This window comes from Sphingobium cupriresistens (assembly GCF_004152865.1).
In the GTDB taxonomy this organism is placed as follows: Bacteria; Pseudomonadota; Alphaproteobacteria; order Sphingomonadales; family Sphingomonadaceae; genus Sphingobium; species Sphingobium cupriresistens.
Genome location: NZ_SEOO01000008.1, coordinates 55,603 through 110,723 on the forward strand (window position 1 = coordinate 55,603; position 55,121 = coordinate 110,723).

Annotated in this window: 58 protein-coding genes, 1 tRNA gene and 1 pseudogene (2 of these 60 only partly in view); 34 read left to right on the forward strand and 26 right to left on the reverse strand. The window is 64.1% G+C overall.

Annotated elements, in window-relative coordinates; translation table 11 throughout:
• The 10 genes from tsaB to EWH12_RS22625 all read left to right on the forward strand — a co-directional run.
• A protein-coding gene (tsaB, locus tag EWH12_RS06825; RefSeq protein WP_066601783.1) for a tRNA (adenosine(37)-N6)-threonylcarbamoyltransferase complex dimerization subunit type 1 TsaB crosses the window boundary here: on the forward strand, positions 1-411 show its 3' portion. It extends 216 nt beyond the left edge of the window; the window shows 411 of its 627 coding nt (coding positions 217-627); its start codon lies off the left edge, out of view; its stop codon occupies positions 409-411.
• Positions 408-887 carry a GNAT family N-acetyltransferase gene (locus tag EWH12_RS06830; RefSeq protein WP_066601782.1) on the forward strand — a complete coding sequence of 160 codons (480 nt, stop codon included), beginning with the start codon at positions 408-410 and terminating at the stop codon, positions 885-887. Before tsaB ends, EWH12_RS06830 begins: the two co-directional genes overlap by 4 nt.
• A gap of 112 nt (positions 888-999) precedes the next feature.
• Positions 1,000-1,431 (forward strand): Ros/MucR family transcriptional regulator, encoded by a 432-nt coding sequence (locus tag EWH12_RS06835; RefSeq protein WP_066601775.1) that lies wholly within the window; start codon positions 1,000-1,002, stop codon positions 1,429-1,431.
• 145 nt (positions 1,432-1,576) lie between these two features.
• Entirely contained in the window at positions 1,577-1,999 is a 423-nt protein-coding gene (locus tag EWH12_RS06840; RefSeq protein ID WP_066601774.1) for a Fur family transcriptional regulator, read from the forward strand.
• A gap of 130 nt (positions 2,000-2,129) precedes the next feature.
• On the forward strand, positions 2,130-2,774 hold the full coding sequence (locus EWH12_RS06845; protein ID WP_422917719.1) for a lysophospholipid acyltransferase family protein: 645 nt from the start codon (positions 2,130-2,132) through the stop codon (positions 2,772-2,774).
• An 8-nt stretch (positions 2,775-2,782) separates the two neighbouring features.
• Positions 2,783-4,147 carry a tRNA (N6-isopentenyl adenosine(37)-C2)-methylthiotransferase MiaB gene (miaB, locus tag EWH12_RS06850; RefSeq protein ID WP_129926148.1) on the forward strand — a complete coding sequence of 455 codons (1,365 nt, stop codon included), beginning with the start codon at positions 2,783-2,785 and terminating at the stop codon, positions 4,145-4,147.
• 121 nt (positions 4,148-4,268) lie between these two features.
• On the forward strand, positions 4,269-5,273 hold the full coding sequence (locus tag EWH12_RS06855) for a PhoH family protein (RefSeq protein WP_129926113.1): 1,005 nt from the start codon (positions 4,269-4,271) through the stop codon (positions 5,271-5,273).
• 62 nt (positions 5,274-5,335) lie between these two features.
• On the forward strand, positions 5,336-5,848 hold the full coding sequence (ybeY, locus tag EWH12_RS06860; RefSeq protein ID WP_129926114.1) for an rRNA maturation RNase YbeY: 513 nt from the start codon (positions 5,336-5,338) through the stop codon (positions 5,846-5,848).
• 8 nt (positions 5,849-5,856) lie between these two features.
• Complete coding sequence (locus EWH12_RS06865) at positions 5,857-6,798, forward strand: hemolysin family protein (RefSeq protein ID WP_066601763.1); 942 nt, start codon at positions 5,857-5,859, stop codon at positions 6,796-6,798.
• 83 nt (positions 6,799-6,881) lie between these two features.
• Positions 6,882-8,369, forward strand: a complete 1,488-nt coding sequence (locus tag EWH12_RS22625) for a DUF2142 domain-containing protein (protein ID WP_129926115.1) — start codon at positions 6,882-6,884, stop codon at positions 8,367-8,369.
• Between the two features lie 48 nt (positions 8,370-8,417).
• On the opposite strand, the pseudogene EWH12_RS06875 reads toward EWH12_RS22625, so the two are convergent.
• From EWH12_RS06875 to EWH12_RS06890, 4 genes and pseudogenes are all read right to left on the reverse strand, one after another.
• Positions 8,418-9,005: pseudogene (locus tag EWH12_RS06875) on the reverse strand (phosphatase PAP2 family protein); the annotation flags it as partial.
• Entirely contained in the window at positions 8,962-10,356 is a 1,395-nt protein-coding gene (lpdA, locus tag EWH12_RS06880) for a dihydrolipoyl dehydrogenase (protein WP_129926116.1), read from the reverse strand. The gene lpdA and the pseudogene EWH12_RS06875, both read right to left, overlap by 44 nt.
• Positions 10,357-10,385: 29 nt before the next feature.
• A complete protein-coding gene (locus tag EWH12_RS06885; RefSeq protein ID WP_066601756.1) occupies positions 10,386-10,787 on the reverse strand; it encodes an acyl-CoA thioesterase in 402 nt (133 codons plus the stop codon).
• Entirely contained in the window at positions 10,787-12,094 is a 1,308-nt protein-coding gene (locus EWH12_RS06890; protein WP_066605231.1) for a pyruvate dehydrogenase complex dihydrolipoamide acetyltransferase, read from the reverse strand. The genes EWH12_RS06885 and EWH12_RS06890 overlap by 1 nt, the downstream gene beginning before the upstream one ends.
• A 184-nt stretch (positions 12,095-12,278) precedes the next feature.
• Between EWH12_RS06890 and EWH12_RS06895 the strand changes: the two genes are divergently transcribed.
• On the forward strand, positions 12,279-12,734 hold the full coding sequence (locus EWH12_RS06895) for a universal stress protein (protein ID WP_066601754.1): 456 nt from the start codon (positions 12,279-12,281) through the stop codon (positions 12,732-12,734).
• 15 nt (positions 12,735-12,749) lie between these two features.
• On the opposite strand, the gene rnr is transcribed toward EWH12_RS06895, so the two are convergent.
• From rnr to EWH12_RS06910, 3 genes are all read right to left on the reverse strand, one after another.
• Entirely contained in the window at positions 12,750-15,107 is a 2,358-nt protein-coding gene (gene rnr, locus EWH12_RS06900; RefSeq protein ID WP_066605229.1) for a ribonuclease R, read from the reverse strand.
• Positions 15,108-15,180: 73 nt separating this feature from the next.
• The gene (locus EWH12_RS06905) at positions 15,181-15,834 is read right to left on the reverse strand and encodes an MOSC domain-containing protein (RefSeq protein WP_129926117.1); all 654 of its coding nucleotides are present in this window, start codon (positions 15,832-15,834) and stop codon (positions 15,181-15,183) included.
• Positions 15,835-15,893: 59 nt separating this feature from the next.
• Positions 15,894-16,112: a hypervirulence associated TUDOR domain-containing protein gene (locus EWH12_RS06910; RefSeq protein ID WP_066601753.1), complete on the reverse strand. Its 219-nt coding sequence runs from the start codon at positions 16,110-16,112 to the stop codon at positions 15,894-15,896.
• A gap of 185 nt (positions 16,113-16,297) precedes the next feature.
• Here EWH12_RS06910 and EWH12_RS06915 point away from each other — a divergent pair, with 185 nt between their 5' ends.
• The 4 genes from EWH12_RS06915 (at position 16,298) to EWH12_RS06930 (ending at position 19,774) form a co-directional block, all read left to right on the forward strand.
• Complete coding sequence (locus tag EWH12_RS06915; protein ID WP_129926118.1) at positions 16,298-17,476, forward strand: glycosyltransferase family 4 protein; 1,179 nt, start codon at positions 16,298-16,300, stop codon at positions 17,474-17,476.
• A gap of 27 nt (positions 17,477-17,503) precedes the next feature.
• Positions 17,504-18,820, forward strand: a complete 1,317-nt coding sequence (locus EWH12_RS06920; protein WP_066601750.1) for a replication-associated recombination protein A — start codon at positions 17,504-17,506, stop codon at positions 18,818-18,820.
• The gene (locus tag EWH12_RS06925; RefSeq protein ID WP_242495970.1) at positions 18,817-19,671 is read left to right on the forward strand and encodes a hypothetical protein; all 855 of its coding nucleotides are present in this window, start codon (positions 18,817-18,819) and stop codon (positions 19,669-19,671) included. The genes EWH12_RS06920 and EWH12_RS06925 overlap by 4 nt, the downstream gene beginning before the upstream one ends.
• 27 nt (positions 19,672-19,698) lie before the next feature.
• Positions 19,699-19,774, forward strand: a tRNA-Thr gene (locus EWH12_RS06930).
• A gap of 488 nt (positions 19,775-20,262) precedes the next feature.
• Here the strand turns inward: EWH12_RS06930 and EWH12_RS06935 are convergent.
• On the reverse strand, positions 20,263-20,703 hold the full coding sequence (locus EWH12_RS06935; RefSeq protein WP_129926120.1) for a cupin domain-containing protein: 441 nt from the start codon (positions 20,701-20,703) through the stop codon (positions 20,263-20,265).
• A gap of 121 nt (positions 20,704-20,824) precedes the next feature.
• Here EWH12_RS06935 and EWH12_RS06940 point away from each other — a divergent pair, with 121 nt between their 5' ends.
• Positions 20,825-21,127 (forward strand): glycine zipper 2TM domain-containing protein, encoded by a 303-nt coding sequence (locus EWH12_RS06940; RefSeq protein ID WP_066605227.1) that lies wholly within the window; start codon positions 20,825-20,827, stop codon positions 21,125-21,127.
• 113 nt (positions 21,128-21,240) lie between these two features.
• Here the strand turns inward: EWH12_RS06940 and EWH12_RS06945 are convergent, their stop codons facing one another.
• Together EWH12_RS06945 and EWH12_RS06950 are read right to left on the reverse strand one after the other, a co-directional pair.
• Entirely contained in the window at positions 21,241-21,522 is a 282-nt protein-coding gene (locus tag EWH12_RS06945) for a hypothetical protein (protein WP_066601742.1), read from the reverse strand.
• Between the two features lie 152 nt (positions 21,523-21,674).
• The gene (locus tag EWH12_RS06950) at positions 21,675-22,082 is read right to left on the reverse strand and encodes an EVE domain-containing protein (RefSeq protein WP_129926121.1); all 408 of its coding nucleotides are present in this window, start codon (positions 22,080-22,082) and stop codon (positions 21,675-21,677) included.
• A gap of 105 nt (positions 22,083-22,187) precedes the next feature.
• Between EWH12_RS06950 and EWH12_RS06955 the strand changes: the two genes are divergently transcribed.
• Positions 22,188-23,135 (forward strand): isopenicillin N synthase family dioxygenase, encoded by a 948-nt coding sequence (locus tag EWH12_RS06955; RefSeq protein WP_129926122.1) that lies wholly within the window; start codon positions 22,188-22,190, stop codon positions 23,133-23,135.
• A gap of 87 nt (positions 23,136-23,222) precedes the next feature.
• On the opposite strand, the gene EWH12_RS06960 is transcribed toward EWH12_RS06955, so the two are convergent.
• Positions 23,223-23,606 (reverse strand): dihydroneopterin aldolase, encoded by a 384-nt coding sequence (locus tag EWH12_RS06960; protein ID WP_066601738.1) that lies wholly within the window; start codon positions 23,604-23,606, stop codon positions 23,223-23,225.
• Positions 23,607-23,716: 110 nt separating this feature from the next.
• Here EWH12_RS06960 and EWH12_RS06965 point away from each other — a divergent pair, with 110 nt between their 5' ends.
• From EWH12_RS06965 to EWH12_RS06980, 4 genes are read left to right on the forward strand one after another with little or no spacing between them, the layout of a single operon-like run.
• Positions 23,717-24,253 carry a GNAT family N-acetyltransferase gene (locus EWH12_RS06965; RefSeq protein ID WP_201785482.1) on the forward strand — a complete coding sequence of 179 codons (537 nt, stop codon included), beginning with the start codon at positions 23,717-23,719 and terminating at the stop codon, positions 24,251-24,253.
• A 42-nt stretch (positions 24,254-24,295) separates the two neighbouring features.
• The gene (locus EWH12_RS06970) at positions 24,296-24,862 is read left to right on the forward strand and encodes a DUF1285 domain-containing protein (RefSeq protein WP_066601736.1); all 567 of its coding nucleotides are present in this window, start codon (positions 24,296-24,298) and stop codon (positions 24,860-24,862) included.
• On the forward strand, positions 24,859-25,467 hold the full coding sequence (locus EWH12_RS06975) for a CoA pyrophosphatase (protein ID WP_066601733.1): 609 nt from the start codon (positions 24,859-24,861) through the stop codon (positions 25,465-25,467). Before EWH12_RS06970 ends, EWH12_RS06975 begins: the two co-directional genes overlap by 4 nt.
• Positions 25,448-26,659 (forward strand): CCA tRNA nucleotidyltransferase, encoded by a 1,212-nt coding sequence (locus EWH12_RS06980; protein ID WP_129926123.1) that lies wholly within the window; start codon positions 25,448-25,450, stop codon positions 26,657-26,659. The genes EWH12_RS06975 and EWH12_RS06980 overlap by 20 nt, the downstream gene beginning before the upstream one ends.
• Here EWH12_RS06980 and EWH12_RS06985 read toward each other — a convergent pair.
• From EWH12_RS06985 to EWH12_RS07005, 5 genes are all read right to left on the reverse strand, one after another.
• Positions 26,623-28,377, reverse strand: coding sequence for a putative bifunctional diguanylate cyclase/phosphodiesterase (locus tag EWH12_RS06985; protein WP_129926124.1), 1,755 nt, complete (start codon positions 28,375-28,377; stop codon positions 26,623-26,625). The two genes, EWH12_RS06980 and EWH12_RS06985, sit on opposite strands and share 37 nt — an antisense overlap.
• A gap of 88 nt (positions 28,378-28,465) precedes the next feature.
• On the reverse strand, positions 28,466-30,754 hold the full coding sequence (gene parC, locus EWH12_RS06990) for a DNA topoisomerase IV subunit A (protein WP_129926125.1): 2,289 nt from the start codon (positions 30,752-30,754) through the stop codon (positions 28,466-28,468).
• Between the two features lie 45 nt (positions 30,755-30,799).
• Positions 30,800-31,096 carry a CcdB family protein gene (locus EWH12_RS06995; RefSeq protein ID WP_129926126.1) on the reverse strand — a complete coding sequence of 99 codons (297 nt, stop codon included), beginning with the start codon at positions 31,094-31,096 and terminating at the stop codon, positions 30,800-30,802.
• Complete coding sequence (locus EWH12_RS07000) at positions 31,096-31,338, reverse strand: type II toxin-antitoxin system CcdA family antitoxin (RefSeq protein WP_066605220.1); 243 nt, start codon at positions 31,336-31,338, stop codon at positions 31,096-31,098. Before EWH12_RS07000 ends, EWH12_RS06995 begins: the two co-directional genes overlap by 1 nt.
• Positions 31,339-31,384: 46 nt before the next feature.
• The gene (locus EWH12_RS07005) at positions 31,385-32,305 is read right to left on the reverse strand and encodes a LysR substrate-binding domain-containing protein (protein ID WP_207212371.1); all 921 of its coding nucleotides are present in this window, start codon (positions 32,303-32,305) and stop codon (positions 31,385-31,387) included.
• Positions 32,306-32,436: 131 nt separating this feature from the next.
• Here EWH12_RS07005 and EWH12_RS22190 point away from each other — a divergent pair, with 131 nt between their 5' ends.
• The 7 genes from EWH12_RS22190 to purC all read left to right on the forward strand — a co-directional run bounded on the left by EWH12_RS22190 (position 32,437) and on the right by purC (position 39,161).
• Positions 32,437-32,598, forward strand: a complete 162-nt coding sequence (locus tag EWH12_RS22190; RefSeq protein ID WP_165363577.1) for a hypothetical protein — start codon at positions 32,437-32,439, stop codon at positions 32,596-32,598.
• Positions 32,599-32,673: 75 nt separating this feature from the next.
• Positions 32,674-33,432, forward strand: a complete 759-nt coding sequence (gene otsB, locus EWH12_RS07010; RefSeq protein ID WP_066601720.1) for a trehalose-phosphatase — start codon at positions 32,674-32,676, stop codon at positions 33,430-33,432.
• Between the two features lie 133 nt (positions 33,433-33,565).
• Entirely contained in the window at positions 33,566-35,335 is a 1,770-nt protein-coding gene (locus EWH12_RS07015) for a glycoside hydrolase family 15 protein (RefSeq protein ID WP_277986014.1), read from the forward strand.
• Entirely contained in the window at positions 35,332-36,738 is a 1,407-nt protein-coding gene (gene otsA / locus EWH12_RS07020) for an alpha,alpha-trehalose-phosphate synthase (UDP-forming) (protein ID WP_129926127.1), read from the forward strand. Before EWH12_RS07015 ends, otsA begins: the two co-directional genes overlap by 4 nt.
• A gap of 11 nt (positions 36,739-36,749) precedes the next feature.
• Positions 36,750-36,881, forward strand: a complete 132-nt coding sequence (locus tag EWH12_RS22885) for a hypothetical protein (RefSeq protein WP_277986013.1) — start codon at positions 36,750-36,752, stop codon at positions 36,879-36,881.
• A gap of 74 nt (positions 36,882-36,955) precedes the next feature.
• On the forward strand, positions 36,956-38,230 hold the full coding sequence (locus EWH12_RS07025; RefSeq protein ID WP_129926128.1) for an aminotransferase class V-fold PLP-dependent enzyme: 1,275 nt from the start codon (positions 36,956-36,958) through the stop codon (positions 38,228-38,230).
• A gap of 142 nt (positions 38,231-38,372) precedes the next feature.
• Positions 38,373-39,161, forward strand: a complete 789-nt coding sequence (gene purC / locus EWH12_RS07030; RefSeq protein WP_066601715.1) for a phosphoribosylaminoimidazolesuccinocarboxamide synthase — start codon at positions 38,373-38,375, stop codon at positions 39,159-39,161.
• Between the two features lie 60 nt (positions 39,162-39,221).
• Here the strand turns inward: purC and EWH12_RS07035 are convergent, their stop codons facing one another.
• Both EWH12_RS07035 and EWH12_RS22195 read right to left on the reverse strand, forming a co-directional pair.
• The gene (locus EWH12_RS07035; protein ID WP_129926129.1) at positions 39,222-39,974 is read right to left on the reverse strand and encodes a sulfite exporter TauE/SafE family protein; all 753 of its coding nucleotides are present in this window, start codon (positions 39,972-39,974) and stop codon (positions 39,222-39,224) included.
• A 51-nt stretch (positions 39,975-40,025) separates the two neighbouring features.
• Complete coding sequence (locus EWH12_RS22195; RefSeq protein ID WP_165363578.1) at positions 40,026-40,175, reverse strand: hypothetical protein; 150 nt, start codon at positions 40,173-40,175, stop codon at positions 40,026-40,028.
• 161 nt (positions 40,176-40,336) lie between these two features.
• Here EWH12_RS22195 and purS point away from each other — a divergent pair, with 161 nt between their 5' ends.
• Positions 40,337-40,576, forward strand: coding sequence for a phosphoribosylformylglycinamidine synthase subunit PurS (purS, locus tag EWH12_RS07040; protein WP_066601702.1), 240 nt, complete (start codon positions 40,337-40,339; stop codon positions 40,574-40,576).
• A complete protein-coding gene (gene purQ / locus EWH12_RS07045) occupies positions 40,573-41,247 on the forward strand; it encodes a phosphoribosylformylglycinamidine synthase subunit PurQ (protein WP_129926130.1) in 675 nt (224 codons plus the stop codon). The genes purS and purQ overlap by 4 nt, the downstream gene beginning before the upstream one ends.
• An 88-nt stretch (positions 41,248-41,335) precedes the next feature.
• Here the strand turns inward: purQ and EWH12_RS07050 are convergent, their stop codons facing one another.
• The 5 genes from EWH12_RS07050 to wecB form a co-directional block, all read right to left on the reverse strand.
• Positions 41,336-43,453 carry a GumC family protein gene (locus tag EWH12_RS07050; RefSeq protein WP_422917718.1) on the reverse strand — a complete coding sequence of 706 codons (2,118 nt, stop codon included), beginning with the start codon at positions 43,451-43,453 and terminating at the stop codon, positions 41,336-41,338.
• Positions 43,453-44,160 (reverse strand): polysaccharide biosynthesis/export family protein, encoded by a 708-nt coding sequence (locus EWH12_RS07055; protein WP_129926131.1) that lies wholly within the window; start codon positions 44,158-44,160, stop codon positions 43,453-43,455. Before EWH12_RS07055 ends, EWH12_RS07050 begins: the two co-directional genes overlap by 1 nt.
• Before the next feature lie 102 nt (positions 44,161-44,262).
• Positions 44,263-45,558 carry a UDP-N-acetyl-D-mannosamine dehydrogenase gene (gene wecC, locus EWH12_RS07060; RefSeq protein WP_129926132.1) on the reverse strand — a complete coding sequence of 432 codons (1,296 nt, stop codon included), beginning with the start codon at positions 45,556-45,558 and terminating at the stop codon, positions 44,263-44,265.
• A 94-nt stretch (positions 45,559-45,652) separates the two neighbouring features.
• Complete coding sequence (locus tag EWH12_RS07065; RefSeq protein ID WP_129926133.1) at positions 45,653-45,889, reverse strand: hypothetical protein; 237 nt, start codon at positions 45,887-45,889, stop codon at positions 45,653-45,655.
• A gap of 173 nt (positions 45,890-46,062) precedes the next feature.
• Positions 46,063-47,190 carry a non-hydrolyzing UDP-N-acetylglucosamine 2-epimerase gene (gene wecB / locus EWH12_RS07070; protein WP_129926134.1) on the reverse strand — a complete coding sequence of 376 codons (1,128 nt, stop codon included), beginning with the start codon at positions 47,188-47,190 and terminating at the stop codon, positions 46,063-46,065.
• A 164-nt stretch (positions 47,191-47,354) separates the two neighbouring features.
• Here wecB and EWH12_RS07075 point away from each other — a divergent pair, with 164 nt between their 5' ends.
• A complete protein-coding gene (locus tag EWH12_RS07075) occupies positions 47,355-48,659 on the forward strand; it encodes a UDP-glucose dehydrogenase family protein (protein WP_129926135.1) in 1,305 nt (434 codons plus the stop codon).
• 148 nt (positions 48,660-48,807) lie between these two features.
• Here EWH12_RS07075 and EWH12_RS07080 read toward each other — a convergent pair whose 3' ends face one another.
• Positions 48,808-49,668 (reverse strand): ABC transporter permease, encoded by an 861-nt coding sequence (locus tag EWH12_RS07080; RefSeq protein ID WP_066601686.1) that lies wholly within the window; start codon positions 49,666-49,668, stop codon positions 48,808-48,810.
• A 117-nt stretch (positions 49,669-49,785) separates the two neighbouring features.
• Between EWH12_RS07080 and EWH12_RS07085 the strand changes: the two genes are divergently transcribed.
• Entirely contained in the window at positions 49,786-50,481 is a 696-nt protein-coding gene (locus EWH12_RS07085) for a GcrA family cell cycle regulator (protein ID WP_066601682.1), read from the forward strand.
• Positions 50,482-50,551: 70 nt separating this feature from the next.
• Here the strand turns inward: EWH12_RS07085 and EWH12_RS07090 are convergent, their stop codons facing one another.
• Positions 50,552-51,391: an outer membrane protein gene (locus tag EWH12_RS07090; protein WP_066601679.1), complete on the reverse strand. Its 840-nt coding sequence runs from the start codon at positions 51,389-51,391 to the stop codon at positions 50,552-50,554.
• 159 nt (positions 51,392-51,550) lie between these two features.
• Between EWH12_RS07090 and parE the strand changes: the two genes are divergently transcribed.
• Positions 51,551-53,527, forward strand: coding sequence for a DNA topoisomerase IV subunit B (gene parE, locus EWH12_RS07095; RefSeq protein WP_129926136.1), 1,977 nt, complete (start codon positions 51,551-51,553; stop codon positions 53,525-53,527).
• Between the two features lie 86 nt (positions 53,528-53,613).
• Entirely contained in the window at positions 53,614-54,864 is a 1,251-nt protein-coding gene (locus EWH12_RS07100; RefSeq protein ID WP_242495971.1) for a serine hydrolase, read from the forward strand.
• Between the two features lie 106 nt (positions 54,865-54,970).
• Here the strand turns inward: EWH12_RS07100 and EWH12_RS07105 are convergent, their stop codons facing one another.
• A protein-coding gene (locus tag EWH12_RS07105; RefSeq protein ID WP_066601673.1) for a LysR family transcriptional regulator crosses the window boundary here: on the reverse strand, positions 54,971-55,121 show its 3' portion. The gene runs 641 nt beyond the window's last position; the window shows 151 of its 792 coding nt (coding positions 642-792); the start codon falls outside the window, past its right edge — the gene reads right to left on this strand; the stop codon is at positions 54,971-54,973.

Here is a 55,121-nt window from a genome sequence, read left to right on the forward strand (position 1 = left end):
GCCGCCCGTGCGCTGGCCCTGGCCTGGAATATCCCGCTGCATGGCTATAGCGCGCCGTCGCTGATCGCGGCGAAGGCGGCGCAGAATCATGATGGCGGCCCGGTCGCCATCACTATAACCGGGGGGCATGGCGAACTGTTCTGGCAATGCTTCACCGCCGACGGAATGACCGCAACAACCGCGATCGCCTCCACGCCGATTGCGGAACTGGCCCAATTGCTGGACGCGCCGATCCTCTATGGCGCCGGCGCCGAAGCGCTGGTGACCGCGCGCGGCAGCGGCGCGGCGATCACTCTCTATCCCGACGCGACCGACTATCCGCTGATCGCCGGGCTTGCGGCGCTGCCTCCCAGCCCGATCTATGGCCGTGGCGCGGACGCGATGACCATGGCGGAGCGCGCCGCATCATGATCCCCGACCTGCATATGAGCGTCTATGACGAAGGCGAACGTAATGCGCTGGGCGATGCGATGGACGTCATGGCCCGCGCGTTCGATCCCGTGTTCGGCGAGGCCTGGACGTTGCCCCAACTGGCCGGGGTAATGATGATGCCTGGCACCTGGCTGACGATCGCCCGTCTGGATGCCGCGCCGCTGGGCTTCGCGCTGGTGCGGTCGGTGCTGGACGAGTGCGAATTATTGTTGCTGGCGGTCGACCCGATCTGGCGCGGGCGGGGCATTGGCGAGACATTGTTGCGCCACAGCCTGCGCACCGCGCGGCAGCGGGGCATCACTTCTATGAACCTGGAAGTGCGCTCCACGAATAAGGCGATCAAACTATACGAGAAAACCGGGTTCGAATATGTACATCGGCGCCCCGGTTACTATCGCGGTAATGATGGTCAACTTCATGATGCGCTAAGCTTTCGCATCGACATGCTGGCATGACCCAATAGGGTCTTGCGAAATCGTCCGGCAAGGTCTAGCGACCATATACCGCTCCTGAAACGAAATCCTTGGGCGGGTCGCACAACAATATAGCCTTGTAGGAAACAGGAAAATGGAAATCGAATCGGCCCAGAGCGAGTTGCTCATTACTTTGACTTCGGACATTGTGGCTGCCCATGTTTCGAACAACAGCGTCGCCGTCTCTGACGTGTCTACGCTGATCCAGAATGTTCATGCTGCGCTGTCGGGCCTGAGCCAGCCTGCGCCCACGCCTGAAGTCAAGCCGGAGCCGGCCGTTTCGGTCCGTTCGTCGATCAAGCCGGACTATATTATCTGTCTGGAAGACGGCAAGAAGCTGAAGATGCTCAAGCGCCACCTGATGACCCATTATCAGATGACGCCGGACGACTATCGCGCCAAGTGGGGCCTGCCCGCCGATTATCCGATGGTCGCCCCCAATTATGCCGAACAGCGCCGCAATCTTGCGAAGAAGATCGGCCTGGGCACCAAGCGCCGCCGGACGACCGCCGCGCGCGGCAAGTAATTCGTCTGGCTGATCCGTCAGCCTTATCGAAAAGCCGTCGAGGAAAGGGGCGCGTCGCCGACGCGCCCCTTTCCTGCATATGGAAAAGTCGCTAGGCTTGACCCAACCTGTCGTACCAAGCCATCAAGCCATTAAGCGAGCCTGCATGAACCGCAAAATCGATGTCGAAGCCCTGTGCCATGAAAAGGGACTGCGGATCACCGAACAGCGCCGGGTTATCGCCCAGGTGCTGAGCGATGCCACCGACCATCCCGATGTCGAGGAACTGCACCGCCGTTCCGCGGCGATCGATCCGGGCATCTCCATCGCCACGGTATACCGCACCGTTCGCCTGTTCGAAGAAGCCGGCATCCTGGACCGACATGATTTCGGCGATGGCCGCGCCCGGTACGAAGCCGCGCCGGAATCGCATCACGATCATCTGATCGACGTCGAGACGGGCAATGTCATCGAATTCGTCGATCCGGAACTGGAGCAGTTGCAGAAGCTGATCGCCGAGAAGCTGGGTTTCCGTCTGGTCGACCATCGCATGGAACTATACGGCGTCGCCCTCGACCGGAAGAACTGACCGGTTGAGCGGACTGCGCCAGACGATCCGCATAGTGGCATTGATCGCCAGCCTGCTCGCCTGCCTGATCCCGCATCTGCTCTGGCGCCTGGCGCGCCGCCCTTCGCCGTGGCCGCGCCGCTTCCTGGCGATGGCCGCGCGATCGGTCGGCGCGCGCGTGTGGAAGGACGGGAACCCCCATGACGGCGACATCTTCCTGCTCGCCAATCATGTCAGTTGGCTCGACATATTGGCGCTGGCCGGCGCGACCGGCGCAGCCTTCGTCGCGCATGACGGTATCGCCCGCTGGCCGGTGATCGGCTGGCTGGCGGCGCAGAACAACACGCTGTTCGTCGCGCGCGAGCGGCGCGGCGCGCTGTCGGGCCAGATCGATGCGTTGCGCACAGCGATGCTGGGGCATCAGCCTGTGGCGCTCTTTCCCGAAGGCACGACGAGCGACGGCAGCGGCCTGCTGCCGTTCAAGCCGGCCTTGCTGGCCGTGTTGCTGCCCCCCCCGCGCGCAGTGATGATCCAGCCGGTGCACATCGATTATGGCGCGGCGACGGCGGAGATCGCCTGGCATGGCGAAGAACCGGCCGGGACAAATGCCATGCGCATATTGGGACGCAAGGGGACGCTGCCAGTCACGCTGCGCTTCCTGGAGCCTTTCGATCCCGCCGGATGCGCAGACCGGAAGGTCATCGCGGCAATGGCGCGCGAGCGGATCGCGCGCAGTATCGTCCAAAATGCGCGAGCGCATCAGCGCCCTTCCGCTTCGCCCCTGCCCCCTGTATAGCGGTTATGATGAATCGTAACGACGCCCCTCCAAAACTCGCCAAGACCGTTCCAGCGACTTTCCACGTCAAATCCTTCGGCTGCCAGATGAACGTCTATGATGGCGAGCGCATGGCCGAAATGCTGGGTACCCGCGGCATGACCGCCGCGGCGGAGGGGGCGGACGCCGATCTGGTCATCCTCAACACCTGCCACATCCGCGAAAAGGCGGTGGACAAGGTCTATTCCGATATCGGCCGCATGGTGCGTGAGGATGGCAGCCGCCCGATGATCGCCGTCGCCGGTTGCGTTGCGCAAGCCGAGGGTGGGGAAATCCAGCGCCGCGCGCGCACCGTCGACATCGTCGTCGGCCCGCAAGCCTATCACCGCCTGCCCGACCTGATCGACAAGGTCGGTCGCGGCGAGGCGGCGGTCGATACCGACATGCCGCTGGCGTCCAAATTCGGCGCCCTGCCCGCCCGCACCAAACAGGTCCGGCCGACCGCGTTCCTGACGATCATGGAAGGGTGCGACAAATTCTGCACCTATTGCGTCGTGCCCTATACCCGCGGCGCGGAAATCAGCCGGTCCTGGGATGCCATCTTGGACGAGGCCAAGGCGCTGGTCGATGGCGGCGTGCGCGAAATCACGCTGCTGGGCCAGAATGTGAACGCCTGGACCGGGGAGGACGACAAGGGGCGGATGCAGGGCATGGATGGGCTGGTCCGCGCGCTGGCGACGATTGGCGACCTGAAACGTATCCGTTACACCACCAGCCATCCCAACGACATGAGCGACGGCCTGATCGCCGCGCATGGCGAGGTGGAAAAGCTGATGCCCTTCCTCCATCTGCCGGTGCAGTCGGGCAATGACCATATCCTCAAGGCAATGAACCGCAGCCATAGCGTAGACAGCTATTTGCGCATCATCGATCGCGTGCGGGCGGTGCGGCCCGACATCGCCGTGTCGGGCGACTTCATCGTCGGTTTCCCCGGTGAAACCGACGCCGAGTTCGAGGACACGCTCAGGATCGTGGATCAAGTGCGCTACGCCCAATGCTACAGCTTCAAATATAGCCCGCGGCCCGGCACGCCCGCCGCCGACATGGATCATCAGATATCCGCGGCGGTGATGGACGAGCGGCTCGCGCGGTTGCAGGCGGTGATCAACCGGCATCAGGTGGATTTCAACACCGCCACGGTCGGTCGCAGCACCGAGATTTTGTTGGAGCGCAAGGGTCGCAACCCCGGCCAGTTGATCGGCAAAACGCCCTGGCTCCAGTCCGTCCATGTCACCGTGCCCGACCTTTCCATCGGCGACATGGTCGACGTCGACATCATCAGCGCCGGCCCGAATAGTCTGGCCGGCGAACCCAGCAGGAGGCAGGCCGCTTGAACCAAAAAACCGTCGTTCCGGCATATGCAGGAACCCCTCTCCGCCCGTGTCCACCCGGATCGAACGGCGGAAGATGGATACTCGCGTTAGCGAGCATGACGGATGGGAAAAGGGGCTGACCATGGGTAAGAAACCGAACCAACATCATCGCGAGCCCATCGCCGAAAAAGCGCGGCTGGAAGTCACTTTCGAAAAGCCGCATCTGCTCGGCACCTTGTTCGGTCAATATGACCGCAATCTGGTGGCGATCGAAAACCGGCTGGGCGTCTATATCGCCGCGCGCGGCAACAAGTTGCAGATCGAGGGCGAGGCCGAAGCCGCCGCCCGCGCCCGCGACGTGATGACGGGCCTCTACAATCGCATTGTCGCTGGTCAGGAAATCGACACAGGCGCGGTCGAAGCGGTGATCGCCATGTCGTCCGAACCCACGCTGGACGGCATCATCCGTACCGACGTCGCCGAACCGCCCAAGGTGATGATCCGCACGCGCAAGAAGACGATCGTGCCGCGCAGCGCGACGCAGGTCACCTATATGGAGGCGCTCAATCGCAACGACATCATCTTCGCGCTTGGCCCGGCAGGCACCGGCAAGACCTATCTGGCGGTGGCGCAGGCGGTCAGCCAGCTTATCACCGGCAGCGTCGATCGGCTGATTCTGTCGCGTCCCGCGGTGGAAGCGGGCGAGAAACTGGGCTTCCTGCCCGGCGACATGAAGGAGAAGGTCGATCCCTATCTCCGCCCGATCTATGACGCGCTACACGACACGCTGCCGGCCGAGCAGGTCGAACGGCGGATCGCGAGCGGTGAGATTGAGATCGCGCCGCTGGCCTTCATGCGCGGGCGGACGTTGGCCAACGCCTTCATCGTGCTGGACGAGGCGCAGAACACCACCATCGCCCAGATGAAGATGTTCCTGACCCGCTTTGGCGAGGGCAGCCGCATGGTGATCTGCGGCGATCCAAAGCAGGTCGACCTGCCGCAGCCGGGCACGTCGGGCCTGGCGGACGCGGTCGCGCGGTTGCAGGGCGTCGAGGGGATCGCCATGGTGCCGTTCGGCATTTCCGACGTCGTGCGGCATCCGGTGGTCGGCCGCATCGTAGAGGCCTATGAGGGGCCGGATGCGTAATAGAATAGAACCGTTCGCACTGAGCGAAGTCGAAGTGCGAACGGGGTCGAGGAATTGTTTGCATGATTGAAGTCGCCGTCCTGCATGAAGAGGGCTGGCCCGGTGTCGATTGGGACTATCTGGCCCAACGCGCCGTGGCCGCCGCCATCGCGCACAGCCCCTATGCCGCCTTCGCCAGCGACGAGGCGCTTTATGAAATCGCGGTTAAGCTGACCAGCGACGAAGAGGTGCATCAGCTCAACCGCGCCTATCGCGATAAGGACAAGCCGACCAATGTCCTGTCTTTTCCGATGGTGCAGGACGACCTGCTGGAGGTAACCGCCAATACCGACGATGGCGAAGTGCTGCTGGGCGATATCGTACTGGCCGAAGGGGTCTGCATCGCCGAAGCGTCGGAAAAAGGCATATCGGTGGCCGATCATGCCACGCATCTGATCGTCCATGGGACTTTTCATTTGCTTGGATATGACCATATGGACGACAATGAGGCCGAAGCAATGGAAGCGCTGGAGATTGCAGCGCTTGTCAGTATGGGCCTTGCCGATCCCTATGGGGACCGAACAACTGGGGAATAAAGACTATCATGGCAGACGGCAGTCCGAAGGACGGCACCGCTTCGAAAGAAGGGGACAGTAGCAACGAGGGCGGATTATGGAGCGGCATCAAGTCGCTCCTGTTCGGCGAGGGTGAGGAAACCAGTCTCCGCAAGGAGTTGGAAGAGGCGCTCGACGAATATGACGAGGACGAGCAGGACGAGAATAGCGCCGCGCCGGCCAAGGGCGACCTGTCGGCGATCGAGCGCCAGATGGTGCGCAACCTGCTCCATTTTTCCGAACATACTGTCGACGATGTCGCCGTGCCGCGCGCGGACATCGTGGCGATCGAGGAGAAAGCCAGCTTCGCCGAGCTTGCCGCGCTGTTTGCCGAGGCGGGACATAGCCGCGTGCCGGTCTATCGCGGGACGCTCGACACCATCGTCGGCATGATCCACATTCGCGACGCTTTCGCGATTCTGGCCGGCAAGTCGCCCGTCCCGCAGACGCTGGAACCGCTGATACGCCAGCCGCTCTATGTGCCGGAAAGCATGGGCGCGCTCGACCTGCTCGCCGAAATGCGCGCCAAGCGGACCCATCTCGCCATCGTGCTGGACGAATATTCGGGCACCGAAGGCCTGTTGACATTCGAGGATCTGGTCGAGGAAATCGTCGGCGACGTCGAGGACGAGCATGACGATGCGCCCGAAGCGATGCTTGTGCCGCTGGACGGCGGCCTGTGGGAAGCCGATGCGCGCGCCGAACTGGACGATGTCGCCGAGGAGATTGACGAGAGACTGGGCAACGTCGAGGAGGATGTCGATACGCTGGGTGGACTGGCCTTCGTCCTGGCCGGGCGCGTGCCGGAACCCGGCGAGATCATCGACCATGGGCCGAGCGGCTGGAAGCTGGAAATCGTCGCAAGCGACGGCCGCCGCGTGACCCGCTTGCGGCTGCATCCTCCAGTCGAGCGGGAAGAGGCGGAGGCGTAAAAGCCCTCCGCGTCACCATTATCTTGCCAGCAATAAAGGGTTACGGTCGCGAAATGTTAAGCTGCGCCGGATAGGGTGCGGCCATGCGGAATGATCGGAGCAGATTTGCCGGCGCGACCAATAGCGACATGCTGTTAGCGGCGCCATGGACGATGATCGAAACGCTGCTGCTTACTGCCGTGTGCGTCGGCACCTTTTTCTTCGCCATCATCACGCCGCCCTTCCAGGCGCCGGATGAAAACCAGCATTATATGAAGGCGCTGGCGCTGGCGCGGGGGCATGTGCTGACCGAACAGCGCGGCGAGGCGATCGGCGTAGCGTTGCCGCGGGCGGCGCTGGATATCCATGCCGTGGATTTTCCGACCGATGTGCCGCCAGCGCCGCGACGCTTCGACCGGGCGCAGATCGTCGCCAGCGCGGCCGCCGACGCCGGCCGTCCGGGCGCTGCCTTCGCCGACTTCCCGAATGTCGCCAGCTACGCGCCGAGCCTCTATGCGCCGGGCGCGGTGGGGCTGACGCTGGGGCGGGCGCTGGACCTGCCCTGGATCGGCGCCTTCTATGTCGGGCGGCTGGTCAATGCGCTGACCGGGCTGGCGCTGCTGATCGCGGCGCTGCGTCTGCTGCCCTTCGGCCGCAACGCCTTGCTTGCCACCGCCTTGCTGCCGACCTTCGCCTATCAGACCGGATCGCTGTCACCCGATGCGGTCATCAACGGTCTTGGCTTTCTGGGCCTGGCGCTGGCGCTGCGCACCGGGTTCATGGGCGGAGCGCATAGGCGATCGGCGGCTTTGCTGGTGACGGGGCCGCTGCTGGCGCTGTGCAAGGGTGTCTATCTGCCCATCATGGCGGCGGGGCTGCGTTGGCCGCAGGATCGCCGCGACCTGCGCGCCGGGCTAATTCTGGGGGCGATGGCACTGGGCGCGATCGTCTTTATCGGCTGGATGCACTATTCGGGCGGAAGCCAGGCGCTCTATCATATCCAGTCGCGCAAGACGGGCGAGACGATGATGACCGCGCCGTTGCGCGACCAGCTTGCCATCCTGCTGCATGACCCGGTCGGTTATGGGCGCATCCTCGTCAGCAGCGTGATTGAGCGCGCGCCGGTCTATGCGCTGCAAATCGTTGGGCGTTTCGGCTGGAACGCCATCCTTTTGCCGCTAGTCGCCTATCCGCTGGGGTTGCTGATGCTGGGCGCGGGCATCGCCAATGGCAACGGTGCGCGCTTCGGCATCGGCCAGCGACTCTGGTGGCTGGCGGTGGCCGCGGGCGTCGCGCTGCTGATCGAAACGGCCATGTATCTGACCGGGACGCCGCTGGGCGCCGACTATATCCAGGGGACGCAGGGGCGCTATTTCCTGCCGCTGCTGCCGCTGGTGCTGATCGCCCTGTCGCCCGATGGCGTCGCGCGCGGTGCGCAACGGATATTCGCCGTCACGGCGATCATGCTATTGCTGATCGCCGCGGCGACGGCCTTCGACAGTTTCTGGGTGCATGGCTTCATCACCAGCGACGGGATGCCGCCGCACAGCAGCATGGCCCGCGCCCTGCTGCTCCCCTCCCCGCGCTGGTAGCCAGACGCGACATAAAGCGAGCCAGCCCAGCCCTTCGATCCAGCCCGCGGTAACATCGCTGGGCCAATGGACGCCGAGCCAGACGCGGCTGACGCCGATCATCGCGATGATGGCAGCAGCGACGCCATAACCGGCGCGCGACCCCGCCAGCATCGCAATAGCGCCGAAGAACATCATGTTTCCTGCCGCATGGCCGCTGGGAAAACTATAGGTGTGGACGATGTCGAGATGGGGAAGCAGGTCGGGCCGCGGCGCGGCGAAAATCTGTTTCAGGCCAAGGTTGAGCAGCGTCCCGCCGGCGATCGTCAAGGCCAGCCATTGCGCCGCGCGCCACCGCCCAAACCATAACAATGGCAGCAGCGCCACAGCCAGCAACGCCATACGCCCTGCCGTTCCGCCGACCGCCGATGCCAGCCGCATGACCATGGTGACCGGGCCGCCTGTCGCCGTTTCCCGCGCCTGGCCGGCCGCGGTCATCAGCCCGACATTCACACCGTCGAGCCACCCTGCCCTTTGCGCCAGCGCGATCAGCAGCACGCAAAAAAGCGCGAGAGCTAAAGCCCCCGCGCCTTTCAGCATCGCTATGCGCCGATCAGATATGGAGCGCACGGCCATAAGCCGCCAGCACGCTTTCATGCATCGATTCCGAAATGGTCGGATGCGGGAACACGGTGTGCATCAGTTCCGCCTCGGTCGTCTCAAGGGTCTTGCCGATGGTATAGCCCTGGATCATCTCGGTAACTTCCGCGCCGATCATATGCGCGCCCAGCAATTCGCCGGTCTTGGCGTCGAATATGGTCTTGGTGAAGCCTTCCGCCTCGCCCAGCGCGATCGCCTTGCCATTGCCGATGAAGGGGAACATGCCGACCTTCACCTCGTAACCAGCTTCCTTCGCCTTGGCTTCGGTCAGGCCGACGCTGGCGATTTGAGGGTGGCAGTAGGTGCAGCCCGGAATGTTGCGCACGTCCATGGCATGGGGATGTTTGCCGGCGATGGCTTCGGCCACGATCACGCCTTCATGGCTGGCCTTGTGGGCCAGCCATGGCGGCGCGGTGACATCGCCGATCGCCCAAATGCCATCGACATTGGTCTTGCAGGTGGGGTCGGTGACGATATGGCCGCGCTCGGCCTTGATGCCCAATTCCTCCAGGCCGATATTCTCGGTGTTGGGGACGATGCCGACAGCAACGATGACATGGCTGTAATCGCCATGCACCACCTTGCCGTCCTTGCCCTTAATCGCGGCCTTCACGCCGTTCGCGCCGACTTCCAGCGTCTCGACGCCCGCGCCGGTCATGATGGTCATGCCCTGCTTCTTGAGCGCCTTTTCGAGAAAGGCGGAGACATCGGCATCCTCGACGGGAACGATCCGGTCCATCATTTCGACCACGGTCACGTCCGCGCCCATGTCGTTATAGAAGCTGGCAAATTCGATGCCGATCGCGCCCGAACCGATGACGAGCAGCTTGGCCGGCATTTCCGCCGGGGTCATGGCGTGGCGATAGGTCCACACACGCTTGCCGTCCGCCTTGGCGAAGGGCAGGTCGCGGGCGCGGGCGCCCGTGGCGACGATGATGTTCTTGGCGGTCAGTTCTTCGGTCTTGCCGTCCTTGCTGACGGACAGCTTGCCTTTGCCCAGCAGCTTGCCGTCGCCCATATGAACGGCGATCTTGTTCTTCTTCATCAGATGCGTGACGCCCTGATTAAGTTGCTTGGCGACGCCGCGCGAGCGCTTCACCACCGCTTCGATGTCGGCCGTGATATTGTCCGCCGCCAGGCCATAATCCTTGGCATGCTGCATATAATGAAAGATTTCGGCAGACCGCAGCAGCGCCTTGGTCGGGATGCAGCCCCAGTTGAGGCAAATGCCGCCCAGATTTTCGCGCTCGACGATCGCGGTCTTGAGCCCCAATTGGGCGCTGCGGATGGCGGCGACATAGCCGCCGGGGCCGGAGCCCAGAACGATGACATCGTAATTCTCAGCCATTGTCAGTCTCGCTTATTGTCTTGATAAAGTCACACGCCCGGCAGGGGCGGCACGGAACGGGGCTGGCGATCCTCACCGATCGCCACGAAGCTGAAGGTCGCGTGGGTCACGCGGTAGGACCGGTCGTCATGCCGGGCGCGCCGCCAGGCTTCGACATAGATTTTCATCGACGTACGCCCGACGGATTTGAGCGTGGCGAATACCGACACCTCATCCCCGACCACGACGGGACGCAGGAAGGTCATCCCTTCCACCGCGATCGTCACGGCGCGACCATGGCTGTGCCGGGCGGCGACGGAACCCGCCGCCGAATCCATCAGACTCATCAACCAGCCGCCGAAAATATCCCCATAGGGATTGGTATCGGTCGGCATGGCGATGACACGCACCGCCGGACTGATATCCGGCGGGGTTTCATCGACATAGGCCATCAGGCCAGCATACCGATCGGGTTTTCGACCAGTTCCTTGAAGGCCTTCATCAGGCGTGCGCCATCGGCGCCGTCGATCGCGCGATGGTCGAAGCTGCCGGTCGCCGACATGACGGTCGCAATCTGAAGCGAGTCATCGACGATATACGGACGCTTTTCACCCGCGCCGATCGCCATGATCATGGCCTGGGGCGGGTTAATGACGGCTTCGAACTGCTTGATGCCGAACATGCCCATGTTGGACAGCGACGCGGTGCCGCCCTGATATTCTTCGGGCTTCAGTTTGCCGTCCTTGGCGCGGCTGGCCAGATCCTTCATCGCGTTGGAAATGGCGGCGACGCCCTTGCCGCCCGCGTCCGTGATGATCGGGGTGATGAGGCCACCGGGGATCGACACGGCCACGCTAACGTCGGCACGTTTGAACTGGAGCATCTGGTCGCCGGCGAACTGCACGTTGCACTCAGGCACCTGCTCCAGCGCGACGCCCAGCGCCTTGATGAGCAGGTCGTTGACCGACAGCTTGACCTTGCGGCTTTCCAGACCGGCATTGAGTTCGCCGCGCAGTTTGAGCAGCTTGTCGAGCTGAATATCGACGGTCAGGTAGATGTGCGGCACCTGCTGCTTGGATTCGGTCAGGCGGCGCGCGATCGTCTTGCGCATACCGCTGAGCTTGACGACTTCGTGCGGAATGCCGAAATCCTGCGCGGCGGCAGCGACCGGGGCGGGCGCAGGAGCCGCGGCAGCAGGCGCGGGGGCAGCGCTCGGCGCGACTGCACCGGGCTGGGCACCTTCGATATCCGCCTTGACGATGCGGCCGTTAGTGCCCGATCCAGTGATGCTGGCCAGATCGATGCCCTTCTCTTCCGCCAGGCGGCGCGCCAACGGGCTGACCTTCACGCGGTCGTCCGATGCGACCGAAGGCTTGGCCGCCGCGGCCGCCGCCTTGGGCGCGGTATCCGCCTTGGGAGCCGATGCGGTGTCTGCCTTGGCGGGGACAGGGTCCGCCTTGGGCGCGGGAGCGGCGTCCGCCTTGGCGCCGCCAGCGGCGACGGTCGCGGCGTCTTCACCCTCTTCGGCGATGATGGCGATGACGGTGCCGACCTTCACGCCTTCGGCCCCTTCGGCGATCAGGATCTTGGCGATCACGCCTTCATCGACCGCTTCGAATTCCATCGTCGCCTTGTCGGTTTCGATCTCCGCCAGCAGATCGCCGGACGATACCGTGTCGCCCTCCTTGACCAGCCATTTGGCCAGCGTCCCTTCCTCCATGGTCGGGGACAATGCGGGCATCTGGATCGTCTTGCTCATGCTTTCGGGCCTCTTCTTGGCTTTACGGCTTTGGTCATTTTGATGCCCGTTTTCACCCATTCGCCGGATCGGTCAAGCGACGCCTTGTCAGAGGGGCTTTTATCCCCCACATTTCACCATTATGGTTAGTCGGGCGCTTTGACCGACTACTCACGCCATAAATTACATGCAGGGGCGATAAGAAGTGCGGACATATCTGGTTGTTGTGGACGAATCGCCTGAGGCGGAAACCGCCTTGCGCTTCGCCGCGCGGCGCGCAGCCAAGACCGGCGGCGCGGTCCGCATCCTGGCGTTAATCCCCCCGGCCGAGTTCGTGCAGTGGGGCGGCGTCCAAGCCACGATGGAAGACGAAGCGCTGCAACGCGCCGAGGCGCTGGTGACGAGCGCGGCCGGCACGCTGACCAATGAATCAGGCATCCGTCCCAGCATTACCGTGAGACAGGGTGAGGCGGTCGCTGTCGTGCGCGGCACGCTGGAGGAAATGGACGATGTCGCGGCGCTGGTGCTGGGCGCTGCCGCCAGCGGGAATCCTGGCAAGCTGGTGACGCATTTTGCAGGCGCGGATGCAGGCAAGCTGCCCTGCCCGCTCATGATCATTCCAGGCGGACTGGACAGCGAGGCGATCGACCGGCTGAGTTGATTTTCCGTCGACGTTTTACCGCTTATGCTTGCCGCGCTTTGCGCCCTGGTGGCGGATATTGATCGGGCGACCGCGGTGGGCGCCGGGCCGGGTGCGATCACGCTTCATCGGGCCGCTGCGGGGCGCGGGATTGTCGGGCAGTTCAAAGCGTAGCGAGCCGTTGATCGGATCGGCTTCCGCCAATCGCAGTTCCAGCCGCTGGCCGACCGTGTAGCGATCGCCGCTTTCGACGCCCTGCAAGGCCTTGCCCGCTTCGTCATAAAAGAAATGTTCGGCGCCCATGGTGGACACCGGCACCAGTCCGTCGCCGCCCAGCCCGTCGACCGTGGCGAAGAAGCCGAAATTCTGGACCCCGGTGATGCGCGCCTTGACGATTTCGCCGACATGGGCGGACAGGAAGGCAGCAACATAGCGATCGACGGTCTCACGCTCCGCCTCCATCGCGCGGCGTTCATGGCCGGAGATGAGTTCGCCGACCCGGCCCATATTCTCGTAATCGTCCTGGCTGAGCGCGGTGCGATCCGGGATCGTCCCGCCCTTTTGCGCGGGCAGTTCCAGGCTGTAGGCGCCGACCAGGGCGCGATGGACCAGCAGGTCCGCATAGCGGCGGATGGGCGAGGTAAAATGGGCGTAGCTGCCCAGCGCGAGGCCGAAATGGCCCATATTTTGCGGGCTGTAATAAGCCTGGGTCTGGCTGCGCAGGATCTGGACCATGATCTGCTCCTTCTCCTCCGACTCCGCGATTTTGCGGATCAGCGCGTTGAAGGTCGATGGGCGGATGACCTGACCAAGCGCGAAATCCATGTCGAAGGTGGCGAGATAGTCTTTGAGCGCGACCAGTTTTTCGCGGCCCGGCGCTTCATGCACGCGGTACATGACGGGGGCCTTCTTCGCCTCCAGCGCCTTGGCCGCCGCGACGTTCGCCGCGATCATATAATCCTCGATCAGCATATGGGCGTCGAGCCGTTCGCGCACCGCGACGCTGACGATCTTGCCATGCTCGTCCAGCACCACGCGGCGTTCGGGCAGGTCGAGCGCCAGCGGATCGCGTGCGTCCCGCGCCTTGCGCAGCAACGACCAGCAGGCCCAGAGCGGCTGGAGGGCAACGTCCAGAAGCGCATCCGCTTGTTTGCGCGAAGGCGTCGGCGTTGCGTCGTCTTCCGCGCCGTCGATCGCGGCCTGCGCATCTTCATAGGCCAGCACCGCCGCGACACGGATCACGGCGCGGGTAAAGCGCCAGGCGGTGACCTTTCCGTTCGCATTGATGGTGAGATGGCAGGCCATCGCCGCCCGGTCCTGCCCGGCACGCAGCGAACACATGTCGGACGACAGGTCGTGGGGGAGCATCGGCACGACCTGGTCGGGAAAATAGACGCTGTTGCCGCGCTTGCGCGCTTCCTTGTCCAGCGCGCTGCCGGGCCGGACATAATAGCTGACATCGGCGATGGCCACGATCGCCTTATAGCCGCCGGCATTGGCGTCATCGTCATCCGGGATCGCCCATACCGCATCGTCATGGTCGCGAGCGTCCGACGGATCGATCGCCACGATCGGCAGATGGCGCAGATCCTCGCGCTTGTCCTCATGCAATGGCAGGGCGGAGGCGGTGATCGCTTCCTCCTCCACCCGCTCCGGGAAGACATGGGGGATGCCATGCTTGTGGATCGCGATCAGGCTGAAGCTGCGCGGGGCGAAGGGGTCGCCGAGAATGTCGGTGACGCGGGCGGCGATGCGCGGCGGGCGGCCATGGGGTTCGGCCAGCACCAGGTCGCCGGGCTTGGCGTTGCCGACGTCGCTGATCGGCGTATCCTTGCGGACGCGCTTGTCGACCGGGCGGAGCCATAGCTTGCCGTCGGCCATCACCTCCACCACGCCCAGCAATTCCTCGCTGGCCTTGGCGAGCTTCTTCATGACGTGGGCGACATAGCCGCGCCCGGCTTCCTCGGTGCGGGCTAGGATGCGGTCGCCGATGGTCAAGGCGCCGCGTTTGCCGCGTTCCAGCACGCGCAGGCGGGGCGCGGGCTGGCCTTCGGCTTCCCACCGTTCGGGCGTGGCGATCAGGGTCGTGTCATCGACATCGACGATGCGCAGCACCGTGACCTTGGGCACGCCGCCCATCTTGTGGAAGGCGCGCGCGGGGCCAAGGTCGATCAACCCTTCATCGGCCATATCCTTGAGCAACGCCTTGAGCGCAATCTTTTCCTGCCCCTTGAGGCCGAACGCCTTGGCGATCTCGCGCTTGCCGGCGGGTTGGTCGGAACTGGTGATGAAGTCCATCACCGCGTCGCGGGTCGGGAAGCCGGCGGGCCGGACCTTGGTGCGCACCGGGGCGCGAGGGGGGGCGGATGCTTTGTTCTTGGGGGTCGATGCCATGGACCAGTTATAGGCAGGCGCCACGCCCGACGCCAGCGCTATGGCAGGCCATACAGGCGCAATGTCAGCATTCCTACGCCGCCAGTTTGCGCGCCCTCTCCCGCCAGGCTTCCGCCAGCAGCGGCATGTTCGCCAGCGCGCGGACGGCGTCGGGCTCGTTTCGGTGGCCGCCGGCGATCAATAATTGGAATATCCGCGCGATGCTCCAGCCGGGCAAGGGGCGTTCGAGCAATTCCATGCGCGTGCCGGATGCCGCCTCCCCCTGCCGGATGACGCGGAAATACAGACCGCTGCGGGCGGTTTTGACGATCGTCGCCATAACGTCGCGCGCGCCGAAGCGATGATCGAGCTTCCAGCAAGGCTGGCGGCCATGGCTGACCTCCACCACCGCGCTGCCCAGCGAGAAACGATCGCCCAGGAAAATATCCGCCTCCGTCATCCCGCGCGAGGCAATATTTTCGCCGAAGGCGCCGGGCGCATCAAGCAGCGGATGGTCGGGCTTGCGGTCCCGCCACCAGCCATAATGATCCTGAGGGTAGAGATGGATCGCCTTGTCCCAGCCGCCATGATGGATGGGGTCGGCCACCGCGTCATGTTCGAACCCGTCCCATGTGACACGGACGGGGCCGGTAACCGGTCGTTTGGCGATGGCGCTGTAATCGCCGTTACGAAAGGGCGCTGGCGTGCCGACCAGCAGCGCGTCGATGGTCATGAAGGGCGTCGTCATGTCGACCCTCATGCCATGACCGCAGGCCAGGCGCGATGGCCGGTTGAGGGGGAAAGGCGTTAGCTGTCGCTCAGTTCCGAACGCAGCTTGAGCACTTCGCCGCCGCTGTCGGCCCGAATGAGATAGGCGGGATCGCGCGGCGAGCCGTTGCGGCGGATCAGCGACCCGTCGATGGTGCGCTCGACATGGCGGTCGAACCGTTCCGCAATGCGCCCCCGGCCGACGCCCTGTCCCCAGTTCCACTTGACCCGCGATCCTTTTCGGAAAGTCTCGGTCATGGGCATCCTCTCCTTTACTGGGCGCATCCTGCGCCGGCCGGTTTCATCACGAACAATCGGCATAATTCCCAGTGACTTGACTGGTTCCATCACATCTTTGCAGCAGCGTAAATTATCCTGCAACGGCGATATTCCGTCGATTGTCCGCTGTTTCGCGGCAGACCTTTATAGTCTAAGGGGCGGCGATGGATGCTACCGGCCTGCGCGTCGCCCTGTTCAGCGGCAATTATAATTATGTGCGCGATGGCGCGAACCAGGCGCTCAACCGCTTCGTGACCTATCTGCTGCGGCAGGGGGGGGCTGTGCGGGTCTATTCACCAACGACGGCGACCCCCGCTTTCGCACCGGCCGGCGACCTGGTCAGCACGCCGTCCTTCCCGGTGCCGGGGCGCAAGGAATATCGGGTGCCCCATCGCATGTCGGCGCAGGTGCGCCGCGATCTCAAGGCGTTCGCGCCCAATATCGTGCATCTGTCCAGCCCAGATCCGCTGGGCCATCGGGCATTGAGTTGGGCGCGCGCGCGCGGGCTGCCGACCGTGGCGTCAGTGCATACGCGGTTCGAAACCTATCCGCGCTATTATGGGCTGGCCTTTCTGGAGCCGCTGATCGAATCGATCCTGCGCCGCTTCTATCGCCGCTGCGACGCGATCGTCGCGCCATCCGAATCGATGGCGCAACTGCTGCGCGATCAGCGGATGAACTATGATGTCGGCATCTGGACACGCGGCATCGACCGGGAGATTTTCCATCCCGGCCGCCGCGACCTGGACTGGCGGCGGTCGCTGGGCATCGCCGACGACGCGCCCGCCATCGGCTTCATCGGCCGGCTGGTGATGGAAAAGGGGCTGGACGTCTTTTCCGACGCAATCGACCAGCTCGCCGCCCGGCAGGTGCAGCACAAGGTGCTGGTGGTGGGCGAAGGCCCGGCGCGCGAATGGTTCCAGAACCGGCTGCCAGACGCGGTCTTTACCGGCTTCCAGAAGGGGGCGGACCTGGGCCGTGCAGTCGCCAGCATGGACATGCTGTTCAACCCGTCGGTGACCGAGACGTTCGGCAATGTCACGCTGGAGGCGATGGCGTGCGGCCTCCCCACCGTCGCGGCGCGGGCCACCGGCAGCGAGAGCCTGGTCACGGACGGCGTCACCGGGCGGTTGATCCGCCCCGGCGCGATTGGCGCCTTCGCCGATGCGCTGCAAGCCTATTGCATCGATGACGGCGCGCGGCAGGCCGCGGGCGCAGCGGCGCAGCAGCGGGCGGAGCGCAATGGATGGGACCAGGTCAACCAGGCGCTGGTCAACACCTATCTGCGCGTCATCCGCCAGCGCGCCCAGGGGCTGGCGCCGCGATCCAGCCCGGTTCCATAATCTGCGCCACACCCTATATCGGTAGCGATGGCCGACCTTTTCGCTCCCGATGATCTTCCTGCTGATGGACCGGCGGACACCGCGCCCCTCGCCGACCGGCTGCGCCCGCGCACGCTGGCCGATGTGGTGGGACAGGAACATCTGACCGGGCCGGATGGCGCGATCGGCCGGATGGTGGCGGCCGGGCGGCTGTCGTCGATCATATTATGGGGGCCGCCCGGCACCGGCAAGACGACGACGGCGCGGCTGCTGGCCGATGCGGTGGGGATGCGCTTTGCCCCGATATCGGCGGTATTTTCGGGCGTGGCCGACCTCAAGAAGCTGTTCGCGAGCGCCAGGGACCATGCCCGGCGCGGCGAGAAGACATTATTGTTCGTGGACGAGATCCACCGCTTCAACCGGGCGCAACAGGATGGTTTCCTGCCCTTCGTCGAGGATGGGACGGTGACTTTGGTCGGGGCGACGACCGAAAATCCGAGTTTCGAGCTGAACGCGGCCCTGCTGTCGCGGGCGCAGGTGCTGATCCTGCGGCGGCTGGACGCGGCCGCGCTGGAGCAGTTGCTCGACCGGGCCGAGGCGCTGACGGGGCGGCCGGTGCCGATCGACGCCGCCGCGCGCGAGGCGCTGGTGGCGAGCGCGGATGGCGACGGGCGGTTTTTGCTCAACCAGGTCGAGACGCTCTATGCGATCGACATCCCCGAACCGCTCGATCCGGCCGGCCTGTCCGCCCTGCTCCACCGCCGAGTCGCGGTGTATGACAAGGACCGGGAGGGGCATTATAATCTCATCTCCGCGCTGCATAAGTCGCTGCGCGGATCGGACCCGCAGGCGGCGCTCTATTATCTGGCGCGGATGCTGACGGCAGGCGAAGAGCCGCTTTATGTGCTGCGCCGGTTGGTGCGCTTCGCCACCGAAGATATCGGCCTCGCCGATCCGCAGGCCGTGGTGCAGTGCCTCGCCGCCAAGGACGCCTATGATTTCCTGGGATCGCCCGAAGGCGAATTGGCGATCGTCCAAGCGTGCCTCTATTGCGCGACCGCGCCCAAGTCGAACGCAGCCTATGCGGCGATGAAGGCGTCGTTCAAATCGGCGCGCGATACCGGGTCACTGATGCCGCCGATGAACATCGTCAACGCCCCCACCAAGCTGATGAAGCAGGTCGGTTACGGCAAGGGCTATCAATATGACCATGACGCGGCGGATGGCTTTTCCGGGGCCAATTACTGGCCGGACGAGATGACGCCGCAGATTTTCTATGCGCCGACCGATCGTGGGTTCGAGGCGCGGATCGCCGAGCGCATCGCCCATTGGGACCGGTTGCGGGCGGAACGCGCGAGCGGGTGACGCGGTTCGGGCGGTTCGCCGCGATCGACTGGTCGGGCGCCAAGGGCGCGCGGCACAAGGGGATTGCAGTGGCGCTGTGCGAGGCGGGCGATGCCGTGCCGCGGCTGGTGGCGGCGCCGGGTGGTATCTGGTCGCGGCAGGCGGTGGCCGACTGGCTGGTCGGGGCCGGGCGGCAGGCCCCTACCCTGTTCGGCTTCGATTTCAGCTTCGCGCCGCCCTTCGTCGCGCGGGGCGGCTATCTGCCGGGCGATCGGGTGCCGGAAGACGGCCCCGGTTTCTGGGCCTATGTCGATGCGATCTGCGAGGATGCGGACCTGGGCGCGGCGAGCCTGCTGGAAGTCGCGCATCGCCGCCATTTCTATTTCGGCAAGGCGGATGGGGTGAAGGCCGCTTTCATGCATAATCGTGTCTGCGAGGCGCGGTACAAGGCGGGCGGCGGAGGCAAGCCATCGACCGTCTATGACGCGATCGGCGCGGCGCAGGTGGCCAAGGCCAGCTTTGCCGGGATGCGGATGCTGCATCACCTGCGCGGCAAGCTGCCCGTGTGGCCGTTCGATCCGCTGCCTGACGCAGGATCGGCGGTGGTGGAAATCTATACCAGCATCGCCGCGCGCGCGGCGGGGCGGCCCAAGGGGCGCAGCAAGATGCGCGATGCGGCTGCGCTGAACGAGGCCCTGGCGGCGTTGGGATCGGCCGCGCATGACGGCCCGATGCCCGACGATCATGGCGCGGACGCGATCGTCACCGCTGCCTGGATGCGCCGGGCCGCGGCTGAACCGGCCATGTGGAAGCCCGCGATGCTGACGGCGCAGATTGCGCGCACTGAGGGCTGGACGTTCGGCGTCATCTGATAGTAAGGGCGTGCGTCCGAAAGGCACGCCGGCTTAGCTCAGTTGGTAGAGCACCTGATTTGTAATCAGGGGGCCACGGGTTCGAATCCTGTAGCCGGCACCATTTTAAAATCGTTGCGGACCATCAAGCCGTTGCCGCCGCCCAAACGCAAAATGGGGGCCGGCATTGCTGCCGGTCCCCACTTACGTCGGGTCATGCGATCCGCGTCCCTTGCAGGATGCGATCATCGGCCCGGCGTATCCTGAACGTCATCTTCGGGCGAAGATGGCCATACAGGCTGTGCTTCGGATTCTAGGCCAAGGGCCGCCTTTCCGATGCTGGCTGCTTGCTTCCGATGCCCGACGTTCACTTTCGCGCGTACCCGGCAATGGTCCCAAACATCCCGTCCGCCTGCCCGGCGCCGTCCTTGCGAACATTGCCTGCTAGCGAACTATCGATAAGGTGCAAATCACTGATTTCTCGGTGATTTTGGATCTGGATCGCTCCGTCTCCGCCGTTTCGATAACTGGATCGTCTCACCATCGGCGAGTCGCTCCAAGCGAAATCGGAAGGATTTGTGACGGAGCGGATCGCAAATCTGTGGATAAGTTTCAGCCCGGCGGCGACCAGTCCGGCGGCGCGAGGGAAAAGCCGGCAAAATCAAAGCCTGGCGTGACGGTGCAACTGACCAGCGTCCATCCGCCGTGCGGCGTCGATGCCTGCCAATGATGGGCCGGCACCCAGCCTTGCGGCATCTGGCCATCAAATATGTCCGGCCCCAGCAGCAGATCGCAGGCCGGGCCACCAGGCGGTGCGATCGAGAGGATCAAAGGTGCGCCGGCGTGCCAGAACCAATGTTCATCGGCATCGACACGGTGCCAGTGTGAGCGCTCATGCGCCTCCAGCAGAAACAATATCGTGGTGCCGCCAGCGCGCTGCCCAAGGCCAGATTCGGCGCGCCATGTCTCCCGATACCACCCGCCTTCGGGATGCGCGGCAAGGCCCAGCCGTTCGATCAGCGCCCGTCCATCCCGCTCGTCGTCCGCTCGCATCCGTTTACCTCAAAATTTATTGCCCCGGAAACAGTTGCTTAGTTTGTTGCCTGACGTTCATGCAACCTCGATCAAGGTCAACGGGTTCAAGCGACAAATCACGCTATCGGAGGAGATACTCATGCGTAAAGCTCTACTCGCCCTGGCCGCCGTTTCGCTGGCCATTCCCATGTCCATGGCGGTGCCGACCGACGGCGCGCAGGCGCGTAAACATTATCGGTACAAGGAATGGCGCGGTCGCGACGGCCGGACCTATTGCCGCAAGTCGAACGGCACTACCGGCCTGATCGTCGGCGGCGTGGGTGGCGCGCTGGTCGGCCGGGCGATCGATACCCGCGGCGACCGTGCGACCGGCACGATTCTCGGCGCTGCCGGCGGCGCCCTGCTGGGCAAGGAAATCGACAGCAAGCGTCGCTGCCGTTGAGCCGGCGTGCCGGCGGCGATTGCAATAGCTGCCGGCTTCGACTGCTGCGAATGAACAAAAAAGGGACGGCATCCCGTCGGATGCCGTCCCTAACTTTTTGCCAGCCTGACGGCTTATTCCGCGGCGGCGCCGCGCGCCTCTTCAACCTTGAAGGCGACCGGCTGACCACCCGACACACCCGAAACCTTGCCATTCTTGACGGCCAGGTTGAACGCGACGGCATCGGGGAAGCGACGGCCGGAAATGACCTTGCCGGCCTTGGTGTCCTTCACCTTATACACGTAGGTATAGCCCTCGTGGGTGAAGCGCTGCTTGCCGGCTTCTTCAGCCTGGGCGGGAGCGGCAATGGCGACGATGGCGCTCAAGGCGCCGGTGACAATGAACTTCGACAGCATTCGCATGGGTAAACTCCTTGTGAATGCCGATCAAACACCTCTTGTTTTTCTTGTTTTGTTGAGGGCGCTTCTATGTTGCGGCGCGGCAGAGCCACAATCGCAAAAAGTGCCGTTCCAGTTGCATCAAGTGCAATCACGCCAGAGCGCGCGGATCAAGCCTTTGACATTGCTACAATATGGTCGAAATGCGCCTTGCTCAGCGGCGCGACGGAGAGCCGCGATTGCCGCAGCATCACCATGTCGGACAACGTCGAATCGGCCTTCATCGCCTTGAGCGACACCGGTTTGGCGAGTTTTTCATGCGGCGCGACATGGACGGCGATCCACTTCCCGCTTTCGTCGGTGCTGTCGGGCGCGGCTTCTTCGACGATCGTCATGATGCCGACCGCCTCAAGCCCGATATTGCTGTGGTAGAAAAAGGCCAGATCGCCCTTGCGCATCGCCTTCATATGGCCCTGCGCGGCATGGTTGCGCACCCCGTCCCATTCGGCCTTCCCTTTCCTGACGAGATCGTCATAGGAAAAGACATCGGGCTCCGATTTCATCAGCCAGTAGTTCATTTTGCCTCCTTGCAACAGCGTCCCGGCGCGATCAAGGATGGCGTCATGCACGGGCCGCCCCATATGCAGGGCATGACCCCGACAAATGATATTTGGAGATAAGACGTGTCGCAAGCGGTACTGGATCAGGTGCCTGTCCTGTCCATGGAGGCAATGAGCAAGGCGGATTTCGCGGAAGCATTCGGCCGATCCTTCCAGCAGTTCGGCTTCGCCATGGTGAAGGACCATGGCATGGACCAGGCGCTGGTCGATGACGGCTGGGCGCTGGCGCGGCGCTTCTTCGCCCTGCCGGAGGATGTGAAGCAGCGCTATAACGCCAAGGGGAATGGCGGGCAGCGCGGCTATACCGCGTTCGGCACCGAAATCGCGAAGGGCGCGAGCGAGAACGACCTGAAGGAATTCTGGCATGTCGGCCGCGACCTGCCCGACGGCGATCCGCTGGCCGCTACGATGCCGCCCAATATATGGCCCGATGAAATGCCGACGTTCGAGCCGGTCTTCGCCAGGCTCTATCGCGAGTTCGATCGGGTCGGCGCGGAATTGCTGTCGGCGATCGCGCTCTATCTCGGCCTGCCCGAACGCTGGTTCGACGGGCCGATCGACAATGGCAATTCGATCCTGCGGCTGCTCCATTATCCGCCAGTATCGCCGCAGGCGCCGGGCATCCGCGCGGGGGCGCATGAAGACATAAATCTCATCACGCTGCTGCTCGGCGCGGAAGAAGGCGGGCTGGAGCTAAAGGATCGCGGCGGCAACTGGCTGCCGGTGGTGCCACCGCCCGGCGCGCTGGCGATCAATGTCGGCGACATGCTGCAACGGCTGACCAACCATCTGCTGCCGTCGACCAGCCACCGCGTGGTCAACCCGCCGCCGGAGCGGCGCGGCCATTCGCGCTATTCCATGCCCTTCTTCCTGCACCTGCGCCCCGATTTCATGATCGACGCGCTGCCGCAATGCGTGAACGAGGAGAATCCACGCCGCGATCCGCCGATCAGCGCGCATGATTATCTGACCGAGCGGCTGATCGAGATCGGGCTGATCAAGAAAGGCTGACGTCGTTCGCTTAGAACCCAGTCGAGAAGCAGGTAACGGAGCGCTTCCCGTTTCTCGACAGGCTCGAAACGAGCGACGGTTGGCGCGTTACTTCCGGCCGCGGCCCAGGGTGATGCCGATTTCCTCGCCGCGTTCGGACAAAGCGAGCTTCACGATCTTCACCTCGACATGGCTGACCTTGTCGTCCTGTAGAAAGATGGTGTCGATGATATGGTCTGCCACCGCTTCGATCAGCGTGAAGTGCATGCCTTCGGGCAGCGCGGTCGAGGCGGCGTGCTTGAGGTCCATATAGTTTTTGGATTGGCCAAGCGCCGTGTCCGGCTCGTAATGATCGGCGATTCGCAGGCGGGCGCGGATGGAGATGCGCAGCGGCTGGGGGAGATGCGTCTCCTCCGAATAAATGCCGGTCAGCACGTCGACATGGAGGTTGTTAACCTCCAGCGTCAGAAAATCGTCAAATCCAGTCTGCATAACTCGCCAACTCAGACCCGTTCCGTGCCGTGCGGGCGGGCCAATTTAATCTTTCATTTTACAAAGCGGGCGCTAAAGCCCCGCTTCCGGCGCTGCCCCATGCGCCATTGATGGCGGATCGGCAAGACGTGTCTCACATTGTTCCCCTGGACAGCCAGCCCGATGCGGCGATCGAGCAACTGCTCGACGCGGCGTTCGGCGCCGACCGGCACGGACGCACGGCCTATCGCATCCGCGACGGTATGCCCTGGTTGCCCGCCCTTTCCTTCGCCACCGTCGATGCCCAAGGCGCGCTGATCGGGTCGCTGCAAAGCTGGCCCGTGGCGCTGACGGATGAGGATGGCGCGCAAATCCCGCTGATCATGGTGGGGCCGGTGGCGGTCGATCCTGCGCATCAGTTTGGCGGTCATGGCCGGGCGATGATGGACGCGGTGGTCGCCGCCGCGCGCGCGCAGGGCAGCGAGCCGCTGATGATGATCGGCGATCCCGAATATTATGGCCGTTTCTGGGGCTTTGTCGCGGACGGCACGGCAGGCTGGGACGCGCCCGGCCCGTTCGAGCCGCGCCGGTTGCTGGCGCTGTCGATCGATGGTCGTCCCGTCGGCGGAAGCGGGATGCTCGGTCCCAGAATCGCCGTCGCGGCCTGATTTACCCTTTGCCTTCGGGCGAGAGGCTCCTATCTCCGCCCCATGCCGATGGAGCCCCTGCCCGACCTGTCCACCCTCTCGCTTGCCGATATCGCGCGGCTGGCTGCCGAAAAACGCCTGCCGCCGGTCGAGAAATGGAATCCCGACCATTGCGGCGACAGCGAGATGCGGATCGCGCGCGACGGCACCTGGTTTCATCAGGGATCGCCGATCGGCCGGGAAACGATGGTGCGGCTCTTCTCCTCCATATTGCGGCGCGAGCCGGACGGCAGCCATGTGCTGGTGACGCCGGTCGAGAAGCTGGACATCGCGGTCGAGGATGCGCCCTTCGTTGCGGTCGAACTGAAGAGCGAAGGCGAAGGCCGGGGCCGCACCCTCGCCTTCCGCATCAAAAATGGCGACATCGTGACCGCCGGGCCGGACCATGGGCTGTGCCTGCGCGAGACGCCGGATGGGCCGCATCCCTATCTGCATGTGCGCGGCGGAATGGAGGCGCTGGTGGCGCGCAGCGTCTATTATGAGCTGATGAACCTGGCGCTGGAGGAAGACGCCGAGCGCATCGGCCTGTGGAGCGACGGCGCCTTCTTCCCGCTGGACGGGGCGGCATGACGCTGGCGCAGCGGTTGCGCGCCGCGCTGGAAGAAGGGCACAGGCGCGAAGATCTGGCGCCCGACGATATGCGCGATCCGCGGATCGACGGAGAGATTGCGCTGGCGCCCGCGGCCGTGCTGGTGGCGATCACCGACCGAGCGGAACCCGGCCTGATCCTGACCGAGCGATCGTCGCGCCTGCGCAAACATGCGGGCCAGATCGCCTTTCCGGGCGGCCGGGTGGATGCGGGCGACGCCGACGAGATCGCCGGGGCGCTGCGCGAGGCGCAGGAGGAAATCGCGTTGCCGCCCGACCGGGTGCAGGTGATCGGGACGTCCGATCGCTACCACACTTTTACCGGCTTCGACATTATCCCGGTGCTGGGCGTCATTCCGCCCGACCTGCCGCTGCGCGCACAGGAAAGCGAGGTTGCCGACTGGTTCGAACTGCCGCTCGCTTACGCGCTCGATCCCGCGCGCCGGGTGCGCCATGCGATGGAATATGAGGGCAGGCAGCGTCATTATTACGAGATATATTGGGAAGGCCGCCGCATCTGGGGGATTACCGCCGCCATTCTCGCCAACCTCTCGCGCAGGCTGGGCCATGACCATATACCTGCCTGATGCCGAATGGCGCCATCGCCCCGGTCTGGACGGCCTGTTCACCGCGCTGGAGACGGCGGAGGGCAAGGCGCGTTTCGTCGGCGGCGCGGTGCGCGACGGGCTGCTGGGCCTGCCGGTCAATGATCTGGACATCGCCACGACGCTGGGCCCGCAGGACGTGGTCGATCGGCTGAAGCGCGCGGGGATCAAGGCGGTGCCGACCGGGATCGACCATGGCACCATCACCGCCGTCCTGCCCGACGGGCCGGTCGAAATCACCACGCTGCGCCGCGACGTCAGCACTGACGGGCGGCGCGCTACCATCGCCTATACGGACGACTGGCGCGAGGATGCGGCGCGGCGGGATTTCACGATCAACGCCCTTTACGCCGATCCGTTGACCGGCGCGATCAGCGATTATTTCGGCGGGATCGCAGATCTGGAGGCGCGGCGCCTGCGCTTCATCGGCGATGCATCGGCGCGGATCGCCGAAGACCATCTGCGCATCCTGCGCTATTTCCGCTTCCTGGCGCGCTATGGCGACAACGAGTTGGACAGTATCGCCTATGATGCGTGCGTCGCCGCAGCCAACAGCCTGATGGCGCTGTCACGCGAGCGAATCGCGGACGAATTGTTGAAATTACTGGGTGTCGCTTCGCCGATCCATGCGCTGAGCCTGATGGTGGAGGGCGGCATATTGCGCACGGTGCTGCCGGAAGTGGATGCGGCCGGGATCGCGCGTATGGATCGGCTGATGGCGCGGGAGGCGGAGGCCGGGATCGGCGCGTCCGCGTTGCGGCGCCTGGCTGCGCTATTGCCGGCTGATGCGGCGCTGGCCGATTCGGTGGGTGCGCGGTTGAAGCTGTCGAACAAGGCGCGCAAGCGGCTGGTCTTGGCATTGGAGCAGGCGGCGGGGATCGAACGTCCGCGCGCGCTCGCTCATCGGATCGGCGTCGAAGGCGCAACCGATCGGATGCTGCTCGACCCTGACAGGCCGCTCGCGACGCTTGAACAGTTGCGGGACTGGACCCCGCCCGCTCTGCCGATCGGCGGCGGAGCGCTGATCGCGCGCGGCCTGACGCCCGGCCCGGATGTGGCCAAGGCGTTGCGTGCGGTGCAGGACCAATGGGTGGCGGAAGATTTCCCCGATTCGAACCGCGTCGCGGGGATCGCGGATCAGATCGTCTCGAAATTCCAGCGGGCGCGCCAATAGTCGAAGGCTTCCGCTTCGGGCATCGGCTTGGCGAAATGATAGCCCTGCCCCTGCCAGCAGCCCATCTGCTGGAGCGCATGGGCCAACGCCTGCGTCTCGATCCCCTCGGCGGTAACCTTGAGATTGAGCGATTCAGCGAGTGACAGGATCGTGCGGACGATCACCGCCTTGTCATGATCCTCCAGCATCGTGGACACGAAGCTGCGATCGATCTTCAATATGTCGATCGGCAGGCTGTGCAGGCTGGCGAGGTTGGAGAAGCCGGTGCCGAAGTCGTCCATCGCGATCGGCATCTGCAAACCTTTCAGCGCGACGAGCAGCTTCCGCGCCTTGTCAGGATCGGCGATGATCGCGCTTTCGGTGAGTTCGGCGGTCAATCGGTGGCCGGCGATCCCAGCATAGCGCAAAGCCTCCTCGAACATGGAAGCGACGTCGTCGCGCGCCATCTGGATCGGGGAAAGATTGACGTTAACGCCCACGGGCAGCGGCTGGCCGAATTTCGCGTCCCAGCGCGACAGCGCCTGGGCCGCCTCATAGGCCGCCCAGCGACCCAGCGGGGTGATAAGGCCGCTTTCTTCCGCAACCGCGATGAATTCGACAGGGGGAACATGACCCAGTTCCTCGTCATGCCAGCGGGCGAGCGCCTCGAAGCCAGTGACCTCACCAGTTTGAAGATGGATGAGCGGTTGAAAAGCGAGGGTCAGTCCGCCTTGGGCCAATGCTTCGCGCAGACGGCTTTCGATAGAAAATCGCCGCTGCGCCTCCTTGAGCACGCCATTGCGGTATATCTCGACCTTGCCGCTGCGTTTGGCGATCTTTACCGCCGCCTGCGCCTTGCGAACGACATCGTCGGGATCATCGTCCAGATTGAGCGAGAGAGCGCAGCCGATTGCGCAATCGACGCGGATTTGAAGATCGCTGAGGCGGATCGGCGAGCTGAGCGCCTCCTTGATCCTCTGAACGATATGAAGAGCGTCTGATAAGCCATTGTTTAAGCGCGCAAAGATGGCAAAATCATTGCCGCCGATACGGGCCAGCACGTCGCCTTGGCGCAAGCTGGATTTCAGGCGCTTGGCGACGGTGATCAGCAGTTCGTCGCCCGCCATCGGACCAAGGGATTCATTGACTCGGCTGAAGCGACTGAGATCGATCGCGATGATGCCGAACTGGGCCTTGTCAGGCCAGACCGTATTGGCCAGACGATCGTCAATCTCTTCACCAAATCCCGTGCGATTGGGCAGCGCGGTCAAGCCATCCGACAGCAGTTCCCGACGGAGATTTTTTTCGATCGTCCGTTCGCCGGTCCGGTCGGTGGCGGTGAAGAGATAATGTTCGGGGCGCCCGTCGGCCGCGGGCAGGCGACCGATGGTGCACATGAAATATTCCGGCCCAAGTTTGCCGTCGCGACGCAATTCGAAACTGTCCGAATCGCGTCCAGACCGGATAAAATTGCTGGCGCGCTCGCGCCATGCCGCGGCGACGCTAGCGGCAGCTTCGCCTCGTTCGGCTTGCAACCTGAAAGCCTGAGTAAAACGCGCATTTCCGCGCATAAGGTTTAGACTATTGTTTTCGAATGAGAATACAGCAGCAAGCTGGGGGAGAGCCTCCAGCCATTGCGCCATGCCGATGGCGTGTTCAGGATGCGGGGCATCGTCCCCCCCCAAGGGGGAGGTGCTGGCCTTTTTGACCGGCAAACTGCGCACCGACGTCGATTCCATACCCCCGCTGTATCGAGAAGGAGTAAATTTTCGGGAAACGCTGACCGCCGCAATGGACAAAGTTGGACTAACGGCGAAATCGCTGAAATCAGAAGCGATTATCGCGCGGGAAACCCGTCGGCGGCATTCGCCCGGCCGCGCCACGCGCAACCTTCCATGGCATCATGTCGCTTTCCGTCCGGGTGCGGCCCGATTCGCCGCCCATGGTCCAGCTAAGCCCGTCGGAAAGGCGGAAGGCGATCGCGTCGGACAGGCCGCCGTCGCGGTAGCGCTGCATCTGCACACCCTGGCCGCGCGTCATTTTCGGCATTTCACTAAGCGCGAACACCAGCAATTTGCGGTTTTCCCCGATAACGGCGACGCTGTCCGCTTCCGCCGGGATCGGACGGATTATGCTCAGCTTCGCGCCGGCGCGGACGTTGACCACCTGCTTGCCTTTGCGGGTTTCCGCCACCAATTCGGCCGTTGCCGCGACGAAGCCGCGTCCGTCTGATGAGGCCATAAGCAGATCCGTGCCGGCACGCGCCGGCATGAAGGCGACGATCGCTCCTTCGTTGTCCATATCGACCAACGAACGCACCGGATCGCCAAAACCGCGGCCACCCGGCAGCTTGTCCGACGCCAGCGTGTAGATGCGGCCGGTTGAGGTCGCCAGCAGCAGCTTGTCGGTGGTGTAGGCATGGAAGGCATATTGCGGACCGTCGCCTTCCTTGAATTTCAGCGTGTCGGCGGCGGCGAGATCGCGATGGCCGCTCATCGCCCTGATCCAGCCGCGTTCGGACAAGATCACCGTGATCGGCTCCTTTTCTATCATCGCCTCCAGCGGGATTTCCCGCGCCGGGGCGGCTTCCTCGACCAGGGTGCGGCGGCGGCCAAGGTCGGTTTCGGGGCCGTAGCGCTTGCGCAGCGTGGCGAGGTCGCGCTTCAGGCGGGTGCGCTGGCGGGCCGGGCTTTCGACCAGCTTTTCCAGTTCCTCCTTCTCCTTGACCAGTTCGGCATGTTCGCGCCGCAGCTCCATCTCCTCCAGCTTGCGCAAAGAGCGCAGCCGCATGTTCAGGATGGCCTCGACCTGACGATCGTTGAGCGCGAATTCGTCCATCATCACCGCCTTGGGCTCATCCTCCGTGCGGATGATCTCGATCACCCGGTCGAGGTTGAGATAGGCGATGATATAGCCGTCGAGCAGTTCCAGCCGGCCGGCGATCTTTTCCAGCCGATGCCGGGCGCGGCGGACCAGAACGTCGATCTGGTGCTTGAGCCATTCGATCAGCAGCGGGCGCAGGCCCAGCACGCGCGGCGTCCGGGTGGCGTCGAGGACGTTGAGGTTCAGCGGGAAACGATTTTCCAGATCGGTCAGCCGGAACAGACTGTCCATCAACATCTGCGGATCGACGGTGCGCGCGCGCGGTTCGATGACGATGCGGATTTCCGCGTCGCTCTCGTCCCGAACATCCGCCAGGATCGGCAGCTTGCGATCGTTGATGATCCCCGCAATCTGTTCGATCAGCTTGGATTTCTGCACCTGATAGGGAATTTCGGTGACGACCGCGATCCACGTGCCGCGTCCCCCCTCTTCCTTGTGCCAGCGCGCCCGCGTGCGGAAAGCGCCGCGCCCGGTGACATAGGCTTCGGAGATGATCGACGGGCTGTCCACCAGGACACCGCCGGTCGGAAAATCCGGCCCCTTCACCACCGCCATCAAGGCGGCATGATCGGTGTCGGGATCGTCGATCAGCAGGCCGGCCGCGTCGATCAGTTCGGTGACATTATGCGGCGGGATGCTGGTCGCCATGCCGACCGCGATGCCGGTCGCGCCATTGGCGAGCAGATTGGGGAACAGGCCGGGAAAGACCTCCGGCTCCTCATCCTCGCCATTATAGGTGGGTCGATAATCGACCGTGCCTTCGTCCAGGCCCGCCATCAGATCGGCGGCGGCCTGTGTCAGGCGCGCTTCGGTGTAACGCATGGCCGCGGCGTTATCGCCGTCGATGTTGCCGAAATTGCCCTGCCCGTCGACCAGCGGCGTGCGCAGCGAGAATTCCTGCGCCAGCCGCACCATGGCGTCATAGACCGACTGGTCGCCATGGGGGTGATATTTACCGATGACGTCGCCCACGACGCGGGCGCATTTCTTGTAACTTGTGGTGTTCCGCGCCGGGTTGGCGACCAGCACGTCCGGGGACGCGCCGCCCGGCTCCATCTTGAGCAGGCGCATCGCCCAGAGCAGGCGGCGATGCACGGGTTTCAGGCCATCGCGCAGGTCGGGCAACGACCGGGCGGTGATGGTCGACAACGCATAGACGAGATAGCGCTGCGAAAGCGCATCGTCGAACGGGTGATCCTTGATGGCGTCGAACGGGTCGCGAAAATCAGTCATCGCAGGTCGGATAGCAGGACGGGCACGAAACGGAAACGGATTTGGTCAGAAGCCGGCGATCAGCATATCGAGGGCCTTGGATATCTCATAATCCTGATCCCGCAGCGACAGCACGACCTTCCCAAGCGACCGCGCAGGCACCGCGCCGGAAAATTGCGTCATCATAACCAGTCGATGCCCATCGACATTAAATTGCGGATTGAGGCGCGCCATGGGCGTTCCGACATCGTCGAGCGGGACCAACGGCACTACGAAACGGGTGGTCAGATGGTCCAGCAAGTCGGTTTGGCAGTCCAGGACGTAGGCACCATCGGGCAGGCGATGGACGCAAAAGCGCGCCATTAGAATTGCCGGTATTTTTCGAGCGGCAACCCATGTTTTTCGACATAGGCATTGGAGGCGGCGATGCCAGCAGCATTGTCTTTCTTCCAGCGCCGTCCGCGTTCCAATCCAATCTCCCTGCGCAAGGCATCTTCGCATGCACGGGACAGATTGATACCCAGTTCCTTGGCATCCGCCACAAGATCAACATCCAGTGAAAGGTTGGTCGCCTTGCGCGTGGCGATCCGTTCATGCTTGGTCATGATCGACTCCTGCATCTCATGTGCGCATGAATATACGCATGGGCTATCAATGCGGCAAGTATCGCCCTTCGGGATCGGCGGCGATCTCGGCCGCAAATTCCGCCACGATCCAGTCGCGGAAGGCCTTCACCTTGGGCGTGTTGCGGGCGTGAGGCGGATAGACCACCCAATAGCTGGCGATTTCCCGGACATAGGAGGGCACGGCTTCGACCAGCAGGCCGGACTCGATCTCCATCTTCCACAGGAAATGGTTGAGGATGGCGACGCCTTGCCCGCCGATCGCGGCGCGCCCCTCCATCACCTGGCTATCTAGGGCGATGCCGGGCGGGCCGGCGGCGGGATCGGCCTCCACCGCCATCGCGGCGAACCATTCATGCCACCACATGTCATCAGGCGACAGGCGCGGCAGGGCATGGAGCGCCTGCGCATCGGCGATGGGACCGTGCCGGTCCAGCCAGGCCGGACTGCACATCGGCACAAGCCGGTTGTGGGTCAGCAACGTCGCCTCCAGCCCCGGCCATTGCCCCTTCCCGCCACGGATCGCCAAGTCCACGCCGTCACGAGCCAGATCGACGACGCTGTCCTCCGCCTGAATGCGCACGGCGAGGTGCGGATGGCGCATCTGAAAGGCGCCGATCTTGGGCGCCAACCACAAATGCGCAAAGCTGTTGGTGCAACTGATCGTCAGCACGGCAGAATGATCCTGTGTCAGGGCAACAAAGCCCTGGCGCATCTGGTCGAAGGCGCGGGTCAGGATGGGCGCGATGTCCCGCCCCTTGTCGGTCAGTACGACCTTGCGCCCGATACGCTGGAACAGGCTGAGCCCCAGCCGCTCCTCCAACAACTTCACCTGATAGCTGACCGCGGCTTGCGTCATGCCGAGTTCGTAGGCAGCGGCGGTGAAATTTTCCAAGCGGGCCGCAGCCTCGAACACGCGGATGGCGGATAAGGGCGGCAGGATCGACATAGGTTTATCAATAAGCTGAGCTTATCTAATGCGTCCAGCCTTTTGTTGGCGATACTGGCGTCAATCAGGCAGAGGCGAAGGCGCGGATGGTTTTTTCGATCCACCTCCCGCTTTCAGGAAAGGACGGCATCATGCGTGACGAATATGACGACCGGCTGCGGCTTGACGGCCGCGCGCAGATCAACAACGGCATCGACCGGCTATTGGCCAGGATCATGCAGGCGTTCCGGGTTCTCCATACAATTCATTGGTCCTCCCCCTGGGCCGTCCATGAGCGCCGATGCCGTAACTGAGCCGCAGTCGGGAAAATCGACCGGCGGTGACAAATCGGGGGTTGCGGTTTCGGGCAGGGACGCCACTTTGCGCCCGTGTCCGAATCCGCATTTGCCCCCCCGTCCGCCCTTCCTGCTCCACCCACCACGTTGCTGGACGGCGCGGCGCTGTTCCTCGATTTCGACGGAACGCTGGCGCCGCTGGCCGAAACGCCCGACGCGGTGGATGTCGGCGACGACCTGCTCTTGCTGCTGGCCCGGTTGCGCGATCAGTTGGGGGGGCGGCTGGCGATCATCAGCGGCCGATCGATCGCGACCCTGCGCGAACTGGGCTTCGGCGATTTCCTGCTGTCGGGCACCCATGGGCTGGAGTTCGCCCGGCCCGGCGCGGCGGTGGACGCCCCGCCCCGCCTGCCCGCGATCGATGCGGTGGAGGCCGCCTTCAACACCTTTGTCGAGGACAAGCCGGGCCTTCTGGTCGAACGCAAATCCATCAGCGTGGGCCTGCATTTCCGTGGCGCGCCACAATGGGGCGAGGAGGCGGGTCGGTTGGCGAATATCCTGGCGGATGAGCATGGGCTGGCGCTGCAACGGGGCAAAATGTTGTATGAATTACGCCCCGGCGGCGCGGACAAGGGCAGCGCGCTGATTGCGCTGATGCAAACCGCGCCGATGGCGGGCGGCGTGCCGGTCTTCATCGGCGACGACGTCACCGACGAGGAAGGCTTCGCCGCCGCCGCCGAATTGGGCGGCGCCGGCATATTGGTCGGGGCGCCGCGCGCGACATTGGCTGTATTCTCTCTGGAACAGGTTGCCGCCGTCAGGCATTATCTGGCCGAGGGGGTCGCCGGATAGATTTTCGGCGTCCCTTGTCGTGAGCAACGAAAGGGGCAGACCGATCCAAGCACCACAGCAAGCCATCTTGGGCCAATCGGTTCCGGGCGAATCCATACTGGCCGGAAGCGAGCGCTCGCTCGATCTTTGGCCGATCGGCAATTGCCAGGCCTCCGCGCTGATCGACCGCATGGGACGTATGGTGTGGGCCTGCGTCCCGCGTGTGGACGGCGATCCGGTCTTTTCCGCCTTGCTGGACAATAAACCATGGGACGATGCGCAGGCCGGCGGCTTCTGGGCGATCGAACTGGAAAATTGCGTCGCGGTCGAGCAGCATTATATCCGCAACACCCCGATATTGGTGACCCGCCAGAGCGATGCGCAGGGCAATGCGATCGAGATCATCGATTTCTGTCCACGGCACAAGCATAAGGGCCGCATGTACCGCCCGGTAGGGTTCATCCGCATCGTCCGGCCGGTAGCTGGTTCCCCCCGCATTCGCGTAAAATTGCGTCCGACAACGGGTTGGGGCGCCGACAAGGTGCCGGTCAGCTATGGTTCCAACCATATCCGGATGATCCTGTCCTATATGGCGATGCGCATATCGACCAATGCGCCGATCGGCCTGATCGCGCAGGAAAGCTGGTTCCGGCTGGAGCAGGATGCGCATTTCTTCATGGGACCGGACGAGGGCTTTTCCGATGCGCTGCGTCCGGCGATCGAGCGAATGCTGGACGACACCATCAACGAATGGCAGCTGTGGGTCCGCGGCCTCGCTATCCCGGCCGAATGGCAGGAAGCCGTGATCCGCTCCGCCATCACGCTCAAGCTATGCCAGCATGAGGAAACCGGCGCGATCGTCGCCGCGCTGACCACCTCCATCCCCGAACATGCGAACAGCGGGCGTAATTGGGACTATCGTTACTGCTGGGTCCGCGACGCTTATTATACGGTGGAGGCGCTCAACCGACTGGGCGCGCTCGACGTGATGGAATCCTATCTCGTCTATCTGCGCAACATCGTCGATGGCGCGCGTGGCGGGCATATCCAGCCGCTTTACGACGTCCGCGGCAATGCGACGCTGACCGAATGGGAGGCCGAGCAACTGCCCGGCTATCGCGGCATGGGGCCAGTGCGCGTGGGCAATGCCGCCTATGAACAGATTCAACATGACGCCTATGGCCAGATCGTGCTGTCGTCGGTGCAGGGTTTCATCGACCAGCGGTTGCTGCGCATGGCCGGCCATGCCGATTTCGAGGCGCTGGAGGCGGTGGGCGAACGGGCGTGGGCAGTGTACGACCAGCCCGACGCCGGCCTGTGGGAATTGCGCACCCGCGCCCATGTCCACAGCTATAGCGCGGTAATGTGCTGGGCGGCGTGCGATCGGCTGGCCCATGCCGCCACCGCGCTCGACCTGCCGGTGCGGGCCATCCACTGGCAGAACCGTGCGGACACGATGAAGGCGCGCATCCTGGAGGCTGCCTGGCGCACCGACAGCAAGGCGATCTCCGCCAATTTCGAGGATGATTCGCGCGATGCGTCGCTGCTGCAACTGCTCGACCTGCGGTTCCTGACGGCCGACGATCCGATGTTCATCGGTACGCTGGCGGCGCTTGAAACCGACCTGCGGCGCGGCAACGACATGCTGCGATACAGCGCGCCCGACGATTTCGGCGAGCCGGTCACGGCATTCAACGTCTGCACATTCTGGCTGATCGAGGCGCTGCACCGCACCGGCCGGACCGAAGAGGCCCGCGCCTTGTTCGAAGAGATGTTGTCTCGCCGCACGGCCGCTGGCCTGCTGTCCGAAGATATAGACCCTGCAACCGGGGAATTGTGGGGCAATTATCCCCAGACTTACTCATTGGTCGGCATCATCAATTGCGCCGTCTTGCTGAGCAAACCATGGAGCGCGATGCGATGAGCCGCCTTATCGTTATATCGAACAGGGTCAGTCGCCCCAGCAAGTCGGGCAACCAGGGGGGCCTTGCCGTCGCCCTGTCGCAAGCCTTGCGGGAGAGCAGGGGCATCTGGGTCGGCTGGTCGGGCGAGGTCACCGACAATTTCACCGGCCATATCGGCTTTGCCGAAGATGAGGGGGTCAAGACCGCGACGATCGACCTGGAAGAACAGGACATCGACGAATATTATAATGGATATGCCAACAAGACGCTGTGGCCGCTATTCCATTTCCGCATCGACCTGGCCGAATATGCCCGCGATTTCGAGGGTGGCTATAATCGCGTCAACAAGCGCTTCGCGGAAACCGCCAGCCCGCTGATCGAACCCGAAGACGTGATCTGGGTCCATGACTATCATATGATCCCGCTGGGCCAGATGCTGCGCGACAAGGGGCTGAAGAACCGCATGGGCTTCTTCCTCCACATTCCCTGGCCCCCGACCCGGCTGCTGGTGTCGCTGCCCCATCACAGCAAGCTGGTCAGCACGCTGTTCGCCTATGACGTCATCGGTTTCCATACCGAGGAATGGCTCGAATCCTTCCGTCATTATGTCGAGCGGGAAATGGGCGGCAGCGTCGATGGCGATTTCGTCACCGTAGGCGATCGTACCATCCAGGCGGTGGCCTGCCCGATTGGCATTAATGCAAAGGAGTTTGCCGAGGCCGCCGAGAGCGAAGCGGCGCAGGACATGCTGAGCCTGGTTCGCGCGTCGTTGCAGGACCGCTCGATGATCGTCGGGGTCGATCGGCTGGATTACAGCAAGGGGCTGGAGGAGCGGTTCAACGGCTATGCCCGCTTTCTGAAGGATCATCCCGAACATCATCGCAAGCTGCTGCTGACCCAGATCGCGCCACCGTCGCGCGGCGAGGTGGAAAGCTACCAGCAGATCCGTGCGACGCTCGATTCCCTCGCAGGACGGATCAACGGCGAATATAGCGACGTCGACTGGACCCCGATCCGCTACGTCAACCAGGGCTATCCGCGCGACAAGCTGGCCGGCATCTATCGCGCCGCAAAGATCGGGCTGGTAACACCGCTGCGCGACGGCATGAACCTGGTCGCGAAGGAATATGTCGCGGCCCAGGACCCCGAAGATCCCGGTGTGCTGATCCTGTCCCGCTTTGCCGGGGCGGCGATGCAGCTCAAGGACGCGCTGCTCATCAACCCCTATAGCCCGGAGGAGATGTCCGACGCGATCCTGCGCGCGCTGGCCATGCCGCTTGACGAGCGCAAGCGGCGCTGGCGGGCGATGATGGATAGTGTCGAGGGACAGGACATCAGCTGGTGGCGGCAATGTTTCACCGGCCGGCTGATGGCGGTGGATCGCGAAACGGGACGGGTTGAGCCGGAGCCGGCGGCGGGGTAACGCAGTCGCCGATGATGGAGGATGACGATGAAGCCCGCGGCCTGATCGCCGCCATGCGCGCCCGATCGGGCGTCATTATCGCCGCCGTGGGCATGGTGGCGTGGGCCGCCTTGCTATGGGCCATGTTCGGGGATGTGCTGTAGGCGGATTTCCGCTTGAGCATCGTTGAACATCGGGCAGACTTGTCAGCGGGCCATGCCGGCCCGGAAAGGCGCCCATGTTCGATCGTCGCAGTTTCCTCGGTTCCGCTACCGCCGCCTCCATCGCCGCACCGGCCGCAGCGCAGGCGCTTAAAGCCGTGCCCCTGCCCGCTGCCGACCTCCATGGCCGGGATGAGGACGCTTATTGGAAGGCGCTCCGCGCACAATTCCTGATCCCTGCCGATGTCGTGAACCTGAATGTCGGGACGGTCGGCTCCTCGCCCCGCCCCGTCCTCAAGGCGATTTTCGACGGGTTCGAAACGACCGAGCAGATGACGCAGGCCGGATCGGAGGATTATCCGATCTGGGGCTATGGATCGTGGCAGACCTATCGCAAACCGTTCGCCGACTTCATGGGCGCGCATGTCGACCAAATGTCGATCCTGCGCAACTGCACCGAAGCGAACAGCTATGTCGCCAACGGCTTCGACATGAAGGCCGGCGACGAAGTGCTGATGAGCGACGAGGAACATGGGTCAGGCGAAATGCCCTGGATGCTGCGCCACCGCCGCTATGGCGTGGTGGTGAAAAAGTTCGCCATGCCCAAACCGCCCAAGGACGCGGCGGCGATATTGAACCGGATCAACGATGCGATCACCCCGCGCACGAAAATCATCTTCGTCAGCCATATCAGCACGGCGACGGGCGTCGTATTGCCGGCCAAGGAAATCGCCGCTCTGGCCCGGTCGAAGGGGATCGTGTCCGCCTTTGATGGCGCCCATGCGCCGGGTATGATCAAGGTCGATCTCAACGATATAGGCTGCGATCTTTACACGGGATCGATGCACAAATGGCTGTTCGCGACGAAGGGCACGGGTTTCCTCTACTTGCGCGACGAAAGCGTGATGGACCGGGTGTGGAATACGGTCGCCACGGGCGGCTATGACGATCCTACGCGCAAGGCGGACCGCTATATGCAGATCGGGTCGTCCTGCATCCCCACCTTGATGGGACTGAACGCCGCGATTGAATTGGCCACGAGCATCGGGATGGAGCGGATTGAGGCGCGCAATCGCCTGTTGGCCGACTATATCCATGGCGAGATGGTGAAGCGCGGGGCGGAAAGCTGGACCTCCCCCGATCCGGCGCTGCGCGGGGCGATCGCCACCGTCAACACACCGCCGGTGCAGCGGATGGAATTGCAGGAGTGGCTGTGGACCAACCACAAGATCCGCGTCCGCGGCGGCAACCCCAGCAAACTCAGGCTCGCGACGCCCTATTTCTTGAGCAAGGCGGACATCGACCGCTTCCTGGGACTGTTCGAAGAATTTCGGAAGATGAAGGGGGCGTGATGCGCGCCGATGGAGAACGCATGGAATTGCACGCCTTGCGACTTTGCTCTATGGGCGGCCCAAGCAGCCCCGGCACCCGCTGATCCTCAACGATTCGCGATTGCCGGGGCGCAGTGTTTTATAAGACAAGTCAGGAACGCGCATGGCCCGTCGCCGCCAGATTTACGAAGGCAAGGCAAAGATCCTTTACGAAGGTCCTGAGCCAGGTACGATCATCCAATATTTCAAGGATGACGCTACGGCCTTCAATGCCCAGAAAAAGGGCACGATTTCGGGCAAGGGCGTGCTGAACAACCGGATTTCCGAGCATATCTTCACCCTGCTCGGCCAGATCGGCGTGCCGACCCACTTCATCCGCCGCCTCAACATGCGCGAACAGCTGGTCCGCCAGGTCGAGATCATCCCGATCGAGGTCGTGGTGCGCAACGTCGCCGCCGGATCGCTCAGCAAGAAGCTGGGCATCGAGGAAGGCACGCAGTTGCCCCGCACGCTGATCGAATATTGCTACAAGGACGATGCGCTGGGCGACCCGCTGATCTCCGAAGAGCATATCGCCTGCTTCGGCTGGGCGACGCAGGACGAGATGCACGACATCGCCGACATGGCGATCCGCATCAACGATTTCATGTGCGGCCTGTTCGCCGGCATCGGTATCCGCCTGGTCGATTTCAAGCTGGAATTTGGTCGGCTCTATGACGGCGAATATAGCCGCGTCATCCTGGCCGACGAGATCAGCCCGGACGGCTGCCGCCTGTGGGACATGGCGACCAACGAGAAGCTGGACAAGGATCGCTTCCGCCGCGATCTGGGCGGCGAAGTCGAAGCCTATCAGGAGGTTGCGCGCCGTCTTGGCCTGCTGCCCGAAGGACTGGACACCACTGTGCTCGACCTCGACACCCATCGCAAGAAGCGCGAGAAGGAAGAAGGCTGATCCTTCGATCAGAACGGACAAACCCGGCGAAGGCATCAGGCTTTCGTCGGGTTTTTCATGTCAGGCGATCAGCGCGTCGGCCATCAGCTTGATGCCCAGCAGCACCATCAGCGCGTAGATGAGCGTGTAGAAGCGCGCCGGATCGACCCGTCGCACCAGCGCCACACCGGCGAAGGTCGACAGGATCGCCACTGGCGCCAGCATCGCCGTCGCCATCAGATTGGCGTGGGTGAACTGCCCCAGCGCGGCATAGGCGGGCAGCTTCATCCAGTTCATCGCGGCGAAGGCGAGCGCGGTCGTCCCCACCAGCATGTCACGCGGCAGTTTTTTGGGCAGCACCCACATCTGGAAAGGGGGCGACCCGGCATGGGCGATATGGCTGGTGAAGCCACTGCCGATGCCGAACAGGAAGCCGACCCAGCCGGGCGAATCCGACGGCAGCACCACAGCCTTGCCGCGCTCGATCCACAGGCGTTGCAAGCCGAACAGCACGGAGATGGCGCCGAGCACGCCCAGCACTGCGGTTTCCGACACCTGCGCCGCGAACAGATAGCCAAGGCCGATGCCGACCGCGGCGCCCGGCAGCATGACCTTGAGGATGCCGCCGTCCCAGCTATGCCGATAGACCCATACGCTGACGACGTCCTGCAGGATCAGGATCGGCAACAGGATGGCCGCTCCGCGCACCGGATCGACGGCGAGCGCCATCACCGGCATGGCCAGCGCGCCGATCCCGGCGAAACCGCCCTTGGCTAGGCCCGCAAGGACGACGGCGATGATGGCGCATATATAATAGAGGGTGTCAGGGTTCATGCCCGCCGCTTAGGCGATGCGCGCGGAGATGAGAATGGGGATTTTCTGCGATCAACTATTGGCGCGATAGCCGATCAGCAAACCGAAACAAAAGGTCGCGAGCAGCGCGAGTTGGACCTTGCCGTGCGGATCATCATATCCCACGATCTGCTGCCCCCATGCGAACAGCCCGACAAACATCGCCAGCGCCAGCCCGGACATCGTTCCGCACGTCCCCCAAAATCACGCAGTCACGGTAGCGCAATGGTCGCTAACAAAGTCATAATGGCTTGCCTACGCGCCGCGCCGCGCTTAGGGGGTGCGGCGAAGGTCGGCCGTGCGGAATCGCGCGGCGCCAGTCGATTCCAAGGAGTCCGCGTCCCATGAAAGCCCGCATCTTCGTCACTCTCAAGGGCGGTGTCCTCGATCCCCAGGGCAGGGCCATCCACCATGCGCTCGACGGGTTGGGCTTTGGCGGCGTCAATGACGTGCGCGCCGGCAAGCTGATCGAACTGGACCTGGCCGACGACACCAGCGACGAGGATATCGACGCCATGTGCCGCAAGCTGCTGGCCAACACAGTGATCGAAAACTACCGCGTCGAAAAGTCGTCTAAGGCATGAAGAGCGCCGTCATCGTCTTTCCGGGCAGCAATTGCGACCGCGACCTGGCGGTGGCGTTCGAGGCTGCGACCGGACAGAAGCCCGCCATGGTGTGGCACCGCGACACGGACCTGCCCGACGACATCGACCTGATCGGCGTGCCGGGCGGTTTTTCCTACGGCGATTATCTGCGGTCCGGCGCGATGGCGGCCCGTTCGCCGGTGATGCAGGCGGTGGCGAGGGCAGCGACACGCGGCGCTTTCGTGCTGGGCATCTGCAACGGCTTCCAGGTGCTGACCGAAAGCGGTCTGCTGCCCGGCGCGCTGCTGCGCAACGCCGGCGGCCATTTCGTATGCCGCGATGTCGCGCTGACTGTCGAGAATGCTGAAAGCGCCTTCACCAGCCGCTATGCGGCGGGTGAAGCGATCCGCTATCCAGTGGCGCATCATGACGGCAATTATTTCGCCGACGATGCGACGCTCGACCGGTTGGAAGGCGATGGCCGCGTGGCGCTGCGCTACGGAGAAAGCGTCAACGGGTCGGCTCGCAACATCGCGGGCATCCTGAACGACACGGGCAATGTGCTGGGCATGATGCCCCATCCAGAGCGCGTGATCGAGCCGGCGCATGGCGCGACCGACGGTAGGCGCCTGTTCCAGGGGCTGGTCGAGGGGTTGATGGCGCGGGCATAAGCCTGACGCTTCATTGCTGGACATGAAAACAGCGCCTTCTCGATCGGGAAGGCGCTGTTTTCATTCTCACACCGAACGAATGTAGGATTCACCCGCCGCGGTGATAATCATAATCCATCGCCCGGCCTTGCTGCTTGGTCAGGATGGCGCCGACGATCGCGCCGCCGCTGCGCCGCAAGCGTTCGACCGCCGCGCGCAGGCCGCCATGATGGTTGCGGCCCCATTCGACCACCAGCAGGCTGGCCTGCGCCTTGGCCGCCAACAGCGGCGCATCGCCAATTCCCAGGATCGGCGGGGCATCGATCAGCACCGTGTCGTAGCGGTCGCGCACCGCCGTGAGCAGGCCGTCCAGCGCCGGGGTCGACAGCAGTTCCGACGGATTGGGCGGCAGCGTGCCGCAAGGCAGCAGCGCCACGCCCGCGATACCGGTGTCCACGATCACATCCTGCGCCATAGCCTGACCGGTCAGCACTTCGCTGATGCCGCGCGCGGGGGACAGGCGGAACAGGCGATGCTGCACCGGACGGCGCATGTCGCCATCAATCACCAGCACCGACTTGCCCAGGCCCGCCAGCGCCAGCGCCAACGCATGGAGGGTCAGCGACTTGCCCTCCCCTTCTTGCGCGCTGGTGACCAAGATCGATCGCGGCAGCCCGTCTGCCGACGCCAACAGCAGCGACGCGGCGATCGGGGTGAATATCTCCGCCGGCTGGGGATTATCGCCGGTAACCGGCACCGCGCCGAGCAAGGACAGCCCGACCCGTTCCGCCAACGTGTCGGCGGAGGTCACGGCGTCATCGAACATATGCCGCGCCGCCACCAGCAGCAGGCCCAACGCCAGCCCGCCGAGCGAGGCCAGCAGAAGGGTCACGCCTATCCGCGGTGAAAAGGGCCGCGTCGGCACCGCCGCACGATCGAGGGGCTGGATGCGACCGGCCTGAAACCCCGCCTGCGACGCCATGTCGCGATAGCGCTGGAGCAGGCTGTCATGCAGCATCCGATAGGTATCGACCGAGCGTTCCATGATGCCCATCTGGACATCGCGGCCCTGCTCCACCTGCGCCTGCTGTTCGAGCTGCGCGATTTCCTTGGCGATCTGATCCTCGCCGCGCACCGCCACCTCATATTGTTCGCGCAGCGACGCCCGGATGGTGTTGGCCATGGAATCGGCCTGCTCATCCAGCGCCGCCAGCTTCGCCCGCGCTTCGCGCATTTCGGGATGGGCATCCTTACGAAACTGCCGTTCCTCGGCAACGGTCGCGCGGGCTTGCGCGCGATCGGCCATAATCTGCTGCATGGCCCCGTTGCCCAGCACTTCGGGCAGCGTGTCGGCGCTGGCGCGCCGCGCGCTTTCCCACCGTTTCTGCGCCGCGATACGATCGGCCGCAGCCTGCGCGCGGAAGGCGTTGAGCTGCGCCAGCCGCGTCGCCACCGACCCGTCGGGGGCGGCAGGCTTGACGGGTTTGCTCTCTTCGCCTGATTGGGCCGGCGTGCCGGTGCGCGTGGCATAGACAGCCATGTCGCGCTCGGCCCGCGCCAGATCGTTGCGCGCGCCGTCCAGTTCGCCCAGCAGGAAGCGGCGCGCCTGCACCCCGGATTCGAAGCCGCGCTTCAGGTCGGCGCGGATCAGGCTGTCCGCATAGCTGTTAGCCACGCGCGCCGAAAGCACCGGATCGGCGCTGACGAAGCTGATCCGCAGAACCCGCGACTTGCCGGGCAGTTCGACCTCCAGATTATCGCGCAGCAGCCGCACGACCATGTCCTGCTCCACCTGACGCTGCGACAAGGTGCCGACGCCCTCTGGCGGGCGGACCTCGTCCATGCCCTTGAAGAAGGTCGGCGTACCGACCAGCGACAGATCGCGCGCGACCTCCTCCGCCAGCGCCCGGCTGCGCAACACCTCCAATTCGGTCTGCATCAGCGTTTCGGTGTCGTTCGCCGATCCGGCGCGCTGGGCCGCGGCGGAACCGGCCGCGCCGGCAGGCACATCCTCCACCTCGACCGAGGCGGTGGCGCGATAATCAGGCGTAGAGGTGAGGATGAAGAGCGCGCCGGCCAACAGGCAGAGCGCCATGGTGACGAACAGGATGACGCGGTGGCGGCGCAGCACCAGCCAGCAGCGCTGCGCGGCGGCGGACAAGCGGGCGCTGAATCCTTCGCCGCCGTTATCCGCATCGTCACGCATCGGGAAAGCAGGAATACCCATCAGTGATTTCCGTCCAGCGCGATAAAGCCGGTGGCGAGCGCAGGCATGGCCAGCAGCGCGCCGCCCATGATCGCCTTGGCGCGCGACAGGCCGACGATGACCATGTCGCCCGGCAGAATTTCAGGATCGGGCGCACGCCCCTTGCGAATGGCGGCCAGATCGAACAACGCGGCCCGCCGCTGGCCGTCCAACCGACGTATGACGACCACCTGATTGAGGCCGGCGAGCCGGGTCGGCCCCCTCGCCAGGGCGACGGCCTGTAACAGCGTCAGTCGCCCTTCGACCGGATAGAGGCCAGGTTCGCGCACTTCGCCATCCAATGTGACGCGGCGGCCCACGGCCTTTTTCACAAACAGGGTGACTTGCGGCGACACCAGATAGCGTTCCCCCAGGCGCCCGGCAATGACATCGCCCGCTTCGCCGGCGGTCAGACCCGCGACCGACACATCGCCGATCAGTGGCATACGGATCATGCCGGCCGCCGTGACCTGCGCGTCTTCCAGCGACAGGCCGGGTTCATGATACACTTGGATGCGCAGCACATCGTCTGGCGCGATACGATAATCCATTCCAATCGCTGGTGGCGGAGGGATCGCCACATAGGCGGCCTCGCCCCGTGGCGCATCCTCCACGGTCGCGCACGCCCCCAGCAGCCCGCAGGCCGCCAGCATCGCAATCGATCGGTTGATGCTGTTTCCGCGCTTCATCCGCGCTCCCGCCCCGTCCTAACCCAGATGAGGCCGGGGGTTAACGGCGCGGCACGATGATGGCAACCATGGACGGGACAGGCCGAAGGCGCCCGATGGCTGTCAGATGGCGAGGCGGTCGGGCGCCGGCTGCGCCAGGCGGCGCGGCTGATCGGGCCAGATGCCCCGCGTGTCATAGACAGCCTTGCCGGCGCGTTCATCGACGGGGACAGATTTGAACATGTCATGATCGACTAGAATGACGAAAACGCCACATTGTTCCAGTGCCGTATCGAGATCGATCAGGTCGGCCCCCGTTCCGGCGAATTCCATCGGCAATGCCTGAGCATAGGGTTCGACCAGCTTGATGCGGCGACCATAGCGCCGCGCCAGCCGCGCGGCGACCTTCACCGCCGGGCTTTCGCGGAAATCATCGATATTCGCCTTGAAGGCAAGGCCGAGGCAGGCGACGTCTTCGTCGGCGAAGGCGTCGATCATGTCCGACGCCTTGGCTATGACATAGTCGGTCTTGCCGTCATTCACTTCGCGTGCGGTGCGGATGATGCGGGCATTTTCCGGGTCGCCATGGACGATGAACCAGGGATCGACGGCGATGCAATGCCCGCCGACGCCTGGGCCTGGCGAGAGGATATTGACGCGCGGATGGCGGTTGGCGAGGCGGATCACCTCCCACACGTCGATGTCCACATTCTCCGCGATCACCGACAATTCGTTGGCGAAGGCGATGTTGACGTCGCGGAAGCTGTTTTCGACCAGCTTGACCATTTCGGCCGCGCGGGCGGTTGTGGTGATGCAGGCGCCACGCACGAACTGGCGATAGAAGCCCAGCGCCTTGCGCGCGCAACGCGGCGTGATGCCGCCGATGCAGCGGTCGTTGTCGATCAGTTCGACCAGGATGCGGCCTGGCAGCACGCGTTCCGGGCAATAGGCGATGGCGATGTCGCCCTGCGCGCCCTGCCCCGGCATTTTAAGGTCGGGACGAATGGCGCCGATCACGTCGCGCATCGCTTCGGTCGTGCCGACGGGCGAGGTGGATTCGAGGATCACCGTATCGCCGGCCTTGAGCACCGGGGCGATCGTGCGCGCGGCTTTGAGGACATAGGAGATGTCTGGCGCGCGATCTTCCGACACGGGGGTCGGCACGGCGATGATAAAGACGTCGCTTTCCTCGACCTCCAAGCTGGCGCGCAGGTTGCCGCGAGCGACCACGCCTTGGACCAAGCCATCCAGATCGACTTCCTCGATATGGACGCGGCCGCCATTGACCGTTTCGACCACATGGGCGCTGACGTCGACCCCCACCACCTGCGCGCCGCCACGCGCGATCAGCGCGGCGGTCGGCAGGCCGATATAGCCAAGGCCAATGACGGAAACCTTCTGCTTTGCGTCGACAGGCATGAGGCGAACAATCCTTCAAACGGTGAATTCGCCCGCTTTTGTGCCCGGAAATGCTGAAGATTTCGGTAACGCTCCGGCCGCCGCCGTCTAACCTCTAGCGATAGCGCGGCAAAGGCTGGCGCGCCATGTGCATGGGCGAGCGGACGACCGGCGTGGTGATGATCTTGGTCTTCATCAAAGTACGGATGCGATCGGCGCCATCGGGATTGAGCAGCACGACGCGGGTGCCGCCCGACGTCAGCGGTTCGATGGTCGAAATGGCGATGGCGTGGCGGGCGCAGAGCGCGGTCACGTCGTCCAGCGGCGCGTTCAAATTAATGGCGCGGCTCATGCGGACGGCCTCGTCAGGCTCAGAATTGAGTGGGCGTGTATCGACAGGGTCATGAGACAGGCTCCTTGCATGGCAAGCGGGAGCGCGATTTGTCTCTCGGTCGTAGCGAATGCTTGCGGGCAGGTTTCGCGGCGATGCCGTCCGGTAGCAGATAGCCGCCACGACGTCGCCTTTTATTCCGCCATGGCGGCGCCCGCGCTGATCACCGCAGCGATTCGCGCCGCCGCCTGGCCGTCACCAAACGGATTATGCGCCCGCGCCATCGCCTGATAGGCGTCGTCATCATCCAGCAGCGCCAGCACCTCGCGCACGATGCGGTCGCGGTCGGCGCCCACCAGCCGGGCCGTCCCCGCCTCAATACCTTCGGGCCGCTCGGTCGTTTCGCGCATCACCAGCACCGGCTTGCCGAGCGAGGGCGCTTCTTCCTGCACGCCCCCGCTGTCGGTCAGCACCAGATGGCACATGTCGAGCAGGCGGACGAAATGGGGATAGTCGAGCGGTTCGATCATCGCGACATTGGGCAGGTCGCCCAATACGGCGTCCATCACCGGGCGGACATTGGGATTGGGGTGAACGGGGAAGATCACCGCGACGTCGGCGCGCGCGGCGATATCGGCGATTGACTGCGCGATCGCTTCCATCCCGCCGCCGAAATTCTCGCGCCTATGGCTGGTGACGGCGACGATTCGCTTGCCCGCGAAGCGCGCGGCCAGACCGTCCAGGCCGCTGGCCAGTCCCGGCTGCGCCAACAGCCGATCGCGGGTGGCGAGCAGCGCGTCGATCACGGTGTTGCCGGTGATATGAATGCTGGCGGCGTCCCGGCTTTCGTGCAGCAGCGCGTCGGCCGCGGCCTGGGTGGGCGCGAAGTTCATGTCGGCGATGCAGGCGACGACGCGGCGATTCACTTCCTCCGGCCAAGGATGATGAATATCGCCGCTGCGCAGGCCGGCCTCGACATGGGCGACCGGGATCTTGCGGTAATAGGCGGCCAAACTGGCGACCATCGTGGTCAGCGTATCGCCATGGACGACGATGCGGTCAGGCTGTTCCAGGTCGAACGCCTGGCCCAGTTCGACGATCAGCCTGGCGGTCAGCCCGTCCAGCGTCTGGTTGGGGACCATGACGTCCAGGTCGATGTCGGGCACGATCCCGGCAATGTCCAGCACCTGGTCCAGCAGGCCGCGATGCTGCGCGGTCACGATGACCCGCGTCTCCACCCCGGATTGCGCGCGCAGCGCATGGATCACCGGGAACATCTTGATCGCTTCGGGGCGCGTCCCGAACACCAGCGCTACTTTCACATCCATTCCTTCGCCTGCTGCTGCGCCCAGCCTGTCGCAGAAATTGGTAACCAGCCCCTGAACGATCTTGCTAAATTCATCGCTGCAACGCAGCGAATTGTAATGTGCGCGCACTATGATACAGCCTGCGCATAGTCACCACGTCTTACGGAGCTGAATAGTCCATGAAAATCACGATGATCGGCACGGGTTATGTTGGACTTGTGTCAGGGGCCTGTTTTGCGGATTTTGGTCATGACGTGGTATGCGTGGACAAGGACGCTGGCAAGATCGCGGCGATCGAGTCCGGGCGGATGCCGATTTTCGAGCCGGGGCTGGACAAGCTGGTGGGCGACAATGCGGCGTCGGGCCGGCTGACCTTCACCACCGACCTGGCCGCTGGCGTCAAGGGCGCCGACGCGATCTTCATCGCGGTCGGCACGCCTTCGCGCCGGGGCGACGGCCATGCGGACCTGAGCTATGTCTATGCTGCGGCGCGGGAAATCGTTGCGGCGCTGGATGCGCCTGCGGTGATCGTGACCAAATCGACCGTGCCGGTGGGCACCGGCGACGAAGTCGAGCGGATCGCGCGCGAATTGAAGCCCGACCTTGACATCCAGGTCGTGTCCAACCCCGAATTCCTGCGCGAAGGCGCGGCCATCGGCGATTTCAAGCGGCCCGATCGCGTCGTCGTGGGCACCACCGGTTCGGAACGCGCGATCGCGGTGATGAGCCAGGTCTATCGTCCGCTCAACCTCAACCAGGCGCCCTTGATGTTCACCGGCCGCCGCACCGCCGAACTCATCAAATATGCCGCCAACGCCTTTCTGGCGACCAAGATCACCTTCATCAACGAAATGGCGGACCTGTGCGAGGCGGTCGGCGCGGAAGTGCAGGACGTGTCGCGCGGCATCGGCCTCGACAACCGGATCGGCAGCAAATTCCTGCACGCAGGGCCAGGCTATGGCGGCTCCTGCTTCCCCAAGGACACGCTGGCGCTGGTCAAGACCGGCCAGGACCATGACGCCCCGATCCGCATCGTCGAAACGGTGGTGCAGGTCAACGACCTGCGCAAGCGGGCGATGGGCCGCAAGATCGTCAAGGCGATGGGCGGCGACGCCCGTGGCAAGACGGTCGCGCTGCTGGGCCTGACCTTCAAGCCCAACACCGACGACATGCGCGACGCCCCCAGCCTCGCCATCGTTCAGGCATTGGAAGACGCGGGCGCAAAGATCGTCGCCTATGATCCCGAAGGCATGGAGGTCGCCGCGCCGATGATGCCCAAGGTGGTCATGGCCAACGACGCCTATGAGGCCGCCGACGCCGCCGACGCGGTCGTGCTGGTCACCGAATGGGACATCTTCCGCGCCCTGGATTTGAAGCGCCTGGCCGCCGCCATGACCGGCACCGCGCTCATCGACCTGCGCAACATCTATCCCGCAGACGAGATCGAAGCTGCAGGCCTCGCACTCTCCCGCGTCGGTGGATAAGCAGAAGGCGGGGCGTCCTCACAACGCCCCGCCTTCTCTGCATCGCCAGCCCCGCCCGCATCATTGGCTGATCGCGGCGGCGACGTTGTTCCTGATGGGGATCGCCGTCCCGCTCTTTGCCGCCTTCATTTGAGGCGGCGGCAGCGGATCAAGCCTTGATCTTCCAGCCGCGCTTGAGCAGCGTGTAGCACAATCCACCCAGTATCAGGTTCAGGCCCAGCAGCACGCTGCTGCCCACCACGACATTGGTGTCGGCTGCCGCGACGAAGCCGTAGCGGAAGCCGGAAATGATGTAGAAGAACGGGTTGGCGTGGCTGATCGCCTGGAAAACCGGGGGCAGGCGATCAATTGAGTAGAATGTGCCCGACAGCAGCGCCAGCGGTCCGATCACGAAATTGGTGATCGCCGCGCCATGATCGAATTTTTCCGCCCAGATCGATGTCAACACGCCCAGAAAGGCGATGAAGCTGGTGCCGAGCAGGCCAAACCAGGCGACCGCCCACATATGCGCGGGCGTCACATGGACGCCGGGCCACAAGGCCATGGCCAGCCACAGGGCGAAGCCGACGAACATCGCGCGCGTCACCGACGATGCGACCAGCGCGAACAGCAATTCGCCCACCCCGATCGGCGGCATCAGATAATCCACCAACGTGCCCTGCACCTTGCCCACCATCAGCGCGAAGCTGGCATTGGCGAAGCAGGCGTTAATCATGCCCATGATGATCAGGCCCGGCGCGATGAAGTCGGCGAAGGGCACCGCTTCGCCGCGCAGCAACACGGTCCGCCCGCTGCCGCCCAGCGCAACGATGAATATCACCAGGAACATCAGCGTCGTGATCGCCGGCGCCCAGACGGTCTGGAGTTGCACCTTCAGGAAGCGGCGCACTTCCTTGGCGTAGAGCGCCCAGGTGCCGGCCCAGTTGATGTTGCGAATCTGCGGCACGCCCGGTTCGGGGAATGGCGGCTGTACCGCGGGAGCGGCGTGAATTTTGGGCTGGTCGTTCATGGTTGGATCGACTATCGGCTGGTCCGTTATGCCGCAAGGGGGAAGGTCCAAGGATTTGAACCTGCGGCGTGGCTTCCCATATAGGGAGCCATAGAAGATTTTTGAGGAGTTTTTTCATTGTCCTGGACCGACGAGCGTATCGACCAGCTCAAGGGGATGTGGGAGCGCGGACTGACCGCCAGCCAGATCGCCGATGAACTCGGCGGGGTCAGCCGCAATGCGGTGATCGGCAAGGCGCATCGCCTGGGCCTGCAATCCCGTCCTTCGCCGGTGAAGGCGAATGAGACGCCCAAGAAGGCTGCCGCCCCTGCGCCGCGGAAACCCGCGACCGCCCCGGATGTGGAAGCGTCGCGCGCCGCCGCGCCGGTCGTGTCGGCTCCGGCGCCCATCCGTGCGCCCGTCGCTGCGCCGGCGGCCCCTGCGACGCCGACTCCCGCCGCCGCAGCCGCCACCGATGCCCCGCCCCCGCCGCCGCAACCCCGCATCATTTCGGTCGGTCCCGGCGGCTTCCTGCGCCAGGGTCCGGGCGACCAGCAGGCGCCGATCCCGCCCGCCCCGCCGCGCCGCCTGGTGCCGGCAAAGCCGAGCGCCGAGATTGCGGACAAGACGACGCTGCTCGACCTGACCGAGCGGATCTGTAAATGGCCGATGGGGCATCCGGGCGAACCGGACTTTCATTTCTGCGGCGAGCAGGTCAATCCCGGCTTCCCTTATTGCGTCGAACATTGTGGCCGCGCCTATCAGGCGCAGTTGCCCCGCGGCACACGCCGTCCGCCCCCGCCGCTCCCCTTTGGCGGCCCGCGGGTCCGCTGAAGCGTCACGCCAGACGCGAAAAAGGCCCGGCTTCCATTTGGAAGCCGGGCCTTTTTCGTGTTCGTTGCAATCAGAAGCGGAAGCTGGTCGTCACCATCACGCTCTGCGTGTCGAACTTGTCGCCGCGATTCATGCTGGCGCCGCCCGACGGGGTGATGCGGAAGGGATTGGTCGCCGGGGCCGTGCCCGCGCCGACATCGACGCGATAGTCGCCGACATTATAGCGGGTCCACAGATAGCGTGCGCCAATCGAGAAATTATCCGACACCTTGGCTTCGATACCGCCGCCCATCGTGTAGCCCCATGCATCTTCCTTGCGGTCGACTTCGGTGAAGCTGTTGGCGCCATTGCTGGTGCTGAAGCTGTTCTTCACCTTCGCATAGGCAAGGCCGCCGGTGATGTAAGGCATGATGCCGCCGGGGGTCGTATAACCCAGGCGGGCGCGCAGGTTGGCGTTATAGTTGATCCGCCGGGTCATGGTGTAGAAAGCCGGCGTCGTGGAATATTCGGTCACGCTGTCGCTGACATAGGCTTTGCCCGCTTCGGCGACCACGCCCGCGACGATGCTGCCAAACTGCCGGTCATAGCCGACATGACCCATCCAGCCGATCGCATCCTTGTCGTCGTCGCAGCCAGCACCTGGCGTGGGGCCGCGCGCCGCGCCGCCGCAGGTGCCCGGCGAAAAGGCGTTGGCGCCCGACGTGGTGCGGATCACGTCATTATAGTCGCCATCGGCGTCCGTATCGAAACGCAGATGTTCGCCCTGGTCGCTTTTCTGCCAATTATAGCCGAAGGAGCCGCCGACATAAGGGCCGCTCCAATCGACCGGCGCGCTGTCCTGCGCAACGGCCGGCATCGCCATGACAAGCGCCAGGGTGGCGCCGAGCGGCGCGATATGCTTGATCTTCATGAATATAGTCTCCTCGCGGGACGGGCCGTTTTCGACCCATCTTCCTGCCGCTAACGAACCCACCGTCCATTTTGTTTCACTGCCTTTTGTGACATATCGTTGCTGCCCGGACATGGCTCGGCGCTTGCGCCCGCCGCGCGCCCGCTTATAGCTTACGGCATGTCCGAAGACCTGTTCGCCGCCAACACCCCCGCCACCCCGCAATATGATGCTTCCACGATCGAGGTGCTGGAAGGGCTGGAGCCGGTCCGTCGCCGCCCCGGCATGTATATTGGCGGCACCGACGAGCGCGCGCTGCATCACTTGGCGTCCGAAGTGCTGGACAACAGTATGGACGAGGCCGTCGCCGGTCACGCCACCCGGATCGAGGTGACGCTGGAGACCGGCAACAAGCTGACCATTACCGACAATGGCCGCGGCATTCCGGTGGATGCGCATCCCAAATTTCCCGGCAAGTCGGCGCTGGAGGTCATCCTGACCACACTCCATTCGGGCGGCAAATTCGAGGGCAAGGCCTATGCCACCTCAGGCGGCCTCCATGGCGTTGGCATTTCCGTGGTCAATGCACTGTCGACCGACACGGTGGTCGAAGTCGCGCGCAGCAAGGAACTGTTTCGCCAGAAATTTGCGCAAGGCCTGCCCGTCACGACGCTGGAAAAAGTCGGTGCGGCGCCCAACCGGCGCGGCACGTTGGTCAGCTTCGTCCCCGACACCGAGATTTTCGGCGAGCAGAAGTTCAAGCCCGCCCGTCTGCATCGCCTGGCGCGGTCCAAGGCCTATCTGTTCGCGGGCGTCGAAATCCGCTGGAAATGCGCGCCCGAACTGATCAACGACGATACGCCAGCGGAGGCGGTGTTCCAGTTTCCCGGCGGCCTGGCCGATCATCTGAAGGAACAGGTGGGCGGCCGCGATTGCGCGACCAGCGTCTTTTTTTCGGGCAATCAGGATTTTCCCGGCACGGCTGGCCGGGTCGAATGGGCGGTCGCCTGGCCGCTGTGGTCCGATGGCAGCTATAGCTGGTATTGCAACACCATCCCGACCCCCGATGGCGGCACCCATGAAGCGGGCCTGCGCACCGCTCTGGTCAAGGGCATCCGCGCCTTTGCCGAACTGATCGGGCAGAAGAAGGGCAAGGACATCACCGCCGACGACATCATGACGTCATCGGAAATCATGCTGTCCGTCTTCATCCGCGATCCGCAGTTTCAGAGCCAGACCAAGGATCGACTGACCAGCCCCGACGCCGCGCGACTGGTGGAAAATGCGGTGCGCGACCATTTCGACCATTATCTGACCGACCATATGGATCGGGGCAAGGCGCTGCTCGCCTATGTGCTCGACCGGATGGATGAGCGCCTCAAGCGCAAGCAGGAGAAGGAGGTCAAGCGCAAGACCGCGACCAACAGCCGCAAACTGCGCTTGCCCGGAAAGCTGACGGATTGTTCGAACGACGACCCGGAAGGTGCTGAAATCTTTCTGGTCGAGGGCGATTCGGCCGGTGGTTCGGCCAAGCAAGCGCGCGACCGCAAGACCCAGGCGATCCTGCCCCTGCGCGGCAAGATATTGAACGTCGCGTCCGCCAATAACGCCAAGATCCTGGCCAATCAGGAAATTGCCGACATGATCCTGGCGCTGGGCTGCGGCACGCGCAAGGATTGCAACCCGGATCATCTGCGCTACGAACGCATCGTCATCATGACCGACGCCGATGTGGACGGCGCGCATATCGCGACGCTTCTGATGACCTTCTTCTTTCAGGAAATGCCCGAACTGGTGCGGCGCGGGCATCTCTATCTCGCCCAGCCGCCGCTCTATCGGCTCGTGGCGGGCGGCAAGAGCCTCTACGCCAAGGACGACGCCCATCGCGAACAGCTGATGGCGAAGGAGTTCAAGGGCAAGAAGGTAGAAGTCAGCCGCTTCAAGGGGCTGGGCGAAATGAACCCCATGCAATTGCGCGAAACCACCATGGACCCCAAGACCCGGATGCTGATCCGCATCACCCTGCCCGACGATATCGAGGATCGGCAGCAGGTGCGCGATCTGGTCGACCGGCTGATGGGCACCAACCCCGCGCATCGCTTCGCCTTCATCCAGGAAAATGCCGCGGCGGTGGACGAGGAAGCGATCGACGCTTGAATAGGGCTATGGTCCGTCAGAAGCGTGCTGCCGCTTTCGCAGGAGTCCGCTGTGCCAGGCTCCTTGTCCTGCTATCCCTATTCGTCATGGCCGTATTTCCTTCCCCTTCCCGTGCTGCCCCCTCCCCCGCCTATCAGGCCCGTGCGGTACAACTGCTCCGCATCCTCAGCGCGCCCGGCGGCGAGGAGGCCTATTTCTCTACCCTCTTTCTCGACGCCGTGCCGGTGGATCGCTGGCGCGCCATCGCCGCCGACCTGCGCGCCCAGCATGGCGAACCGCTTTCGCTCGGCGCGGTGCGGACCGACAGCGCCACTGCCGGGCAGGTCGAAATCCGCTATGAACGCGCCACTGTAGGCTTTACCCTGGTGGTCGCGCCGCAAACGCCCCATCTGGTCGTCGGCCTGCATATCGTGGGCGCCCGCACCGCCAATGACAGCCTGGACAAGGTCATGGCCGACGTCGCCGCCTTGCCCGGCGCCACCGCCGTCGCGATCGCGCAACTGACCGACTCCGGTCCGCAATGGCTGCATGTCCATCGCGCCGACGCGCAGATGGCGACCGGCTCCAGCTTCAAGCTGTATATCCTCGCCGAACTGGCGCGCGCGGCGGCGGCGCGCGAGCGACGGTGGAGCGATGTCATTCCTCTAGGCCCGAAAAGCTTTTCCGGGCGGCTGATGAACTGGCCCGACCGTGCGCCGATGACGCTGCACAGCTTGGCCACGGCGATGATCGCCGAAAGCGACAATAGCGCGAGCGATACGCTGCTTCGCGCGCTGGGGCGGGATCGGGTAGACGCCATGCTGGCCACGACCGGCCATTCAGAGGCGGCCAAAGCGCTGCCTATACTCAGCACCGCCGAAGCCTTCGCGCTCAAAATGCCCGTCAATGCCGACCTGCGCCACCGTTACGCAACGGGATCGCTCGCTGACCGTCGCGGGCTGCTGCACGATGCGGCTCGCCGCCTGACCGCCGACAAGGTGGATGTGGGCAGCGTGGCCGAAATACCCACGGCGATCGACAGCATCGAATGGTTCGCATCATCAAGGGACATGATCGGCCTGCTCGACTGGCTGCGCCTGCATGGCGGCGACGCGCTGCCGATCCTGGCCGTCAACCCCGGCATCGCGCCCGCCGATGCGAAACGCTGGCGCTATCTGGGCTATAAGGGCGGCAGCGAACCCGGCGTGATGGCGATGAACATGCTGGGCCAGGCACCGAACGGCGCTTGGTATGCCGTCAGCGGCAGTTGGAACAACCCGACGGCGCGGGTGGATGAAGGAAAGTTCGTGGCGCTGATGACGCGGGCGATGAATCTGGCGGCGGCAGATGGGCGTTGATGACGACCACGTCTTATTCGCCGACTTTCTTAAACCCGGAAAAGTGAGATCCCGGCCTTCGCTGGGACAACCATAGTGAGTGGCTGAAAATGGCCGACGACAGCCCTTACCCCGTCAGCGCCTCGACCAGCGCCTTGACCTTCTTCTGCCGCCATTGCGGCAACGGCGCGATCAGCCAATAAGCGAGCAGCGTCGGGGTCGTATCGCCCACCTGCCGCACCCGGCCCGCCGCCAGATCAGCCTGCGCCAGCAGCAGC

Excerpts from the sequence above, each read along its gene's own strand:
- EWH12_RS06830 (WP_066601782.1), top strand. The coding sequence starts at position 408 with ATGATCCCCGACCTGCATATGAGCGTCTATGACGAAGGCGAACGTAAT.
- EWH12_RS06835 (WP_066601775.1), top strand. The coding sequence starts at position 1,000 with ATGGAAATCGAATCGGCCCAGAGCGAGTTGCTCATTACTTTGACTTCG.
- EWH12_RS06840 (WP_066601774.1), top strand. The coding sequence starts at position 1,577 with ATGAACCGCAAAATCGATGTCGAAGCCCTGTGCCATGAAAAGGGACTG.
- EWH12_RS06845 (WP_422917719.1), top strand. The coding sequence starts at position 2,130 with ATGGCCGCGCGATCGGTCGGCGCGCGCGTGTGGAAGGACGGGAACCCC.
- miaB (WP_129926148.1), top strand. The coding sequence starts at position 2,783 with ATGAATCGTAACGACGCCCCTCCAAAACTCGCCAAGACCGTTCCAGCG.
- EWH12_RS06855 (WP_129926113.1), top strand. The coding sequence starts at position 4,269 with ATGGGTAAGAAACCGAACCAACATCATCGCGAGCCCATCGCCGAAAAA.
- ybeY (WP_129926114.1), top strand. The coding sequence starts at position 5,336 with ATGATTGAAGTCGCCGTCCTGCATGAAGAGGGCTGGCCCGGTGTCGAT.
- EWH12_RS06865 (WP_066601763.1), top strand. The coding sequence starts at position 5,857 with ATGGCAGACGGCAGTCCGAAGGACGGCACCGCTTCGAAAGAAGGGGAC.
- EWH12_RS22625 (WP_129926115.1), top strand. The coding sequence starts at position 6,882 with ATGCGGAATGATCGGAGCAGATTTGCCGGCGCGACCAATAGCGACATG.
- lpdA (WP_129926116.1), bottom strand. The coding sequence starts at position 10,356 with ATGGCTGAGAATTACGATGTCATCGTTCTGGGCTCCGGCCCCGGCGGC.
- EWH12_RS06885 (WP_066601756.1), bottom strand. The coding sequence starts at position 10,787 with ATGGCCTATGTCGATGAAACCCCGCCGGATATCAGTCCGGCGGTGCGT.
- EWH12_RS06890 (WP_066605231.1), bottom strand. The coding sequence starts at position 12,094 with ATGAGCAAGACGATCCAGATGCCCGCATTGTCCCCGACCATGGAGGAA.
- rnr (WP_066605229.1), bottom strand. The coding sequence starts at position 15,107 with ATGGCATCGACCCCCAAGAACAAAGCATCCGCCCCCCCTCGCGCCCCG.
- EWH12_RS06905 (WP_129926117.1), bottom strand. The coding sequence starts at position 15,834 with ATGACGACGCCCTTCATGACCATCGACGCGCTGCTGGTCGGCACGCCA.
- EWH12_RS06910 (WP_066601753.1), bottom strand. The coding sequence starts at position 16,112 with ATGACCGAGACTTTCCGAAAAGGATCGCGGGTCAAGTGGAACTGGGGA.
- EWH12_RS06915 (WP_129926118.1), top strand. The coding sequence starts at position 16,298 with ATGGATGCTACCGGCCTGCGCGTCGCCCTGTTCAGCGGCAATTATAAT.
- EWH12_RS06920 (WP_066601750.1), top strand. The coding sequence starts at position 17,504 with ATGGCCGACCTTTTCGCTCCCGATGATCTTCCTGCTGATGGACCGGCG.
- EWH12_RS06935 (WP_129926120.1), bottom strand. The coding sequence starts at position 20,703 with ATGCGAGCGGACGACGAGCGGGATGGACGGGCGCTGATCGAACGGCTG.
- EWH12_RS06940 (WP_066605227.1), top strand. The coding sequence starts at position 20,825 with ATGCGTAAAGCTCTACTCGCCCTGGCCGCCGTTTCGCTGGCCATTCCC.
- EWH12_RS06945 (WP_066601742.1), bottom strand. The coding sequence starts at position 21,522 with ATGCTGTCGAAGTTCATTGTCACCGGCGCCTTGAGCGCCATCGTCGCC.
- EWH12_RS06950 (WP_129926121.1), bottom strand. The coding sequence starts at position 22,082 with ATGAACTACTGGCTGATGAAATCGGAGCCCGATGTCTTTTCCTATGAC.
- EWH12_RS06960 (WP_066601738.1), bottom strand. The coding sequence starts at position 23,606 with ATGCAGACTGGATTTGACGATTTTCTGACGCTGGAGGTTAACAACCTC.
- EWH12_RS06965 (WP_201785482.1), top strand. The coding sequence starts at position 23,717 with ATGGCGGATCGGCAAGACGTGTCTCACATTGTTCCCCTGGACAGCCAG.
- EWH12_RS06970 (WP_066601736.1), top strand. The coding sequence starts at position 24,296 with ATGCCGATGGAGCCCCTGCCCGACCTGTCCACCCTCTCGCTTGCCGAT.
- EWH12_RS06975 (WP_066601733.1), top strand. The coding sequence starts at position 24,859 with ATGACGCTGGCGCAGCGGTTGCGCGCCGCGCTGGAAGAAGGGCACAGG.
- EWH12_RS06980 (WP_129926123.1), top strand. The coding sequence starts at position 25,448 with ATGACCATATACCTGCCTGATGCCGAATGGCGCCATCGCCCCGGTCTG.
- EWH12_RS06985 (WP_129926124.1), bottom strand. The coding sequence starts at position 28,377 with ATGGAATCGACGTCGGTGCGCAGTTTGCCGGTCAAAAAGGCCAGCACC.
- parC (WP_129926125.1), bottom strand. The coding sequence starts at position 30,754 with ATGACTGATTTTCGCGACCCGTTCGACGCCATCAAGGATCACCCGTTC.
- EWH12_RS06995 (WP_129926126.1), bottom strand. The coding sequence starts at position 31,096 with ATGGCGCGCTTTTGCGTCCATCGCCTGCCCGATGGTGCCTACGTCCTG.
- EWH12_RS07000 (WP_066605220.1), bottom strand. The coding sequence starts at position 31,338 with ATGACCAAGCATGAACGGATCGCCACGCGCAAGGCGACCAACCTTTCA.
- EWH12_RS07005 (WP_207212371.1), bottom strand. The coding sequence starts at position 32,305 with ATGTCGATCCTGCCGCCCTTATCCGCCATCCGCGTGTTCGAGGCTGCG.
- EWH12_RS22190 (WP_165363577.1), top strand. The coding sequence starts at position 32,437 with ATGCGTGACGAATATGACGACCGGCTGCGGCTTGACGGCCGCGCGCAG.
- otsA (WP_129926127.1), top strand. The coding sequence starts at position 35,332 with ATGAGCCGCCTTATCGTTATATCGAACAGGGTCAGTCGCCCCAGCAAG.
- EWH12_RS22885 (WP_277986013.1), top strand. The coding sequence starts at position 36,750 with ATGATGGAGGATGACGATGAAGCCCGCGGCCTGATCGCCGCCATGCGC.
- EWH12_RS07025 (WP_129926128.1), top strand. The coding sequence starts at position 36,956 with ATGTTCGATCGTCGCAGTTTCCTCGGTTCCGCTACCGCCGCCTCCATC.
- purC (WP_066601715.1), top strand. The coding sequence starts at position 38,373 with ATGGCCCGTCGCCGCCAGATTTACGAAGGCAAGGCAAAGATCCTTTAC.
- EWH12_RS07035 (WP_129926129.1), bottom strand. The coding sequence starts at position 39,974 with ATGAACCCTGACACCCTCTATTATATATGCGCCATCATCGCCGTCGTC.
- EWH12_RS22195 (WP_165363578.1), bottom strand. The coding sequence starts at position 40,175 with ATGTCCGGGCTGGCGCTGGCGATGTTTGTCGGGCTGTTCGCATGGGGG.
- purS (WP_066601702.1), top strand. The coding sequence starts at position 40,337 with ATGAAAGCCCGCATCTTCGTCACTCTCAAGGGCGGTGTCCTCGATCCC.
- purQ (WP_129926130.1), top strand. The coding sequence starts at position 40,573 with ATGAAGAGCGCCGTCATCGTCTTTCCGGGCAGCAATTGCGACCGCGAC.
- EWH12_RS07050 (WP_422917718.1), bottom strand. The coding sequence starts at position 43,453 with ATGGGTATTCCTGCTTTCCCGATGCGTGACGATGCGGATAACGGCGGC.
- EWH12_RS07055 (WP_129926131.1), bottom strand. The coding sequence starts at position 44,160 with ATGAAGCGCGGAAACAGCATCAACCGATCGATTGCGATGCTGGCGGCC.
- wecC (WP_129926132.1), bottom strand. The coding sequence starts at position 45,558 with ATGCCTGTCGACGCAAAGCAGAAGGTTTCCGTCATTGGCCTTGGCTAT.
- EWH12_RS07065 (WP_129926133.1), bottom strand. The coding sequence starts at position 45,889 with ATGAGCCGCGCCATTAATTTGAACGCGCCGCTGGACGACGTGACCGCG.
- EWH12_RS07075 (WP_129926135.1), top strand. The coding sequence starts at position 47,355 with ATGAAAATCACGATGATCGGCACGGGTTATGTTGGACTTGTGTCAGGG.
- EWH12_RS07080 (WP_066601686.1), bottom strand. The coding sequence starts at position 49,668 with ATGAACGACCAGCCCAAAATTCACGCCGCTCCCGCGGTACAGCCGCCA.
- EWH12_RS07090 (WP_066601679.1), bottom strand. The coding sequence starts at position 51,391 with ATGAAGATCAAGCATATCGCGCCGCTCGGCGCCACCCTGGCGCTTGTC.
- parE (WP_129926136.1), top strand. The coding sequence starts at position 51,551 with ATGTCCGAAGACCTGTTCGCCGCCAACACCCCCGCCACCCCGCAATAT.
- EWH12_RS07100 (WP_242495971.1), top strand. The coding sequence starts at position 53,614 with ATGGCCGTATTTCCTTCCCCTTCCCGTGCTGCCCCCTCCCCCGCCTAT.